The organism is Phytopseudomonas punonensis (assembly GCF_900142655.1).
Taxonomy (GTDB): Bacteria; Pseudomonadota; Gammaproteobacteria; order Pseudomonadales; family Pseudomonadaceae; genus Aquipseudomonas; species Aquipseudomonas punonensis.
The window spans coordinates 171,506-229,176 of record NZ_FRBQ01000001.1; the positions used below are offsets into that span (position 1 = coordinate 171,506).

General features: G+C 61.6%; 49 protein-coding genes (2 of these 49 running past the window's edge). 27 read left to right on the forward strand and 22 right to left on the reverse strand.

Features of this window, described 5'->3' with window-relative positions:
- The 11 genes from lpxD to rpsB form a co-directional block, all read right to left on the reverse strand.
- Positions 1–919: the 5' portion of a UDP-3-O-(3-hydroxymyristoyl)glucosamine N-acyltransferase gene (gene lpxD / locus BUC40_RS00800; RefSeq protein WP_073261662.1), read on the reverse strand. 143 nt of this gene lie to the left of the window's left edge; the window shows 919 of its 1,062 coding nt (coding positions 1–919); it begins with the start codon at positions 917–919; its stop codon lies off the left edge, out of view.
- Positions 919–1,422 carry an OmpH/Skp family outer membrane protein gene (locus tag BUC40_RS00805; RefSeq protein ID WP_070884108.1) on the reverse strand — a complete coding sequence of 168 codons (504 nt, stop codon included), beginning with the start codon at positions 1,420–1,422 and terminating at the stop codon, positions 919–921. The genes lpxD and BUC40_RS00805 overlap by 1 nt, the downstream gene beginning before the upstream one ends.
- 47 nt (positions 1,423–1,469) lie before the next feature.
- A complete protein-coding gene (gene bamA / locus BUC40_RS00810; RefSeq protein WP_073261664.1) occupies positions 1,470–3,830 on the reverse strand; it encodes an outer membrane protein assembly factor BamA in 2,361 nt (786 codons plus the stop codon).
- Positions 3,831–3,903: 73 nt separating this feature from the next.
- Positions 3,904–5,256: a sigma E protease regulator RseP gene (gene rseP / locus BUC40_RS00815; protein ID WP_073261666.1), complete on the reverse strand. Its 1,353-nt coding sequence runs from the start codon at positions 5,254–5,256 to the stop codon at positions 3,904–3,906.
- Positions 5,253–6,446, reverse strand: coding sequence for a 1-deoxy-D-xylulose-5-phosphate reductoisomerase (gene ispC, locus BUC40_RS00820; RefSeq protein WP_073261668.1), 1,194 nt, complete (start codon positions 6,444–6,446; stop codon positions 5,253–5,255). The genes rseP and ispC overlap by 4 nt, the downstream gene beginning before the upstream one ends.
- Positions 6,443–7,258, reverse strand: a complete 816-nt coding sequence (locus BUC40_RS00825) for a phosphatidate cytidylyltransferase (protein WP_073261671.1) — start codon at positions 7,256–7,258, stop codon at positions 6,443–6,445. Before BUC40_RS00825 ends, ispC begins: the two co-directional genes overlap by 4 nt.
- Positions 7,258–8,022: a polyprenyl diphosphate synthase gene (uppS, locus tag BUC40_RS00830; protein WP_073261673.1), complete on the reverse strand. Its 765-nt coding sequence runs from the start codon at positions 8,020–8,022 to the stop codon at positions 7,258–7,260. Before uppS ends, BUC40_RS00825 begins: the two co-directional genes overlap by 1 nt.
- A 16-nt stretch (positions 8,023–8,038) precedes the next feature.
- Positions 8,039–8,596, reverse strand: coding sequence for a ribosome recycling factor (gene frr, locus BUC40_RS00835; protein WP_073261675.1), 558 nt, complete (start codon positions 8,594–8,596; stop codon positions 8,039–8,041).
- Positions 8,593–9,336: a UMP kinase gene (gene pyrH, locus BUC40_RS00840; RefSeq protein WP_042555172.1), complete on the reverse strand. Its 744-nt coding sequence runs from the start codon at positions 9,334–9,336 to the stop codon at positions 8,593–8,595. Before pyrH ends, frr begins: the two co-directional genes overlap by 4 nt.
- Positions 9,337–9,522: 186 nt before the next feature.
- Positions 9,523–10,386: a translation elongation factor Ts gene (gene tsf / locus BUC40_RS00845; RefSeq protein ID WP_073261677.1), complete on the reverse strand. Its 864-nt coding sequence runs from the start codon at positions 10,384–10,386 to the stop codon at positions 9,523–9,525.
- Positions 10,387–10,514: 128 nt separating this feature from the next.
- On the reverse strand, positions 10,515–11,258 hold the full coding sequence (rpsB, locus tag BUC40_RS00850; protein ID WP_073261679.1) for a 30S ribosomal protein S2: 744 nt from the start codon (positions 11,256–11,258) through the stop codon (positions 10,515–10,517).
- A gap of 263 nt (positions 11,259–11,521) precedes the next feature.
- On the opposite strand from rpsB, the gene map reads away from it, so the two are divergent.
- Entirely contained in the window at positions 11,522–12,322 is an 801-nt protein-coding gene (map, locus tag BUC40_RS00855; protein ID WP_073263810.1) for a type I methionyl aminopeptidase, read from the forward strand.
- A 37-nt stretch (positions 12,323–12,359) separates the two neighbouring features.
- Positions 12,360–15,056 (forward strand): [protein-PII] uridylyltransferase, encoded by a 2,697-nt coding sequence (locus BUC40_RS00860; protein ID WP_073261683.1) that lies wholly within the window; start codon positions 12,360–12,362, stop codon positions 15,054–15,056.
- Between the two features lie 36 nt (positions 15,057–15,092).
- Here BUC40_RS00860 and BUC40_RS00865 read toward each other — a convergent pair whose 3' ends face one another.
- A complete protein-coding gene (locus BUC40_RS00865; RefSeq protein WP_073261685.1) occupies positions 15,093–16,985 on the reverse strand; it encodes a methyl-accepting chemotaxis protein in 1,893 nt (630 codons plus the stop codon).
- 325 nt (positions 16,986–17,310) lie between these two features.
- Here BUC40_RS00865 and dapC point away from each other — a divergent pair, with 325 nt between their 5' ends.
- Complete coding sequence (gene dapC / locus BUC40_RS00870; RefSeq protein WP_073261687.1) at positions 17,311–18,507, forward strand: succinyldiaminopimelate transaminase; 1,197 nt, start codon at positions 17,311–17,313, stop codon at positions 18,505–18,507.
- A 44-nt stretch (positions 18,508–18,551) separates the two neighbouring features.
- Here the strand turns inward: dapC and BUC40_RS00875 are convergent, their stop codons facing one another.
- The 3 genes from BUC40_RS00875 to BUC40_RS00885 form a co-directional block, all read right to left on the reverse strand.
- Complete coding sequence (locus BUC40_RS00875; protein ID WP_073261689.1) at positions 18,552–19,505, reverse strand: methyltransferase; 954 nt, start codon at positions 19,503–19,505, stop codon at positions 18,552–18,554.
- A 16-nt stretch (positions 19,506–19,521) separates the two neighbouring features.
- Positions 19,522–20,898: an iron-containing redox enzyme family protein gene (locus tag BUC40_RS00880; RefSeq protein ID WP_073261691.1), complete on the reverse strand. Its 1,377-nt coding sequence runs from the start codon at positions 20,896–20,898 to the stop codon at positions 19,522–19,524.
- 328 nt (positions 20,899–21,226) lie between these two features.
- Positions 21,227–22,108: a manganese catalase family protein gene (locus BUC40_RS00885; protein WP_073261693.1), complete on the reverse strand. Its 882-nt coding sequence runs from the start codon at positions 22,106–22,108 to the stop codon at positions 21,227–21,229.
- 738 nt (positions 22,109–22,846) lie between these two features.
- On the opposite strand from BUC40_RS00885, the gene BUC40_RS00890 reads away from it, so the two are divergent.
- Together BUC40_RS00890 and BUC40_RS00895 are read left to right on the forward strand one after the other, a co-directional pair.
- Positions 22,847–23,356, forward strand: coding sequence for a DUF4142 domain-containing protein (locus BUC40_RS00890; protein ID WP_073261695.1), 510 nt, complete (start codon positions 22,847–22,849; stop codon positions 23,354–23,356).
- 52 nt (positions 23,357–23,408) lie between these two features.
- Positions 23,409–24,170: an OBAP family protein gene (locus BUC40_RS00895; RefSeq protein ID WP_073261697.1), complete on the forward strand. Its 762-nt coding sequence runs from the start codon at positions 23,409–23,411 to the stop codon at positions 24,168–24,170.
- A gap of 53 nt (positions 24,171–24,223) precedes the next feature.
- Here BUC40_RS00895 and BUC40_RS00900 read toward each other — a convergent pair whose 3' ends face one another.
- A complete protein-coding gene (locus BUC40_RS00900; protein WP_073261699.1) occupies positions 24,224–26,632 on the reverse strand; it encodes a hybrid sensor histidine kinase/response regulator in 2,409 nt (802 codons plus the stop codon).
- 147 nt (positions 26,633–26,779) lie between these two features.
- On the reverse strand, positions 26,780–27,640 hold the full coding sequence (locus BUC40_RS00905; RefSeq protein ID WP_073261701.1) for an ABC transporter substrate-binding protein: 861 nt from the start codon (positions 27,638–27,640) through the stop codon (positions 26,780–26,782).
- Between the two features lie 308 nt (positions 27,641–27,948).
- On the opposite strand from BUC40_RS00905, the gene BUC40_RS00910 reads away from it, so the two are divergent.
- From BUC40_RS00910 to BUC40_RS00925, 4 genes are all read left to right on the forward strand, one after another.
- A complete protein-coding gene (locus BUC40_RS00910; RefSeq protein ID WP_073261703.1) occupies positions 27,949–28,782 on the forward strand; it encodes a bifunctional hydroxymethylpyrimidine kinase/phosphomethylpyrimidine kinase in 834 nt (277 codons plus the stop codon).
- Positions 28,782–29,423, forward strand: a complete 642-nt coding sequence (gene thiE / locus BUC40_RS00915) for a thiamine phosphate synthase (RefSeq protein ID WP_073261705.1) — start codon at positions 28,782–28,784, stop codon at positions 29,421–29,423. Before BUC40_RS00910 ends, thiE begins: the two co-directional genes overlap by 1 nt.
- A 21-nt stretch (positions 29,424–29,444) precedes the next feature.
- A complete protein-coding gene (gene hemL / locus BUC40_RS00920; protein WP_073261707.1) occupies positions 29,445–30,734 on the forward strand; it encodes a glutamate-1-semialdehyde 2,1-aminomutase in 1,290 nt (429 codons plus the stop codon).
- Between the two features lie 258 nt (positions 30,735–30,992).
- Positions 30,993–31,541: a tetratricopeptide repeat protein gene (locus tag BUC40_RS00925; protein ID WP_073261709.1), complete on the forward strand. Its 549-nt coding sequence runs from the start codon at positions 30,993–30,995 to the stop codon at positions 31,539–31,541.
- Between the two features lie 47 nt (positions 31,542–31,588).
- On the opposite strand, the gene BUC40_RS00930 is transcribed toward BUC40_RS00925, so the two are convergent.
- Positions 31,589–31,912: a DUF1820 family protein gene (locus BUC40_RS00930; RefSeq protein WP_073261711.1), complete on the reverse strand. Its 324-nt coding sequence runs from the start codon at positions 31,910–31,912 to the stop codon at positions 31,589–31,591.
- A 149-nt stretch (positions 31,913–32,061) separates the two neighbouring features.
- On the opposite strand from BUC40_RS00930, the gene miaB reads away from it, so the two are divergent.
- From miaB to lnt, 5 genes are all read left to right on the forward strand, one after another.
- A complete protein-coding gene (gene miaB / locus BUC40_RS00935) occupies positions 32,062–33,396 on the forward strand; it encodes a tRNA (N6-isopentenyl adenosine(37)-C2)-methylthiotransferase MiaB (protein ID WP_073261713.1) in 1,335 nt (444 codons plus the stop codon).
- A 132-nt stretch (positions 33,397–33,528) separates the two neighbouring features.
- On the forward strand, positions 33,529–34,548 hold the full coding sequence (locus BUC40_RS00940) for a PhoH family protein (RefSeq protein ID WP_073261715.1): 1,020 nt from the start codon (positions 33,529–33,531) through the stop codon (positions 34,546–34,548).
- Positions 34,545–35,003, forward strand: coding sequence for an rRNA maturation RNase YbeY (gene ybeY / locus BUC40_RS00945; RefSeq protein WP_073261717.1), 459 nt, complete (start codon positions 34,545–34,547; stop codon positions 35,001–35,003). The genes BUC40_RS00940 and ybeY overlap by 4 nt, the downstream gene beginning before the upstream one ends.
- A gap of 25 nt (positions 35,004–35,028) precedes the next feature.
- Complete coding sequence (locus BUC40_RS00950) at positions 35,029–35,865, forward strand: HlyC/CorC family transporter (protein ID WP_073261719.1); 837 nt, start codon at positions 35,029–35,031, stop codon at positions 35,863–35,865.
- 57 nt (positions 35,866–35,922) lie between these two features.
- A complete protein-coding gene (gene lnt, locus BUC40_RS00955; RefSeq protein WP_073261721.1) occupies positions 35,923–37,440 on the forward strand; it encodes an apolipoprotein N-acyltransferase in 1,518 nt (505 codons plus the stop codon).
- 234 nt (positions 37,441–37,674) lie between these two features.
- Here lnt and BUC40_RS00960 read toward each other — a convergent pair whose 3' ends face one another.
- Positions 37,675–38,439, reverse strand: coding sequence for a YdcF family protein (locus BUC40_RS00960; RefSeq protein ID WP_073261724.1), 765 nt, complete (start codon positions 38,437–38,439; stop codon positions 37,675–37,677).
- An 80-nt stretch (positions 38,440–38,519) separates the two neighbouring features.
- Positions 38,520–38,846, reverse strand: a complete 327-nt coding sequence (locus BUC40_RS00965) for a hypothetical protein (protein WP_073261726.1) — start codon at positions 38,844–38,846, stop codon at positions 38,520–38,522.
- 178 nt (positions 38,847–39,024) lie between these two features.
- Here BUC40_RS00965 and leuS point away from each other — a divergent pair, with 178 nt between their 5' ends.
- The 6 genes from leuS (at position 39,025) to BUC40_RS00995 (ending at position 46,636) form a co-directional block, all read left to right on the forward strand.
- The gene (gene leuS, locus BUC40_RS00970; protein ID WP_073261728.1) at positions 39,025–41,631 is read left to right on the forward strand and encodes a leucine--tRNA ligase; all 2,607 of its coding nucleotides are present in this window, start codon (positions 39,025–39,027) and stop codon (positions 41,629–41,631) included.
- Positions 41,632–41,728: 97 nt separating this feature from the next.
- A complete protein-coding gene (locus BUC40_RS00975; protein WP_073261730.1) occupies positions 41,729–42,334 on the forward strand; it encodes an LPS-assembly lipoprotein LptE in 606 nt (201 codons plus the stop codon).
- Positions 42,335–42,500: 166 nt separating this feature from the next.
- Positions 42,501–43,535: a DNA polymerase III subunit delta gene (holA, locus tag BUC40_RS00980; RefSeq protein ID WP_073261734.1), complete on the forward strand. Its 1,035-nt coding sequence runs from the start codon at positions 42,501–42,503 to the stop codon at positions 43,533–43,535.
- A gap of 286 nt (positions 43,536–43,821) precedes the next feature.
- The gene (arfA, locus tag BUC40_RS00985) at positions 43,822–43,974 is read left to right on the forward strand and encodes an alternative ribosome rescue factor ArfA (RefSeq protein WP_073261736.1); all 153 of its coding nucleotides are present in this window, start codon (positions 43,822–43,824) and stop codon (positions 43,972–43,974) included.
- A gap of 71 nt (positions 43,975–44,045) precedes the next feature.
- Positions 44,046–45,338, forward strand: a complete 1,293-nt coding sequence (locus tag BUC40_RS00990) for a lytic murein transglycosylase (protein ID WP_073263812.1) — start codon at positions 44,046–44,048, stop codon at positions 45,336–45,338.
- A 146-nt stretch (positions 45,339–45,484) separates the two neighbouring features.
- Entirely contained in the window at positions 45,485–46,636 is a 1,152-nt protein-coding gene (locus tag BUC40_RS00995) for an acyl-CoA dehydrogenase family protein (protein ID WP_073261738.1), read from the forward strand.
- 213 nt (positions 46,637–46,849) lie between these two features.
- Here the strand turns inward: BUC40_RS00995 and BUC40_RS01000 are convergent, their stop codons facing one another.
- Positions 46,850–48,490, reverse strand: coding sequence for a Na+/H+ antiporter (locus tag BUC40_RS01000; protein WP_073261740.1), 1,641 nt, complete (start codon positions 48,488–48,490; stop codon positions 46,850–46,852).
- Positions 48,491–48,657: 167 nt separating this feature from the next.
- Here BUC40_RS01000 and BUC40_RS01005 point away from each other — a divergent pair, with 167 nt between their 5' ends.
- The 4 genes from BUC40_RS01005 (at position 48,658) to BUC40_RS01020 (ending at position 51,775) form a co-directional block, all read left to right on the forward strand.
- Entirely contained in the window at positions 48,658–49,005 is a 348-nt protein-coding gene (locus tag BUC40_RS01005) for an ArsC family reductase (protein WP_073261742.1), read from the forward strand.
- Between the two features lie 37 nt (positions 49,006–49,042).
- Positions 49,043–50,077 (forward strand): 2,3,4,5-tetrahydropyridine-2,6-dicarboxylate N-succinyltransferase, encoded by a 1,035-nt coding sequence (gene dapD, locus BUC40_RS01010; RefSeq protein ID WP_073261744.1) that lies wholly within the window; start codon positions 49,043–49,045, stop codon positions 50,075–50,077.
- A 91-nt stretch (positions 50,078–50,168) separates the two neighbouring features.
- Complete coding sequence (locus BUC40_RS01015) at positions 50,169–51,374, forward strand: aminotransferase class V-fold PLP-dependent enzyme (RefSeq protein ID WP_073261746.1); 1,206 nt, start codon at positions 50,169–50,171, stop codon at positions 51,372–51,374.
- The gene (locus BUC40_RS01020) at positions 51,371–51,775 is read left to right on the forward strand and encodes a SufE family protein (protein WP_073261748.1); all 405 of its coding nucleotides are present in this window, start codon (positions 51,371–51,373) and stop codon (positions 51,773–51,775) included. Before BUC40_RS01015 ends, BUC40_RS01020 begins: the two co-directional genes overlap by 4 nt.
- Positions 51,776–51,913: 138 nt before the next feature.
- On the opposite strand, the gene tcdA is transcribed toward BUC40_RS01020, so the two are convergent.
- Positions 51,914–52,726 (reverse strand): tRNA cyclic N6-threonylcarbamoyladenosine(37) synthase TcdA, encoded by an 813-nt coding sequence (tcdA, locus tag BUC40_RS01025; RefSeq protein ID WP_073261750.1) that lies wholly within the window; start codon positions 52,724–52,726, stop codon positions 51,914–51,916.
- 219 nt (positions 52,727–52,945) lie between these two features.
- Here tcdA and BUC40_RS01030 point away from each other — a divergent pair, with 219 nt between their 5' ends.
- The 3 genes from BUC40_RS01030 to BUC40_RS01040 all read left to right on the forward strand — a co-directional run.
- Positions 52,946–55,555, forward strand: coding sequence for a glycosyltransferase (locus BUC40_RS01030; protein WP_073261752.1), 2,610 nt, complete (start codon positions 52,946–52,948; stop codon positions 55,553–55,555).
- A 183-nt stretch (positions 55,556–55,738) separates the two neighbouring features.
- Positions 55,739–56,881: a succinyl-diaminopimelate desuccinylase gene (dapE, locus tag BUC40_RS01035; RefSeq protein ID WP_073261754.1), complete on the forward strand. Its 1,143-nt coding sequence runs from the start codon at positions 55,739–55,741 to the stop codon at positions 56,879–56,881.
- Positions 56,881–57,671, forward strand: the 5' portion of a protein-coding gene (locus BUC40_RS01040; protein WP_073261756.1) for a putative RNA methyltransferase. The gene runs 19 nt beyond the window's last position; only the first 791 of its 810 coding nucleotides appear in the window; the start codon lies at positions 56,881–56,883; its stop codon lies beyond the right edge, outside the window. Before dapE ends, BUC40_RS01040 begins: the two co-directional genes overlap by 1 nt.

Here is a 57,671-nt window from a genome sequence, read left to right on the forward strand (position 1 = left end):
CCGAGGAGTAAGCACCGGGCTCGGTAATCGAGCGAGTGACCATGGTCATACCGGTCACGAATACGCCATCGCATACGTCGATATGGCCAACCATGCCAACACCGCCGGCGATCATACAGTTCTTGCCGATCGAAGTGCTGCCGGAAATACCGACACAGGCAGCCATCGCCGTGTTGTCACCGACCTGCACGTTGTGCGCGATCATGATCTGGTTATCTAGCTTCACACCATTGCCGATACGCGTATCGGACAGCGCACCGCGATCGAGCGTGGTGTTGGCACCGATCTCAACATCGTCACCAATGCTCACCCCACCGATCTGCGCGATCTTCTGCCAGACGCCCTTCTCATTGGCGAAGCCGAAGCCCTCACCGCCGATCACCGCACCCGACTGGATCACCACACGCTTGCCGATGCGCACATCGTGATACAGCGTGACACGCGGCGCTAACCAGCCGCCCTCACCGATCTCGGAGCGAGCACCGACTACGCAGTGCGCACCCAACGACACTCCAGCGCCGATCTTCGCCCCGCTCTCGATCACCACGAAAGGTCCGATAGCTGCAGTCGCATCTACCTGAGCATCTTCAGCCACTTGCGCGGTGGGGTGAATCCCCGCTGCAGCCTTGGGCTTGCGATCAAACAGATGGGAAAGCGAGGCATAGGCGAGATACGGATTAGCGACGATCAAGGCATTGCCCGTGAAGCCTTCCGCGTCGGCTGCGGTCAGCAATACCGCAGCAGCCTGACAGCTGTTGAGGTGCTTGCGGTACTGGGCGTTGGACAGGAACGTCAGCTGAGACGGGCCGGCATCCTGTAAGGTTGCCAGCCCGTCGATTTTCAGATCAGCCGCGCCACGCAAGGTAGCGCCGAGCTGCTCGGCCAATTGGCCGAGCGTGAATACCGGTGTCGACATCATCAACGCATCTGGTTCATGCGCTCGATGACTTGGCGGGTGATGTCGAACTGAGGTTTGACATCGATTACCGCACCGCGCTCCAGCACCAGGTCGAAGTTGCCATTCTTGATGACTTCTTCAACGGCTTTGTCCAGGTTCGGCTTGAGCTTCTTGAGCATGTCACGGTCAGCAACAGCTTTGGCTTCGTTCAGCTCCTTGGACTGGAACTGGAAGTCACGGGCCTTTTGCTTGAAGTCCAGCTCGAGACGCTCACGCTCAGCGGTCTGCATCTTCTCGCCGTCTTTGACGATGCGATCCTGGATACGTTTGGCGTCGCTTTCCAAGGTTTTCAGCTTGTTCAGTTGCGGACCGAATTTCTTCTCGGCGTCGACAGCGTAACGCTTGGCAGCGTCCGACTCGAGCAGAGCCATCTGATAGTTGAGCACCGCGATCTTCATTTCAGCGAAGGCCGGGGTAGCCAGCAGGGTGACGCTTAACAGAACCAGTTGAGTCAACTTACGCACGGTGCAACTCCTGCAGAAAACTGTCTTGGTGATTCGTGATCAGACGCTTAGAACGTCTGACCGAGGGAGAATTGGAATACCTGGGTGTCGGCATCATCCGGTTTCTTGATCGGCATACCCAGGCTGAAGCTCAGCGGACCGAGCGCAGTGATCCAAGTGACGCCGACACCTACCGAGCTGGCCAGGTTGCCGAAACTGATGTCGCAGCTGTCGCCACGGCGCTTCTGAGCGGAGCTGCAGTCAGTGTCGAAGACGTTACCCACGTCCCAGAACAACGCGGTACGCAGCGAACGCTGGTCTTTTACGAACGGCATCGGGAACAGCAACTCGGCACCACCTTGGATCAGCACGTTACCACCGAACGGCAACGGATCTTGATCGGGATCAGCCAACGTTCCAGGATTGGCACCTGTACTTGGCGTACTACGCGGGCCCAGGCTGCTGTCCTTGAAGCCACGTACAGAGTTGAAGCCACCGGCATAGTAGTTCTCATAGAACGGCAGCTTGCTGGTGGAGCCAAAGGCGCCGCCATAACCCAACTGCGTATGGAAACGCATGGTGTAAGTATCGGTCAGCGGCTTGAATACCTGGGCGCGGTAGTCGAGCTTGTAGAACGACAGGTCGCTACCTGGCACGGTGGTTTCGAACACCAGGCTTTGCGAGTGGCCACGGTTAGCCAGCACACCGCGGTTGAGGGTCGATTCAGACCAACCGGCGGATGCCTTGAGGTTCAGGTACTTCTCGCCTTCCTGACGGGTGAAATCGAAGATCTCGTCGACGGTGTAGCGGCCGGTATTGATCTCATCCTGCTGTACGGTCAGGCCATAGGTCAGACGCGAGGTCTCGCTGATCGGGTAACCGATGTTGACTCCGGCGCCGAGGCTGTCGACCGAGTAGCTCGACACATCGACATCAAGCTTGTCGTAGTCGGTGGTGCGGTAGAAGGCGTTGTAACCCAGACTCACACCATCTTCGGTCCAGTAAGGATCGGTGAAGCTGAAGTTGTAGCGGCTCTGGTATTCGCTGCGGGTCAGGCCGATGCTGACGCGGTTACCGCTACCCAAGAAGTTGTTCTGGGTGATCGAGCCACCAAGGATCAAACCGGCGTTCTGAGCGAAACCAACGCTCGCGGTGATCGAACCAGAAGCCTGCTCTTCGACGCTGTAATTGACGTCGACCTGATCATCGGTGCCTGGCACCTGCGGGGTCTCGACGTTGACTTCCTTGAAGAAGCCCAGACGCTCAAGGCGAGTCTTGGACTGATCGATCAGGTAAGTCGACGCCCAGCCGCCTTCCATCTGGCGCATTTCGCGACGCAGCACTTCGTCTTCGGTTTTGGTATTGCCACGGAAGTTGATGCGGTTGACGTAGGCACGCTTGCCCGGATCGACCACAAAGGTGATCGATACCGAGTTGTCTTCGTTATGCGGCTCGGGTACACCGTTGACGTTGGCGAAGGTGTAACCCTCGTTACCCAGGCGGCGGGTGATCAGCTCGCTGGTAGTGGTCATCACCTTGCGGGAGAACACCTGGCCTTCTTTGACCAGCAGCAGTGCGCGCACTTCTTCTTCCGGCACTTTGAGGTCGCCAGAGAGCTTCACATCGCGAACGGTGAATTTTTCACCCTCTTCGATGTTGACGGTGATATAGACGTGCTTCTTGTCCGGCGTGATGGACACCTGAGTGGAGGTGATGTCCATATTGATGTAGCCGCGATCCAGGTAATAGGAACGCAGACGCTCCAGGTCACCGGACAGTTTTTCGCGGGCGTACTTGTCATCGTTACGGAAGAACGACAGCCAGTTGGTGGTTTTCAGCTCGAACAGATCATTGAGGTCTTCATCGGAGAAAACCTTGTTGCCCACCACGTTGATGTGCTGGATAGCTGCAACGGTGCCCTCATTGATGTTGATCTTCAGCGCAACACGGTTGCGCGGCTGAGGAATGACCTCAGCCTCGATCTCGGCCGAATAACGGCCCTGAGCCACGTACTGACGCTGCAGCTCGTTACGCACACCCTCAAGGGTGGCGCGCTGGAAGATCTCGCCTTCATCGAGGCCAGACTGTTTCAGGCCCTTCATCAGATCGTCGGTGCTGATGGCCTTGTTACCTTCGATTTCGATGCTGGAAATCGATGGGCGCTCGACAACGGTGATAACCAGCACATTACCGTCGCGGCCGAGCTGGATGTCCTGAAAGAAACCGGTTTTGAACAGTTCGCGAGTCGCTTCGGTCAGTGTGCGGTCGTCGGCAGACTCGCCCACGTTCAGGGGCAGCGCGCCAAACAGGCTACCCGCAGAAACACGCTGCAGGCCGTTAACGCGGATATCGGAGATGGTGAAGGACTCGGCGTGAACTTCGGCGATCATCAATGCGGCAAGAACCGCAGGTAGCAGCAGACGTTTCATGAAGTCCTTTCTTATTCCAACTAACGATAAGAAATCAGTCGTCTGTGACGACAGATATATAATTCAGCTGAGCTCACAGGCGACCAAGGTCGTTGACCAGAGCCAGCAGCATCACCCCGATCACCAGGCTGATACCAATCTGCATCCCCCAACCCTGCACCCGTTCGGAGAGCGGGCGGCCTCGTACCCACTCGACCAGATAATAAAGCAGATGTCCGCCATCCAGAACCGGGATGGGCAGCAAATTGAGAACGCCCAGGCTGATGCTCAGGTAGGCGAGGAAATTCAAAAAGTCCCCAAGGCCTGACTCGGCCGAAGCGCCCGCCACTTTAGCAATGGTTATCGGCCCGCTCAAGTTTTTTACCGAGAGCTCGCCGAAGAGCATTTTCTTCAGTGAATCGAGGGTCAGAACGCTCATCGTCCAGGTGCGAGCGCCCGCCTCGCTTATTGCCTGCAGCGGACCGTAGCTGACTTCACGCATCATCTTCGCTGGCCACTGAGCCGGCGCAACGCCGGCGCCAAGGTACCCGGTGGCCGCCTCAACCTCGCCCTTGGACGCCAGGGTAACCGGGATATCGATGCGCTGACCGTTACGTTCAACGGCAATGCTGACTGTTTTACCTGGCAGCCCGCGCACACGGTCGACAAGATCCTGCCAGTCGGTCAGCGGTTGCTCATCGAGCGCCAGCAGACGATCGCCGACCTGCATGCCAGCGCCCTGCGCAGGTCCCTCTGGATCGAACTCGGCCAGCACTGGCTCAAGACTCGGGCGCCACGGGCGAAGCCCCAGCGATGCAATCGGATCAGGCTCGTTGGCGCCACGCAGCCAATCGTTCAGTTCGACCCGATGTAGGGTATCGGTGCCGCCCTCGACGGGTCGCGTGGTAATCAGCAACTCGCCGCTTTCACCGAGGCGACGCACCAACTGCAGATTTACCGCAGACCAGCCGCTCGTAGCCTTGCCGTTAACTGCAACGATTTCCTCGCCAACCTGCAACCCGGCGGTCTGCGCCAGGCTTCCCGCCTCGATCGCACCGATAACCGGACGTACCTGCTGACTGCCAAGCATGGCCACCAGCCAGAAAAACACCAGCGCCAGTGCGAAGTTCGCAACCGGGCCTGCGGCGACGATGGCGAAGCGCTGCTTGACGGTCTTGCGATTGAAGGATTGCTCGGCCAGCTCGGCCGGCACATCACCCTCACGCTCATCGAGCATCTTCACGTAACCGCCGAGCGGGATCGCGGCGATCACGAACTCGGTGCCTTGGCGGTCATGCCAGCGCACTAGCGGCGTACCGAAACCTACGGAAAAGCGCAGCACCTTGACGCCACAGCGACGGGCGACCCAGAAATGCCCGTACTCGTGAAAGGTCACCAGAACGCCAAGCGCGATCAGGGTGCCGACGATCATATACAGCGCGCTCATGCTACCTCCCCGCGATTCAACCACTGCCCTGCCAGCTCCCGCGCTCGGCGGTCCGCCTCGAGCACAGCATTGAGGCAATCCACTGCGACGACTGGCTCGGCCTCGAGAACGCCGCCAATGATACGCGCGATATCGGTAAAGCGAATCCGCCGCTCGAGAAACGCAGCCACGGCTACCTCGTTGGCGGCGTTGAGCATCGCCGGCGCACTGCCACCGGCCTCTGCAGCGTCACGGGCCAGGCGCAGGCAGGGAAAACGAATGTCATCAGGCGCCTGGAAATCCAGGCGAGCCACGGCAAGCAGATCCAGCGGCGCGACGCCCGAATCGATACGTTGCGGCCAGGCCAACGCATGGGCGATGGGCGTGCGCATATCAGGGTTGCCCAACTGGGCGAGAACCGAGCCATCTACATAGTCGACGAGCGAATGGATGACGCTTTGCGGGTGAATGAGCACCTCGACCTGCTCGGGCCGGGCATCGAACAACCAGCAGGCCTCGATCAGTTCGAGGCCTTTGTTCATCATGCTTGCCGAATCGACGGAAATCTTGCGCCCCATCGACCAGTTAGGATGGGCGCACGCCTGCTCGGGAGTTACCGCATGCAACGTATCGGGCGAAGCCTCACGAAACGGCCCGCCGGACGCAGTCAGCAGAATGCGCCGCACACCTACCGGCTGCAGGCCGCGCGCGTAATCGTGCGGCAGGCACTGGAAGATCGCATTGTGCTCGCTGTCGATGGGCAGCAGCACGGCACCACTCTCGCGCACAGCACGCATGAACAGCGCGCCGGACATCACCAGCGCTTCCTTGTTGGCCAGCAATACCTTCTTGCCCGCCTCGACCGCAGCAAGCGTCGGCTTGAGCCCGGCAGCGCCGACAATGGCCGCCATGACGGCATCCACCTCGGCATGCGCGGAAACCTCGCACAGCCCAGCCTCGCCAAATAGCACGCGAGTATCGAGCCCAGCCTGCTGCAAGCGCGCCTGCAGGTCGCTGGCAGCCTTTGCATCAGCAACCACGGCAAAGCGCGGACGATGGCTGACGCACAGCGTTTCCAGCTCTGCCACGCGAGAGAAGGCAGTCAAGGCGAAAGCGCGATAGCGCGAAGGATGACGCGCGATGACATCAAGGGTACTCAGGCCAATCGACCCCGTGGCGCCCAATACGGTGATCTGCTGCACCTGACTCACAATACGCCCCAGCCAGCGAGCCACAGCAACGTAGCGAATACCGGCACCGCCGCCGTCAGGCTATCGATGCGGTCAAGCACGCCACCGTGACCAGGCAACAGGTTGCTGCTGTCCTTGATGCCCGATTGGCGCTTGAACATGCTCTCGGTCAGGTCACCGACCACCGAGATCAGCACAACCAGGGCGGCAGCTGGCAGTGCCAGCAGGAACTGAGAGAAAGACCAATCGCGGAAGAAACCAACAACCACAGTAAGCAGCAGGCTAAGCAGCAGGCCGCCAACCAGCCCTTCCCAGCTCTTGCCAGGACTGACCTGCGGGGCCAGCTTGCGCTTGCCGAAACGCTTGCCGGAGAAATAGGCGCCGATATCGGCCACCCAGACCAGCGCCATCACTGCCAGGATCAGCCAGTTAGCGAGCTGCCATTGCTTGATCACCACCAGCCCTTGCCAGGCAGGCAACAAAATCAGCAAGCCAATCAGCAGGCGTCCGGGCAGACCGCCCCAGTAGCGGCTGCTCTCCGGATAATTGAGTACCAGAAAAGTTGCGAACACCCACCACAGCACGCCGATTGCCAGCAGCCATGGCGCCAGCGCAGGCGCGCTGTAGACCAGATAAATCAGCAGCGCTACCAGTGCCGCATAGGCAACGCGCAGCAGCTGACCATGGAAACCGGCCAAGCGCGCCCACTCCCAGGCTCCAAGCACGACCACTACGGCGATAAATAGCGCGAACGCGCCACCTTCGAGCAAGAAGAATCCTGCCAAAGCGATCGGCAGCAGGATCAGCGCCGTAATGATTCGTTGCTTGAGCATCAGGCGCGGGCCTCGGCTTCGACTTGTTCACTGGTTTTGCCAAAACGTCGCTGACGCTTGGCAAAATCCGCCAGCGCCGCGCGCATGGCGTCGTGCTTGAAGTCCGGCCACAGCAGGTCGGAAAAATACAACTCACTGTAGGCCATTTGCCAAAGCAGAAAATTGCTGACGCGATGCTCGCCACCCGTGCGAATGCACAAATCAGGCAGCGGCAGATCACCAGTCACCAGGCAGCCCTGCAGCAACCGCGGCGTAATGTCCTCGGGCTGCAAATGCCCGCCCTGCACTTCACGCGCCAGACGCTGTGCGGCCTGGGCAATATCCCACTGACCACCGTAGTTCGCGGCGATCTGCAGAATGAAACGCTTCTCGCCAGACGCACCAGCGGTAGCCGCTTCAGCTTCGCGCATGGCGGCTTGCAGCTCAGGGTGAAACCGCGAACGGTCACCAATGATACGCAGGCTGATGGCATTCTCGTCGAGCTTGCGGGCTTCGCGGCGCAGGGCGCTGAGAAACAGCTCCATCAGCGCGCCGACTTCGTCTGCCGGGCGTTGCCAGTTTTCACTGGAGAAAGCGAACAGGGTCAGCACTTCAACGCCCGAATCGGCGCACACTTCGATAACCGCGCGCACCGCATCGACACCGGCCTTGTGACCAGCGACGCCGGGCAGCAAACGTTTGCGCGCCCAGCGATTATTACCATCCATAATGATCGCCACATGCCGTGGAACGGCCATCACGGCACCGACTTTGGAATTGTCCATGGCGACTTCCTGGCCGTCAGACGGCCATCAGGTCCGCTTCTTTCTGCTTCACGGCAACTTCGATTTCGGCCACGAACTTGTCGGTCAGCTTCTGCACATCATCAGCGGCACGACGTTCTTCGTCTTCGCTGATTTCCTTTTCCTTCACCAGATCCTTGAGCTGGCTCATCGCGTCGCGGCGAATGTTGCGCACCGCTACACGAGCATCTTCGGCAGCGTCACGGGCCTGCTTGGTGAAGCCCTTACGGGTTTCTTCGGTGAGTGCCGGCATGGAGATCAGCAGTAGCTCGCCCAGGTTGGTCGGGTTGAAGCCCAGACCGGAGCTCTGGATCGCTTTGTCCACAGCCGCCAGCATGTTGCGCTCGAAGGCCACGACCTGCAGGGTGCGCGAATCCTTGACGGTTACGCTGGCAACCTGGTTCAACGGGGTATCAGCGCCGTAATAAGGCACCATCACGCCACCCAGGATGCTCGGATGAGCCTGTCCGGTGCGGATGCGGCTGAATGCGTGGGCCAGCGATTCCAGGCTCTTCTGCATGCGCGTCTGAGCGTCTTTCTTGATTTCGTTGATCATTCTTTACTTTCCTCGACCAAAGTACCTTCGGCGCCACCCACCACGACATTGAGCAGAGCACCCGGCTTGTTCATATTGAATACACGCAGCGGCATATTATGGTCGCGGCACAGACAGATGGCCGTCAGATCCATTACGCCCAATTTGCGATCCAGCACCTCGTCATAGGTGAGGCGATCGAATTTTTCTGCATGCGGATCCTTGAATGGGTCGGCAGTGTACACACCATCCACCTTGGTTGCCTTCAACACCACATCGGCATCGATCTCGATACCGCGCAAGCAGGCGGCCGAGTCGGTGGTGAAGAACGGATTACCAGTGCCAGCGGCGAAAATCACCACCTCACCGGTTTTCAGGTGGCGCATGGCCTTGCGGCGATCGTAATGATCGGTAACGCCGACCATGGAAATGGCCGACATGACCAATGCGGGGATGTTCGAGCGCTCCAGGGCGTCGCGCATGGCCAGGGCGTTCATCACCGTGGCCAGCATGCCCATGTGGTCGCCAGTGACCCGATCCATGCCGGCTGCGCTGAGCGCCGCACCACGGAACAGGTTACCGCCACCGATCACCACACCGACCTGCACGCCGATGCCGACCAGTTGACCAACTTCCAGGGCCATGCGATCGAGCACCTTGGGATCGATGCCGAAATCTTCGGAGCCCATCAGGGCCTCGCCGCTGAGTTTGAGCAGAATGCGCTTGTAACGCGGTTGACGACCACTCACCTGCTGAGCCATTACCATTCTCTCCTGCGGCGTAAGAAAAACCTGCGAGCCGAGTGACTCGCCATATCGAGCGCTTCGACAGCGCTCACGACCGTGAGTGCCACCGGCACCCACCATCGCTTCGAAAAAAATCCCCTTTGAAAAAGAGGCCGCGCGCGTGAGCGGGCAGCCTCTTCTGGGGCACTGGCTAAGCAGCTATCACTGCTTGCTGGCAGCAACCTGAGCAGCAACTTCGGCGGCGAAGTCGTTCTCGGCCTTCTCGATACCCTCGCCCACTTCGTAGCGAACGAAGGAAACGATTTCAGCACCGGCTTTCTTGACCAGGTCACCGACCTTGACTTCCGGATCCATGATGAAGGCTTGCTCAACCAGACTGGCTTCAGCCAGGAACTTGTTGATACGACCTTTGATCATGTTCTCGACGATGTTTTCCGGCTTGCCAGCGATCTTGTCGGCGTTGAGTTGCAGGAAGATTTCTTTTTCCTTGGCAACCAACTCCTCGGAGACCTGATCAGGCGAAACAACGGCCGGGTTGGAGGCAGCAACGTGCATGGCAACGTGCTTGGCCAGCTCGTCGTTACCGCCTTTGAGAACAACCAGAACGCCGATGCGGTGGCCGTGCAGGTAAGCACCAACGGTGTCACCGGAAACAGCGGTCAGGCGACGAATATTGACGTTCTCGCCACACTTGGCAACCAGCGCTTCACGAGCGGATTCGCGCGAAGCGATCAGCGGAGCGACGTCGGTCAGGTTCTGAGTGAAAGCTTCATCCAGGCTATCTTTTACGAAGCCTTTGAAGTCGTCCTGCAGAGCCAGGAAGTCAGTCTGCGAGTTGACTTCGATGATCACACCACGGCCACCTTCGACGCGAGCGGCGATAGCGCCCTCAGCGGCGATGTTGCCGGCTTTCTTGGCGGCCTTGATGGCGCCCGAAGCACGCATGTCATCAATGGCTTTCTCGATGTCGCCACCGGCGGCAACCAGGGCCTTCTTGCATTCCATCATGCCTTGGCCGGTACGCTCGCGCAGTTCCTTGACCAGTGCTGCAGTAATCTCTGCCATTTTGAAAATCCTCTTTGTAGGTCTTCAACCATCACCCGCAATACGGATGATCAAATCTGTGAGTGGCAAAAAGGGGGCCTAGCCCCCTTTTTGCGCAGCGCATAACACTAAATGCTCTGCGTTACCGCTTAGCCTTCGGCAGCTTCAGCAGCCGGGGCTTCTTCGACGAACTGCTCGGTAGCGCCGCCAGCGTTGCTGCGACCACGGACAACGGCGTCAGCCATTGCGCCCATGTACAGTTGGATGGCGCGAATGGCGTCATCGTTGCCTGGGATGATGTAGTCAACGCCTTCTGGACTGCTGTTGGTATCGACAACGCCGATTACCGGAATGCCCAGCTTGTTGGCTTCGGTGATCGCGATGCGCTCGTGATCAACGTCGATGACGAACAGTGCGTCCGGCAGGCCGCCCATGTCCTTGATACCACCCAGGCTGCGGTCCAGTTTTTCCAGATCGCGCGAACGCATCAGGGCTTCTTTCTTGGTCAGCTTGGCGAAGGTGCCGTCCTGGGACTGCACTTCCAGATCACGCAGACGCTTGATCGAGGCACGGATGGTTTTGTAGTTGGTGAGCATGCCGCCCAACCAGCGGTGATCGACGAACGGCGAGCCGCAACGAGCAGCTTCTTCGCGAACGATCTTGCCAGCGGAACGCTTGGTGCCGACGAACAGGATCTTGTTCTTGCCAGCAGCCAGCTTTTCAACGAACGACAGCGCGTCGTTGAACATCGGCAGGGTCTTTTCAAGGTTGATGATGTGAATCTTGTTACGCGCGCCGAAAATGTACTTGCCCATTTTCGGGTTCCAGTAACGGGTCTGGTGGCCGAAGTGCACACCGGCCTTCAGCATATCGCGCATATTGACTTGGGACATGATAGTTCCTTGATAAGTCGGGTTAGGCCTCCACGCATCCCAATTTCCAACCCTTGCGGGCACCCAGGAAACCGTGTCGATACGTGTGTGGGGTTAAGCTTTCGGGGTCTACCCCGTAAAGCGGCGCGTTTTATACCACACAAACCAACCTTAGGCTATATGCCGACATACTCTTGATCACCAGCCCCGCTGCGCGCCAGCGCTTCAAGGTTGCCGGCGCAAACTGTTACCATGCCGCTCTTTACAGAACTACCGAGATCACCATGACCGTCACCCTGAAGACGCCCGACGAAATCGAGAAAATGCGCATCGCCGGTCGCCTGGCCGCCGACGTACTGGAGATGATCGCCGAGCACGTCAAACCTGGCGTTACCACGGACGAGCTCAACACCATCTGCCACAACTATATCGTCGACGTGCAGAAGGCCATCCCGGCGCCGCTCAACTACGGCGCAGCGCCAGGCCGTCCAGGCTTTCCGAAATCCATCTGCACCTCGCTCAACCACGTGGTGTGCCACGGCATCCCCAACGACAAGCCGCTCAAAGAAGGTGATGTGATGAACATCGACATCACCGTGATCAAGGACGGCTACTTTGGCGACACCAGCCGCATGTTCCATGTCGGCAAGGTGCCGGAGTGGGCCGAACGTCTGTCGCGTGTCACCCAGGAATGCCTCTACAAGGGCATCGAAGTGGTTCGCCCGGGGGCGCGCCTTGGCGACATCGGCGAAGTGATCCAGAAGCATGCCGAGAAAAACGGCTTCTCGGTGGTTCGCGAGTTCTGCGGCCACGGTATCGGCTCGGTGTTCCATGAAGACCCGCAGGTGCTGCACTACGGTCGCGCCGGCACCGGCATGGAGCTCAAGGAGGGCATGACCTTCACCATCGAGCCGATGATCAACCAGGGCCGCCCGGAAACCCGCGTGCTCGGTGATGGCTGGACCGCGATCACCAAGGATCGCAAGCTGTCCGCCCAGTGGGAGCACACCTTGCTGGTCACCGCCGACGGCTACGAGATCTTTACCTTGCGCAGCGACGACACCATCGCCCGCACCTCAGCCTGATACGAGCATCACTCTATAGATGAAGGAAGGCCGCCGCATGTCGCTGCTAGACGCCGAGTTGTTTGATCGCGGCCAGTTCCAGGCGGAACTGGCACTCAAGTCCAGCCCCATCGGCGCCTTCAAGAAAGCCATCCGCCGTGCCCACGAGGTGCTCGATGCACGCTTTCGCGAGAACCGCGACGTGCGCCGCCTGGTCGAGGACCGGGCGCGCTTCACCGACCAGATCCTGCTCGAAGCCTGGAAGCGCTTCAGCTGGAGCAGCGAGGCGGAAATCGCCCTGCTGGCGGTCGGCGGTTACGGCCGCGGTGAGCTGCATCCCTATTCGGATATCGACCTGCTGATTTTGCTCGGCAGCGATGATCAGGAAATCTTCCGCGAGTCGATCGAAGGCTTTCTCACCCTGCTCTGGGACATCGGTCTCGAAGTCGGCCAGAGCGTGCGCTCGGTGGCCGAATGCGGCGAAGAGGCACACGCCGACCTGACCGTCATCACCAACCTGATGGAAAGCCGTACCATCGCTGGCCCCGAGCACCTGCGCGAACGCATGCAGGAGGTGACCGCCAGCGCCCACATGTGGCCGAGCAAGGCGTTCTACCTGGCCAAGCGCGACGAGCAGAGGGCCCGCCACGCCAAGTACAACGACACCGAGTACAACCTGGAGCCCAACGTCAAAGGTTCACCCGGCGGCCTACGTGATATCCAGACCATCCTGTGGGTGGCGCGCCGGCATTTCGGCACCTTGAACCTGCACGCGATGGTCGGCCAGGGCTTCTTGCTGGAAAGCGAATACGCCCTGCTCGCCTCGTCCCAGGAATTTCTCTGGAAGGTGCGCTACGCCCTGCACATGCTCGCCGGGCGCGCCGAAGACCGCCTGCTGTTCGATCATCAGAGCAAGGTTGCCGAGCTGTTGGGCTACAACGAAGGCGATACCAAGCACACCATTGAGCGCTTCATGCAGAAGTACTATCGCGTGGTGATGGCCATCGCCGAGCTGAGCGACCTGATCAACCAGCACTTCGAGGAAGAGATTCTGCGCACCGGCGACAGCAGCCCGGCGAAGCCGCTGAACAGCCGCTTCCAGGTGCGCGACGGCTACATCGAAGTCACTCACGCGAACGTCTTCAAGCGCACGCCGTTCGCCATCATCGAAATCTTCGTGCTGATGGCTCAGCACCCGGAACTCAGCGGCGTATGTGCCGACACCATTCGCCTGCTGCGTGACCATCGCTACCTGATCGATGACGAATTTCGCCGCGATATCCGCAATACCAGCCTGTTCATCGAGCTGTTCAAGTGCGAGCAAGGCATCCACCGCAACCTGCGGCGCATGAACCGCTACGGCATTCTCGGCCGTTACCTGCCGGAGTTCGGCCATATCGTCGGGCAGATGCAGCACGACCTGTTCCACATCTACACGGTCGACGCCCACACGCTCAACCTGATCAAGCACCTGCGCAAGTTCAAGTGGCCGGAGCTGGCGGAGAAATTCCCGCTGGCAAGCAAGCTTATCGATGAGCTGCCCAAGCCCGAACTGATCTACCTCGCCGGCCTTTACCACGACATCGGCAAAGGTCGTGGCGGCGACCATTCGGAGATCGGCGCACTGGATGCCGAAGCCTTCGGCAATCGCCACCACCTGCCCGCCTGGGACACCGGCCTGATCGTCTGGCTGGTGCAAAACCACCTGGTGATGTCGACCACCGCACAGCGCAAGGATCTCTCCGACCCGCAGGTGATCAACGACTTCGCGGCCTTCGTCGGCGACCAGACGCACCTGGATTACCTGTACGTGCTCACCGTGGCCGATATCAACGCCACCAACCCGACACTGTGGAACTCCTGGCGCGCCAGCCTGATGCGCCAGCTCTACACCGAAACCAAGCGGGCGCTGCAACGCGGCCTTGAAAACCCAGTGGAGCGCGAGGAGCAGATTCGCCTGACCCAGAGCGCCGCCCTCGACACCCTGGTGCGAGGGGGCACGGATCCTGATGATGTTGAGCAGCTATGGTCGCAACTGGGCGATGACTACTTCCTGCGCCACACGGCCAATGACGTAGCCTGGCATACCGATGCGATTCTTCAGCACCCGAGCGACGCCGGCCCACTGGTATTGATGAAGGAAACCACGCAGCGCGAGTTCGAAGGCGGCACGCAGATCTTCATCTACGCGCCGGATCAGCATGATTTCTTCGCAGTGACAGTAGCGGCGATGGCGCAGTTGAACCTGAACATTCACGACGCGCGGATTCTTACCTCGACCAGCCAGTTCACCCTCGACACCTATATCGTGCTGGAAGCCGAAGGCGGCTCGATTGGCGACAACCCGCAGCGCATCAAGCAGATCCGCCAAAGCCTGATCGATACGCTGATGCACCCGGATGAGTACCCCAACATCATCCAGCGTCGCGTGCCGCGCCAGCTCAAGCACTTCGCTTTCGCTCCCCAGGTGACCATCCACAACGATGCCCAGCGGCCGGTCACCGTGGTCGAGCTGACCGCCCCGGATCGCCCGGGCCTGCTGGCCAAGGTCGGGCGCATCTTCCTGGATTTCGACCTGTCCGTGCAGAACGCCAAGATCGCCACCCTGGGCGAGCGCGTAGAAGACGTGTTCTTCGTCACCGACGCCAACAACCAGCCGCTGTCCGACCCCGAGCTGTGCGCCCGCCTGCAGCAGACCATCATTACCAAGCTCTCGGCGAGCAGCAGCCCGAGCCCGCAGCAGATCAGCATCTAAATGCAGCGCGGCCCCCTAAAGGCCCGCGCTGTCGTTTCAGATCCGGAAGCTGTCGACCAGCTGTTTGAGCCGCCCGACCTGCTGATCCAGCTCGGTACAGGCGCTGAGGCTGGCCTGCAGGTTGCGCACGCCATCCTGGTTCAGCGTGTTGATCTCGGTGATGTCCATGTTCAGGCTTTCGATCACCGAGGTCTGCTCCTCGGTTGCGGTGGCCACGGACTGGTTCATGCCGTCGATTTCACCGATGCGGCGGGTCACGCCACGCAGGTTCTCGCCGGCCTGCCCGCCGATACGCACGCTGTCGTCACTGAAGCGGCGGCTTTCGCTCATGGTCGCCACAGCGTCACGCGCACCGGTCTGCAGTTGCTCGATCATCTGCTGGATTTCCTGCGCGGAGCTTTGAGTGCGCTGGGCCAGGTTACGCACCTCATCGGCAACTACCGCGAAACCACGCCCTGCTTCACCGGCACGCGCAGCCTCAATGGCGGCGTTGAGCGCCAGCAGGTTGGTCTGCTCGGAGATGCCCTTGATGACGTCGAGGATCTGGCCGATGTCGTTGCTCTTCTCGCTCAGCAGTTCGATGTGATTGCCCGAAGCCTGGATTTTCTCTGACAGGTCGCCCATCGAGCCCAGGGTGCGCTCTACCATGCCCTGGCCTTCTTCGGCATCACGGCGTGCTTCGCTGGCCTGCACGGAAGCATCGGCAGCGTTGCGGGCAATTTCCTGGGCAGCCGCACCAAGCTCGTTGATCGCAGCCGCAACGCTATCGGTACGCGCCGCCTGCTCGCTGGAGTTGCCCATGGAAGCGTTGGACGCCTGCACCACGGTACTCACGCGCGAATGCACTTCACGGGTGGCCGAAGCCACTTCGCGGATCGACTCGTGAATACGCTCAACGAAACGGTTGAAGGCACCGGCCAGCTGGCCGAATTCGTCGCCGGAGTCGATTTTCAGACGCTGGGTCAGGTCACCCTCACCCTCGGCGATACCGCCCATGGCGTGGCTCATCACATGCAGCGGACGCAGCAGGATGCGGATCAGCGCACCAAGCAACAGCAGAATGGCGATGACGCCGATCACTGTCGACATCAGCGCCGAAACCCGGAACTCACGCAGTGCCGCGAAGGCCTTGCCTTCATCGACCGACAAGCCGACATACCAACGCACGCCAGCCAGGCCTTGTACCGGCAGGAAAGAAACAATGCGCGCACTGCCGTCAGCTGCAGAGACGTTCTGCAGACCCGCTTCCAGGCGCGGCGCGGCGCCGGGGAACAGATCGGTCAGCTTCTTCAGCACCAGGCTCTTGTCCGGATGCACGAATACCGTGCCCTTGTCGTCGACCAGGAACGCGTAACCCATGCCGCCCAGATCGAAGGAGTTGAGGATGTCGTCGATGGTCTGCAGCTTGAGATCGCCGCCCACTACGCCTTGCAGGGTGCCGCCAACGCTGACCGGACGAGTGATGGTGATCAGCAGGCCATCGCGCGGGTCGGCTGCCAGATAAGGCTCGGTCAGGCCCGGGCCGCTGGCACCAACAGCGCTCTTGTACCAAGGGCGCTGACGCGGATCGTAGCCAGCCGGCAGTTCGCTGGGCGGAAACTGTGTGTAGGTGCCGTCGTTCTGGCCGTAGTAGGCATACAGGAAAGCAGACGCCACGCTGCGGTGTTGCAGGTTTTTCGCCAGTGGTGCTGGCGAGCTGTCGTCCTGAACCGACTCGGCCAAGTTATCCAGCAGCTGCATCCGCCCGGAGAGCCAATGCTGGATGTTACCAGTCGACACCTGACCAACATCGTGCAGATAGTTATTCAGATTGTCGCGAATCGCCGTGCGCTGCAGATAATCGTTGTACAGCGCAAAGGATGCGAAGGCCGCAATAACCACCAGGGAAGCAGCCAGCATGATCTTGTGGCTGAACTTGAGGGTGCGCATGAGAGAACTCTCGCTAGAAAAATGCAGGGGACGGTTTACGGTCAGCTTATCGGCCTAAAGCGGCGCATCTTTAGCGACATACCAACAAAGTTGACCAAATGGACAGACTCATGCGGTACAGATAGCGCGGGGTCTAGAGCCGCATTGCACAGCTTTCTTCGCGGTGCATTGATGATCACGCAATCATTTTCCCGAGGAATCGTTCTCGATGCTTGAGCGACACGCGCCAAAGGTTATCCGCGTCGATAAGCAATTTTCCTGACGGCGCCCACGTGCTAGTGTCCACGGCTTTGTCGCCGCCTTACAAAGGACCCGTCGGATCGCCATGAACCACGCCCTCGCCCAGCTGCAGCCCTACCCCTTCGAGAAACTGCGCGCCCTGCTCGCCGGTGTTACGCCTGCCGCGGATCGTTCGCCCATCGCGCTGTCCATTGGCGAGCCCAAGCACCGCTCGCCGGCTTTTGTTGCAAAGGCCCTGACCGACAATCTCGACCAATTGGCGGTCTACCCGACCACCCTGGGTGTTCCGGCGCTGCGCGAGGCCATCGCACAGTGGTGCGAGCGCCGCTTCAAGGTGCCGGCCGGCTGGCTGGACGCTGCCCGCCATGTGCTACCGGTCAACGGTACGCGTGAGGCGCTGTTCGCCTTTACCCAGACTGTCGCCCAGCGCGATGTCAACGGGCTGGTGGTCAGCCCCAACCCGTTCTATCAGATCTATGAGGGCGCAGCCCTGCTGGCCGGCACCCAGCCGCATTACCTGCCATGCCTGGCCGAACACGGCTTCAATCCGGACTTCGATGCCGTAGCAGCCGAGGTGTGGCAGCGCTGCCAGATTCTGTTCCTTTGCTCGCCGGGCAATCCGACCGGCGCGCTGATTCCCGTCGACACACTGAAGAAGCTGATCGCCCTGGCTGATCGGTATGACTTCGTGATTGCCGCGGACGAGTGCTACAGCGAGCTGTACTTCGACGAAGAAAACCCGCCAGCCGGCCTGTTGACCGCGTGCGCCGAGCTTGGCCGTAGCGATTTCAAGCGCTGCGTGGTGTTCCACAGCCTGTCCAAGCGCTCTAACCTGCCGGGCCTGCGTTCGGGCTTCGTTGCGGGCGATGCCGAGATTCTCAAGGCCTTCCTGTTGTACCGCACCTATCACGGCTGCGCCATGCCAGTGCAAACCCAGCTGGCCAGTATCGCTGCGTGGCAGGACGAAGACCACGTGCGTGCCAACCGCGACCTGTACCGCGAGAAATTCGACGCTGTGCTGGAGATTCTCGGTGACGTGCTCGACGTGCAGCGCCCGGACGGTGGCTTCTACCTGTGGGCCAAGACGCCAGGCGATGATGCCGAATTCACTCGTGGGCTGTTCGCGCAAGAGCACGTCACCGTGGTGCCGGGCTCGTACCTGTCCCGCGAAGTGGCTGGTTTCAACCCGGGCGCCGGCCGAGTACGTATGGCGTTGGTGGCACCGCTAGCCGAATGTGTGGAAGCTGCAAAACGTATTCGTCGTTTTATCGAAAGCGCTTAAAACCCTGTTGCTGAGGGCAAGCAACTGCCCTCAGCGCCATAGCGTTAACCTGCCAGTCGGGTAACGGTCAGCACCACCGCTGCGATGCGTTCGACCTTCTCATACCCCGGCTTCAGCAGCTCCTCACCGAATACGTCCGGGTCCACTTCCTCGTAGCGCCAGGCCAATGCCCGGTCACCAAGGCTACGCTTGACGTAAGCCAGAAACGGATCACCTGCCGCCGTCATCGCCACGCCGGTATATAGCAGCAGGCTGCCACCGGGCGCCAAGCGGTTGATGGACGCTTCCACGATCGCTTCAGACAACCCTGCACCCAGCTCACCACCACCATCGCGATAGGCACGGGCCTCGGCGTCGAGCATATAAGGCGGGTTGGCGACGATCAGGTCGAAGTCGCCCTCGACGTTTTTCAGCAGGTCGCTGTGCACGGCTTCGACGTTATCTACTTTGGCAAGCGCGGCATTGACACGCGTGAACTCCAGCGCCCGTGGGTTGATATCCACTGCCAGCACCTCGGCAGCCGGGCGCGCCAACGCAATGCTCACCGCTCCCGGGCCAGCGCCGCAGCAGATATCCACAGCGCGAGAAATCGTCACAGCGGACGGCGTATTGAGAAACGCATCGATGGCCCGCACGAAACGGTAGGTATCAGGCCCGAAGAATACGGCGTCGGTTTGCTGCGTCGGGTAACGCGAGTGCACGAACAGATTGCCGTCCAGATTCGCCCAGCGCACGGCGCTGAATAGCTTCTCGCCATCGTGTTGAAGTATCTCGGCGGCTTGCATCAGCTCGAACAACTCGCCGCCCACTAAAGCTGGCGTGAACGGGCGGCTCCAACCAAATACACCACGCAGGTCATGAGCCTCGGCATTCTCGCCTCGCGCGTTGACGCGCTCGTGAGTCAGCGGCGTACCGGTGATAAATCGATAGCCTTGTTTATTCAGCGCTTGGCCGAGGCTCAGGAGTGACTGTTGTGCGCTGTTTTGCTCGCTATGCATCGTTGCCCCGCTGAGGTTATTGGAGATAAGCGTTGAACAGGCGCGTTGCCAAAAGCCCGGCTGGCGTGAAATGGCTTGCCGGCGACATCAGCTCGATCAGTTTGCTGGCCTGCTGCTGCACCGGCATCTCCCGCAACGTGGCATGCAGCGCCTGGGCTTCATCGTCCAAACCTGCAGCCTGCTCGGCGCCGGCAGGCGCTGGGCGGCGACGGTTGCGACCACGGGTGCGCGGAGGCGCCCAGCTGCCAGCGATCCAGTCGTGCAATAGCTGTTGTTCATAGCTGCTGAACACCCCGAACATGGCCGCTCGCTCGCCCTGCACCAGTTGCCAGAAGCGGCTGCTCTGCGGGTCTTCGTTACGGCGAATCCAGCCGCGTTTCTCCAGGGCCTCGAGGAAGGCGCGCACCTGACCCGGCTGGCTGAGCCATTCATTCACGGTGCGCCCTTCGATGCGGCAGTAGTCCGAGTGCACTTGGGTGGCGACTTCGCGCTTGCGCTCGAGCATCGCGCAAACCTCATCTTCGAGATCGAAGGCGGCGATCACTGCGGTAGAACCCACGCCCAGGTCGTTGAGCTGATAGCCGCGAATCACTCGGCGATAGAACTCGTCCCGATCACCGACCACCGGAAGATTCTCCAACACCGCCTGCACGGCTTTCTGCGCATGACCGGTACTGGCGTTGTCGATGGTCACGTGCAACTGAAAGTAGTACGGGTCGACATCCAGCTCGGTCAGCTCGTAGCTGGTAATCAGCAAGTGCAATGGCAATTGCTCATAACCGAGGTTATAGCCGATCACTTCCGGCAAATATTCGTCAGCCAAGTGGCCCAGCGCGAGTTGCTGAGCGCCTTGAAGAAAGTGGCCATCCTCGAGCTCGGCCAACTCATCACAACCATTCTGTGAGAGCAGCTGCTTGTAGAGCACCACGTGGTTCATGGCTGGAACGCCGTCACCTAGCTCTTCAAGATAGGTACGCAGCAACGGCCGCAGGCGCAGCTCCTGCCAATGCGCCAGTAGGCCATACAGCCAAGCGCCGTCGACCAACTTGGTAGGCGCCACGTGACGCAGAAAGTACAAGGCGTGCGCACGATTGGCGAAGTAACGTCTCGGGACGCCTTGGCGCCGCTCCTGCAGATACTTCCCGTACGCCTCGGTGGTGCGCTGCGCGCCATCACGCATCCAATCCAGCAATGCCTCGGGCCGCAGCGGCACGTCGCAGGGCAGCTCTTGTGCTTGTTGCAACTGCGCGTCGAGAAAGTTGCACGCCTCGTCCAGAGCGCCCTCGCTCAGCTGTGGCTGAAGCAGGCGCTCGTAGAGATCACGGGCCGGGCCGCGTTGAAGCAGGCTGCAGCTATGGCGGGGCGTGGTGAAGATCGGCGTCAGAGTCGTCATGGTCAAAGCCTTGCGTGGGCAGTTCAGGAGCGCCTGCGAAAGGATCAACTCGCAGCACGCTCAGGCATTTTTTAGGGTGGCCCTTGTCGCGATAACCCAGCTCGCCAGGTCTCGGCACATCGTGGCCTTATGGAATAGGGAGAAGGCTGCGGGAAAAAAGATTCAACCTTGGGGATCAGCGGTAACGCTTGCCGAGCCGGCACAGGTAACAGATGTGACAGCAAGCGCAGTACACCGCCGTTCAGACATAAAAAAGCCAGGCTGGGCATTGCCCACCTGGCTGCTCGATTACCTTGCCCCACTGCATGCCTGCAGCGGAGCAGGACCCTCACTCGGGCTTGCGTGCAGCTCCCGAGCCGATATCTGCACCGGTAATCGAATCCAGCGCGGGATCCGACGCGGTGCGCTGCGCCATTTGCAGCAGCGTTTCCGCCTGCTTGGCGGGCAGCATCACCTGCGCAGTGCCGTCACCGCCGTCGACCGCCGGCTGCGGGTTGTCGACGAACTCCCACTGGTCGCCCTCGTTCCACGGCCCCCGGCGATCTTCTTCACCCTGGGACAGGTTGAAGTACACGCCCGTGAATTCAGGCATACCCGGCAGCTTGCCTTGCGGGAAGTTGGGTTGGATGGCATGCAGCGCCTTCTCGAACGATTTCTGGTGCGCCAGTTCGCGGGTCATCAGAAACGTCAGGGCATCCTTGATACCGGGATCGTCGGTCACGTTGATAAGCCGCTCATAGACGATCTTGGCGCGTGCTTCTGCCGCGATGTTCGAGCGGAAATCCGCGGTCGGCTCACCGATGGTGTCGATATACGCCGCCGTCCAGGGCACGCCTGCTGAGTTGGTCAGCGCCGGGCCCCCACCGTAAAGCAGCGAGGTGATGTGCGAGTCGTTGCCGCCCTCGGTCAATGAGCGGTACAGCGCGGCTTCTTCCTCCACCGCCTCGGCCAAATCGCCTTTGGCCCCCTTGTTGAGCATGCCGACTATGGAACCGATGATCTCCAGATGGCTGAGTTCTTCGGTGGCGATGTCCAGCAGCAGATCTTTGCGGCCTGCGTCGTCTTCAGCCAAACCCTGAGTGAAATAGCGCATGGCTGCCGCCAACTCGCCCTGCGGCCCGCCGAATTGTTCGAGCAGCAGATTCGCCAAGCCTGGATTAGGCCCGGCGACTCTCACCGTATATTGCAGTCGCTTGTTATGTACGAACATGAAGTGCTCTCCTCACCGGTAATAGTTCCCTTCCCGTATCGCTCCCTGCCCTTGAGGGCTTGTATTAACCGAATACGAAAGCACGACGCTAGTTCAAGAAAAAAACCAACTTTCAAACAACCGAAACGGCAAACTTCCAGCTCAACTCATAGTTAGCCGTTTCGCTTACAGGCCACTGGCGAAATGTAATGAACCTACTGGCAAACCAACTTCACGCAAGGCTTGGCGACCGATAACATTTTGAATATCGATCATAGCCACGGAAAATAAAAACCTGCCAAGCTGGCTGTGCGAATATGCATAGGCCGTACAAAGGCGCCGGCCACACAGGAATAGCGGCTACACAGCTATCCAGACTGGAAGCGAACAACGACAGTAAGCGAAGCGATTAGGTGGCCAAGAGACAATTTCTTATTCTCATACAACTCTTATACAAACCACTATCACAACACCATCACTTTATACCGCTTATCGCGACCTTATCTTTTAGTTCGAACATTTCCCCGCAAAGCCTTCTCGAACTTTCACCTGTCAAGCAAGGCGGGCTTTACCGAAGAAGAATTGGCAAAACAAACCCAGACAAAGGGCAGACCCTGTATTCCTCGGTAATTAACGAAGCGCTTTAACAAACGCAGCGTCATTAACCTTTCCAACTACGACAGCTGCTAATGGCCAGACCAGTACGCAATTTTGCGAATGGTTCTATCCCCAGCAGACTTGTCTTAACAAGGAGTCATCATGAAACGCACAGGTGTATTGATCAGCGCAACCGTCGCCCTGCTACTCGGCCTTACTGGTCTCGCCCACGCCGCAGACAAGGTCAGCGCCAACGACTTTGCCGAGGAGGCTTCGGCCAAAGGGATCGCGGAAATCGAAACAAGCAAGCTGGCGCTCGAAAAAGGCAGCCACGCCGAGGTGAAGAAATTCGCGCAGACCATGATCGACGACCATACCCGCGCCAATGATGAGCTCAAGGCCCTCGCCAAGAAGAACAACCTCGAACTTTCCGATGGCGCCGACCTGATGAACAAGGCCAAAGCCATGATCCTGCAGGTACGCGATGGCGAAAACTTCGACAAGGCTTACGCCAACAACCAGGTCGTCGCCCATGAGCAGGCCATCGAGCTGTATCAGAAAGCCGCAGCCTCCGATGACGCCGAGGTGAGTGCCTGGGCGAAGAAGACCCTGCCGAAGCTGGAACATCACCTGGAAATGGCCAAAGAACTGCAAAACCAAACTCGCCAGTAATCAAATTGCTGGGCTCGGCACCCGTAGAGCCCAGCCATGACGGGGGATCATCATGCTTACGCGAATCGGCCTGATACTCCTGCCTATGCTGGCGACTCTGCCGTTGAGCGGCTGCATTGGCACCGAGAGCCACTCCAATGTCGGCATTGAAGGTGCGCCCACCAAAGCCGATACACGTCTGCTGGAAGCCGGGGCTGCCACCTTGCAATCGCAGCCGCCGGTCGCGGCCCTGAACGCCTACCTCGACGGCTTCCACTTCTATAACGGCAGGCCCGAGGCGCAAATGGAAGCGCATCACTATTGCTCGATTCTCAGTGAAGAGCTGATTCAGTGCGTGATCTACGACGGCAACGTCAAGGAAGCGAAGCTGATGGGCGTCGAGTACATCATCAGCGAGCAGCTGTTCAACACACTGCCCGAGGACGAAAAGGCGCTGTGGCACAGCCACGTGCATGAAGTGAAATCCGGCCAGTTGATCGCCCCGGGGATTCCCGAGGCGGCCGAGCATGCGCTGATGCGCAAGTTGGTACGCACCTACGGCAAGACCTGGCACACCTGGCACACCTGGCATACCGATCAGAAGAACAGCCTGCCGCTTGGGGTGCCGCAGCTGATGATGGGGTTCACCGCCGACGGCCAGCTGGATCCTCGCATGGTCGATGAGCGCGACCAGCGCTTTGGTATCGACAGCATGAAGAAACGCCAGAATCGCGCCGACATCGAGCCGCCACAGGTCGCGCCTGACGCCGATGCGTGGCAGAAAGGCAAGGTGTTCCAGATCGAGGACCCAACAGGGGCGCACGTGCATCATTGATGCCTGCTCTGCTCTCCCCTGCAGAGACGGAGGGCAGCTCAGCCAGGCTCCCCTCAGGCTATTCGGCACAGCACCCAGTCGTGCAGCATTACCCGCAGCTCATCGAACTTCACCGGTTTGGCCAGGTAATCGCTCATTCCGGCGGCCAGGCAGCGCTCGCGGTCGCCCGACTGACTGTGGGCGGTGATCGCCAACACCGGCAACTCGGCGCAGGCAGGCAGCTGGCGCAGCGCACGGCAGGTGGCGAAGCCATCCATCACCGGCATCTGACAGTCGAGCAACACCGCGTCGATGGCTTCGCGCTGCAGGCATTCCAGCGCATCGTTGCCGTTATCCGCGGTGCGTACCCGGTAGCCGAGCTTGAGCAGCATGCCGCGGATCACCAGCTGATTGATGGCGTTGTCCTCGACCACCAGCACCGTGCACTGCTCGGGCGGGCGCACCGCCGCGCCGCTACTGCGACGAACCACCGGCTGCGCATCGAGCTTTTGCGTGGGCAGGCTCAGCACCAGGTTCAGACGGAAAACACTGCCACCGGAGCCGGCGCGATTGGGCTCGTAAGCCAGGCTGCCACCGAGCAAATCGACCAACTGCCGGCAAATGCTCAAACCGATACCCAGCCCGCCATACTCGCGGGTCATCGAGGTATCGAGCTGATGAAAGCGCCGGTACAGATCGGTTTCCCGCACGTTTTCCAGGCCGATACCGGCATCAATCACCTCGATACTCAGCGGCAGGCTATCCGGGGAAACCTGACCATTGCCGCGCACACGCAGGCAGACATTGCCCACGCTGGTGAACTTGATGGCGTTATCGAGCAGATAGCCCAAAGCCTGCGCCAGTTTCTGCCCATCGCCTTCGACGGTGTCTGGCAGGCGCTCGTCGAGGTCCAGCACGAAGGCTAATCCCTTGTCGCGCGCACGGTTTTCGAAGTTGGCGCACAAACCGTCGAGCAAACCACGCAGGCTGAAGGTCTCGCGCCGCGGATAAAGCCTGCCTGCCTGCAGCTCGGTGAGGGCAAGGATGTCGTTGACCATCTGCATCATGTCCCGTGCCGAGCGCGTAGCGGTCTTCTGGTACTGCTCCACCTCGGGGTCCAGACGCAGGGTCTGCATCAGCTCAAGAGAGCCGATCACCCCGTTCATCGGAGTGCGCAGTTCGTGGGTGACCGTGGCCAGGAAGTCATCCTTAAGACGGTTGCTGTCAGCCAGCTCATGGTTGAGCACTTCCAGCTTGGCGCTGGCGTTTTGCAGAATCCGCGCCCGCTCTTCTTTCATGGCGTTGATGCGGTCGGCCAGTGCCAGCGAGAGCAACGCCACCTCGATCGCGCTGCCGATCTGGCTGGCATACATGGTCAGGAACACGTTGGGCAGGTGACCAAGCACCATCAGGGTGTTGACCAGCCCGCCAATCAGGAACGCCGCCCAAGCGATCAGGAAGTAGCGTGCCACCCGCATGCCGCGCCACCAGGCCAGTGCGCCGGCGATTGGCACCACGACGGTGAATACCAACGCCAATACGGTGGCCAGGCGCAGCGACAGCGCATAACTGGCGCACAGCGCCAAGCCCATCACGGCGGCGCCCCATAGCATCAGCGCCAGCAGGGAGCGATCCACCCAGGGGCTGTGCTCGCGGGTGTGCAGAAAGCTGCGGGCGAACTGGCACCCGAACAGCGCCGTCGCCCCTATCATGAACGGCGTGGCGGCGTTGGCCCACCACGGATTATTGGGCCAGAAGAACTCGATGCCCGCTCCATTGACCGACACCTGATAGAGAGCGAACGAGGCGATGTAGAAGATGTAATACAGGTAACTGGTGTCACGTACGCTGATAAAGATGAACAGGTTGTAGATCGCCATCACCAGCAGCACGCCGTAGATGATGCCCAGCACGTAGATGCGCGCGGGCTGCTCCTCCAGGTATGCCGCCGGCGACCACAGGCTCAGCGGCGCCTGAATCGAGCCCTCGCTTTCCAGGCGCAGGTAAACACGGCGTACCTGCTCTGGCTGGAAGTCGAGAGTGAACAGGTAGTTGTTCTGGCGAATTTCCCGACTGGAGAACGGCAGCGCGTCTCCGGTGCGATGGCTCAGGTGAAAGCGGCCATCGGCGCCCTCTTCGTATAGCTCTAGATGATCGAGCGGCGGATAGGCCAGCTCTAGCAGCCAGCTCTGCGGGGAGACGCTGCCTTTCGCCGTACGGGGCTGATACTGCAGATCAATGCGCAACCAGAATGCCGAACGCGAATAACCGGCGTTCAATACCGCCTTTTCGTGCTGGCGAAAGCTGCCCTGCAGTGCGCTGGAGGTAACATCATCGATGGTTTTGTCGCCACGCACGTCTTCGAACACCGCCATGTGTTCGCCCAGCGACAGTGAGCGGCTGTACTCATCGAACACCACAGGGCCGGCGGCATGGGCCAGCAATGGACACAGCGCCAGGAAAAGGATCAGGAAAAAACGCATGCAGCCCCGCAGATGGCCATGTTGCGCGATACCGGAAGGCCCCACGCCCTCATGTTGATACCGCCGTGCACGGCTCGACATATGAATGCTGGCAACTCTATGGAGGGTGACCTCTCACCGCAAGCGCAATGACGACCGAATGTCAGCTCAGGGCGCTGGCAGCGTCAGCAGCGCGGCGGTGATGGCTTCGGCCAGATACTGAATGGAAAACACTCCACCGTGGGTCCAGATGGCGGGCATACCCGCCAAACGATCGGCGCGCGCAAATGGCATGGCCCGCCACTCGCGCGTAGCGAATAGCTGCGTTTGCCCGGGAAAGGGCTCGACATACAGCACCACGCCCTCTTCGATGCCTGCCAGCGCCTTCACCGGTAGCGGCTCTTTAGCCCCATCGTGCTGTGGCGTGTAGGCGTTTTGCAGATGCAGCAGTTGCAGGGCGTGGTCGACCATAGAGCCGGCACCTTCGATATGCACGGCGGAGGGTGAAGAGAAGCGGATCACCGCGACCTTCGGCAGCCTTCCGCGAAAGTGCTCGACCAGCTGCTGCTGCAGCTCATCGACCTGCACCTGCATCGCGGCCAACTCGCGTAGCGCCTGATCTTCCCGACCGAAACGCTGAGCAAGCGCCAGGTAGTCATCGCGGGCAACCAAGTAGCTGTCATGCTCCTGAGAAAGGCTGCCATAGGTCGTTACTGGCGCAATGCGTGAAAGCTTCTCGCGCTGGCCTTCGAGCGGCTCGCCGATAACGATCAAGTCCGGCTTGAGCGCAGCGAGTCTTTCCAGATTCGGCTTCTTGCGCGACCCGGCACTCGGCACCTGCGCCGGCAATGGCGGGCGTCCCACCCTGGTGCGATATTGGTCCGCATCGGCCACGGCGATGGGGATGATGTCGAGCTTCAGCAGGTGCTCGGTGGCCTCCCAGCTGAGCGCCACCACTCGAGGCTCGGCGTGGGCCAAACCAGCAAAGAGGCACAGCAACAGCGAGACACCACGCAACAGATTTTTCATGCCAGGCGCCTTCTGCCCCATCAACCAAGGAAATACCTGTATAGCCAAAAGCACCAGACAGGTGCACAGGCTATGACTACTGCCAGACGCCCGGCGTAGCGGCCATCGTACAAACCCGAACTACTAGGCTCAAGCGCATTAGCGCGGATCATCAGCCTGCCAGAGCTTATCCAGCCCGGCCTCATTACCGCACATAAAATGTTAAGCTCGCGCCCCATCCAAATGCTGCCTGCCATGTGCGGGTGCGAGCCCGACCAACTCGGTACTGCGGCAGTCGCCGTACCCGTAAACCGGAACCCGCGACACAGATGATCGACTTCGGCCTCCCAGATTACGAACGCAGCACCGCCCGCCTCGCCCCTTCGCGTCCGGTGGTGTTGTGCCTGTCCGGCCACGACCCGAGCGGTGGCGCCGGCTTGCAAGCCGATATCGAGGCACTGCTTGCTCAGGGCTGCCATGCAGCTCCGGCTGTCACTGCGCTGACCGTACAGGACACCGTCGACGTCATGGACTTTCGAGTGCTCGACCGTGACTGGGTACTGGCTCAAGCCCATGCGGTGATTGCCGATATGCCGGTAGCCGCGGTCAAGCTAGGCATGCTTGGCTCGGTGGAGATGGTCGATACCGTTTTGATGATCATGGACAAACTGCCCGGTATTGCGCTGGTCTGCGACCCGGTGCTGCGTGCCGGCGGCGGCGGTGCTCTGGGCAAGGAAGATGTTGGCTTCGCCATGCGTGAGCGGCTGTTCCAGGCCTCCACCATCGCCACGCCAAATCTACCGGAGGCACGCATTCTTGCCGAACTGCCGGACGGCAGCGCTGACCAGTGCGCTGAAAAACTGCTGCCATATATCGAGCACCTGCTTATCACTGGCGGCCATGGCGACGAAAGTGAAGTCCACAACCGCCTTTACCTGCGTGATGGCAGCCGCCACGACTTCACCTGCGCGCGCCTGCCCGGCAGCTACCACGGCTCCGGCTGCACTTTGGCTAGCACCCTGGCGGGCCGACTTGCCCTTGGTCAGGATCTGATCGGCGCGGTAAAAACCGCCCTAGATTACACTTGGCGCACCCTGCGCGATGCCGAGCAACCGGGCCGCGGTCAATACGTACCGCGCCGCCTGCCGCTGGACTTCAGCTGATGGCAGCGCCCGGTAAACTGCGCGGCCTCTATGCCATCACCGACAGCGCGCTGCTCGCCGACGGCAAGTTGCTGCCCTACGTGGAAGCCGCTCTGGCCGGTGGCGCACGCCTGCTGCAGTACCGCGACAAATCTAGCGACGACGCCCGCCGCCTGCGCGAAGCAGAGGCGCTGCGCACGCTGTGCGAGAACTACGACGCCACGCTGATCATCAATGACGACGCCGAGCTGGCCGCGCGCCTCGGCGTTGGTCTGCACCTCGGTCAGGAAGACGGCTCGCTGGCTGCTGCCCGCGCCCTGCTTGGCCGGCAGGCGATCATCGGCGGCACCTGCCATGCCCAGCTCGCACTGGCCGAGCTGGCCGCCAGCGAAGGCGCCAGCTACGCGGCCTTTGGCCGCTTTTTCAACTCAATGACCAAACCTGGCGCGCCAGCTGCCACGCTCGATCTGCTCAGCGCGGCCAAAGCCCGCGTGCAGTTGCCAATCGTCGCCATTGGCGGCATCGACCTGCACAACGCAGCGCCGCTGATCGAGCACGGCGCCAGCATGATCGCCGTGATCCACGCCCTATTCGCTGCCGATTCCCCCGCGGAGGTCGAGCAACGCGCTCGAGCCTTCAGCGCGCTGTTCGAATCGAACTGACTTACTTTCAGGAGAACCCGCATGTCCCGCTCCGAAACGCTGTTCGCCAACGCCCAGAAACACATCCCCGGCGGCGTCAACTCGCCGGTCCGCGCGTTCAAGAGCGTGGGCGGCACGCCGCTGTTCTTCAAGCACGCCGAAGGCGCTTACGTCACCGATGAAGACGACAAGCGCTATGTCGATTACGTCGGCTCCTGGGGCCCGATGATTCTCGGCCACAGCCACCCGGATGTGCTGGACGCGGTGCGCAAGCAACTCGAGCATGGTCTCTCCTACGGCGCTCCAACCGCCATGGAAACCGAGATGGCCGATCTGGTCTGCAGCATCGTGCCGTCGATGGAGATGGTGCGCATGGTCAGCTCCGGTACCGAAGCGACCATGAGCGCCATCCGCCTGGCCCGTGGCTACACCGGCCGCGACGCGATCATCAAGTTCGAAGGCTGCTACCACGGCCACTCCGACAGCCTGCTGGTCAAGGCCGGCTCCGGCCTGCTGACTCAGGGCGTGCCGAGCTCCGCGGGCGTGCCGGCGGACTTCGCCAAACACACCCTGACGCTGCCGTTCAACGATATCGAAGCGGTCAAGGCCATGCTCGCCGAAGCCGGGCAGACCGTCGCCTGCATCATCGTCGAGCCGGTTGCCGGCAACATGAACTGCGTACCGCCGGCACCTGGCTTCCTCGAAGGCCTTCGCGAGCAGTGCGACAAGCACGGCGTAGTACTGATCTTCGATGAAGTGATGACCGGTTTCCGCGTCGCCCTTGGCGGCGCCCAGGCCCATTACGGCGTGACGCCGGATCTGTCGACCTTTGGCAAGATCGTCGGTGGCGGCATGCCGGTCGGCTGCTTTGGCGGCAAGCGCGCCATCATGGAGCGTATCGCCCCGCTCGGCCCGGTTTACCAGGCCGGTACGCTCTCGGGTAACCCGCTGGCCATGGCCGCCGGCCTGACCACCCTGAAGCTGATCAGCCGCCCAGGCTTCCACGCCGAACTGACCGACTACACCAGCAAGCTGCTGCAAGGCCTGCAAGAGCGCGCCGATGCCGCTGGTATCCCGTTCGTCACCACCCAGGCGGGCGGCATGTTCGGCCTGTATTTCAGCGGTGCCGACGACATCGTCACTTTCGATGACGTGATGGCCAGCGATGCCGAACGCTTCAAACGCTTCTTCCATCTGATGCTGGAAGGCGGTGTGTACCTGGCGCCAAGTGCGTTCGAAGCCGGCTTCACCTCCATCGCCCATGGCGAGACAGAGCTGAAACTGACCCTCGATGCCGCCGAACGCGCGTTCGCGGTACTGGCCGGACAATAATCATCACCGGCGCCGTCTGGCGCCTGGCATGAACATAGCGGTGACATATGCGATCACGTATATAGGGCACCGCAACAGGCTCAAAACGACTTTTTGTGGTGCAAACGACCTTCAAAGCATGCCCTTGCGCCAGCTTGGGGCAGAAAAGCCGGTAAACACTTTGTAAGAACGGTGCTGCTTATTTCATAATGTGATGGTGAGCCCATCTGGGACCGCCAGCCACCCCACCCGTCAGCCTGTCGAGGTATCTGGATCTTCATGAAGCGCGCCGGCCGCACCCTGTCTCTGGGCTGCCTGTTGCTCCTGCTGCCAACGCTTGCCTTGGCGGACGGCAACTCATTGCTGATCCCGGCAACCGGGAGCTGCTCGCTGAACGTCGCCGCCGAAGATCTGCCCGCTGCGCTGGACTCCTGCCAGAAGAGCGCCGAGGGCGGCGATGCCCAGGCCCAATACGAACTCGGTGAGTTCTATTACGAAGGCCAATCTGGCGAGCGCGACCTGCCTCAGGCATTGAGTTGGTTCGAACACGCCTCTCTGCAAGGCCACGCGCAGGCACAGTCGCGGCTGGGCATGATGTTCTTCAGGGGTGAAGGCGTCGCGGCCAACAACGTGCAGGCTTACATCTTGCTGAAGATGGCCGCGGTCAACGGCTCGGACGAGGCAATGGACAGCGCCGACGAAGTGGCCATGCAAATGCCCAGAGCCGAACAGGAAGTCGCCACCCAGGTGCTGGGGCAGATTTTCCGCAACTACCTACAGGAACTGCAGGCCGCCGACAGCCTGTCGCCCTTCGCACCGCTCAAATAACAATCTGCAACGTCTACGCGCTCCACGACAGGAGCGCTTCCACGTTTTTACTTCTCAGGCATAGGCATCGGGAACGGCATGACATTGCCGCCGCCCTTGGCTTCGCTGATCTTCGGTGTACCCAGTCGCTCGACTTCATCGATCCGCACGATCGAGTGCATCGGCACGAAACTGCGCACCACACCGTCGAACTGCGCCTTGAGCTTTTCTTCGCTGGGGTCGACCACCAGCTGCGAGCGCTCACCGAACACGAATTCCTCGATTTCCAGAAAGCCCCACAGATCGCTCTGAAAGATCTGCTTGGCATACATCTCGTATACCTGGCCCTGATTGAGAAAAATCACTTTGTAGATGGGTTCGCGCTTGGTCATGGATAGCAGATGGCTGGCTGTGCAATAAAAGGGCGCGAATCTTAGCATGTCGCTTCGCCACGGCGAGCCCCTCCCGTCCATAGCCTGTGGCCTCCCAGGAACAACACCCCTATAATCCGCGGTCATTTTTTCACCACCGACGAACCGCCATGACCAAGAAGCTCTATATCGAAACCCACGGTTGCCAGATGAACGAGTACGACAGCTCGCGCATGGTCGACCTGCTGGGCGAGCATCAGGCCCTGGAAGTGACTGATCGTCCGGAAGACGCCGACGTCATTCTGCTCAACACCTGCTCAATCCGCGAAAAAGCCCAGGACAAGGTGTTCTCCCAGCTCGGTCGCTGGCGTGAGCTGAAACTGGAGAACCCGGATCTGGTGATTGGCATCGGCGGTTGCGTGGCCAGCCAGGAAGGCGCGGCGATCCGCGACCGCGCGCCCTACGTCGATGTAGTGTTCGGCCCGCAGACCCTGCACCGCCTACCGGAAATGATTGATGCCGCGCGTACTACCAAGACGGCTCAGGTGGACATTTCCTTCCCCGAGATCGAGAAATTCGACCGTCTGCCCGAGCCACGGGTCGACGGCCCCAGCGCTATGGTTTCGGTCATGGAAGGCTGCAGCAAGTACTGCACCTTCTGCGTAGTGCCCTACACCCGCGGCGAGGAAGTCAGCCGGCCGCTGGACGACGTGCTTGGCGAAATCATTCACTTGGCCGAAAACGGCGTGCGTGAACTCACTCTGCTAGGTCAGAACGTCAACGGCTACCGCGGTGAAACGCGCGACGGCGGCATCGCCGACTTCGCCGAGCTGCTGTACCTGGTGGCCGCCGTCGATGGCATCGACCGTATTCGCTACATCACCAGCCACCCGCTGGAATTTTCCGACGCCCTGATCAAAGCCCACGCCGAAATTCCAGAGCTGGTGAAGTTCCTCCACCTGCCGGTGCAGTCCGGCTCCGACCGTATTCTTGCCGCCATGAAACGCAACCATACGGCGCTGGAGTACAAGTCGCGCATCCGCAAGCTGCGCGCGGCAGTGCCGGATATCGTGATCAGTTCGGACTTCATCGTCGGCTTCCCTGGCGAGACCGAAAAAGACTTTGAGCAGACCATGAAACTGGTTGAAGACGTCGGTTTCGACTTCTCCTATTCCTTTATGTACAGCTCGCGCCCCGGCACGCCGGCCGCCGACCTTCATGACGAAACCCCGGAAGAGGTGAAGAAGGAGCGCCTGCAGCGTCTGCAGCATCGCCTCAATCAGCAGGGCTTCGAAAACAGCCGGCGCATGGTCGGTACCGTGCAGCGCATTCTGGTCAGTGACTTCTCGAAGAAGGATCCGGGCAAGCTGCAGGGCAAGACCGAGAACAACCGTTTCGTGAACTTCCAGTGCGACAATCCGCGCCTGATCGGCCAGTTCGTCGACGTGCATATCGACGAGGCGATGCCGCATTCCCTGCGCGGCACCCTGATCGAACGCCATTGAAGAAATAGCCGACACCCCGCATATGAGTGATAACGCGCCGGGCGCAGCGCGGCTATCGGCCGTGCTTTCACTCGTCCGTCGCTAGCGCTATTCTCTCCCTTCCATTCAGCCGACGGCGGCCACAAAACGACCTTGAATATCACCTCGACACCTCATCGCTTCACCCTCGAACCCTTCGAAGCCAAGCGCTTCGCCAACCTTAGCGGGCAATTCGACGAGCATCTGCGCCTGATCGAATCGCGTCTGGGCATCGAGATCCGCAACCGCGGCAACCAGTTCGAATTGCTGGGCGAGCCCGGCCAGACGGTTTCCGGGGAAAACCTGCTGCGGCGCCTGTACCGTGAAACCGACGCCACCGAGCTGTCACCGGACATGGTGCATCTGTTCCTGCAGGAATCCGGTATCGAGGAGCTGAACAACCCCAGCGCCAACCTCAACATTGCCCTGCGCACCCGCAAAGGCATGATCCGTCCGCGCGGCGCCAACCAGCAGTTGTACGTGAAGGCGATCCTCGACCACGACATCAACTTCGGCATCGGCCCGGCCGGTACCGGCAAGACCTACCTGGCCGTGGCTGCCGCCGTGGATGCACTGGAGCGCGAGCAGATCCGCCGCATACTGCTGGTACGCCCGGCGGTCGAGGCTGGCGAGAAACTCGGCTTTCTGCCCGGTGACCTGTCGCAGAAGATCGACCCGTATCTGCGCCCGCTGTACGACGCGCTGTACGAGATGCTCGGTTTCGAGCAGGTAGCCAAGCTGATCGAGAAGCAGGTGATCGAAGTCGCGCCGCTGGCCTACATGCGCGGTCGCACGCTGAACAACAGCTTCATCATTCTCGATGAAAGCCAGAACACCACCATGGAACAGATGAAGATGTTCCTGACCCGTATCGGCTTCGGCTCCACGGCGGTGATCACCGGCGACATCACCCAGGTCGACCTGCCGCGCGGCACCAAGAGCGGCCTGACCCACGTGATCGACGTGCTCAAGGGCGTGCCGGGCATCAGCTTCACCCACTTCAAACCCAAGGACGTGGTGCGTCACCCGTTGGTGCAGCGCATCGTCGAGGCGTACGAACGCTTCGATGCCGAGCGCCAGCCGTTCGATCGCCGCCCGGCGGATAACGATCCGGGAGCACGCTCCGAGCCATGATCGAACTGGATCTGCAGGTCGCCAGCAACGCTGGCCACCTGCCTACCGAGAGCGATTTTCAGGCGTGGTGCGCCATTGCACTGCGCCAGCGTAGCGCCGACTCGGAACTGACCATCCGTCTGGTGGACGAAGAGGAAGGCCGCGAGCTCAATCGCACCTGGCGCGGCAAGGATTACGCCACCAACGTATTGTCCTTTCCAGCCGATGTACCTGATGAATTGTTGGATATCCCGCTGCTTGGTGACCTGGTGATCTGCGTACCAGTGGTCGAGCGCGAGGCTGTCGAACAAGGCAAGGCACTGGACGCGCATTGGGCGCATCTGGTGATTCACGGCTGCTTGCATCTGCTGGGCTACGACCACATCGACGATGAGGAAGCCGAGGAAATGGAAGCGCTGGAACGATTACTGCTCGCCGAGCTGGGTCATCCCGACCCGTATGCCGGCGACGAATGACTATAGGGATCCCGAGTAAAACGCCATGAGCGAAGACCGATCGAGCAACGAGCAAAAGTCCTGGTTGAACAAACTGACCCAGGCTTTTGCTCATGAGCCGAAAAACCGCCAGGAACTACTGGAAGTCCTGCGCGATGCGCACCAGAACAAACTGCTCGACAGCGAGGCCCTGGCCATCGTCGAAGGCGCCATCCAAGTCGCCGACCTGCAGGTTCGCGACATCATGGTGCCGCGCTCCCAGGTGGTGACCATCAAGGCCAGCCAGTCCCCCAAGGAGTTCCTGCCAGTGATCATCGAAGCGGCGCACTCGCGCTACCCGGTGATCGGCGAGACCCTCGACGACGTACTCGGCATTCTGCTCGCCAAGGATCTGCTGCCCTTGTTGCTGGCCGATCAGCCCGACTTCAACATTCGCGACATGCTGCGCCCGGCCACCTTCGTGCCCGAGTCCAAGCGTCTCAACGTGCTGCTGCGCGAGTTTCGCGCCAACCACAACCATATGGCGGTGGTGATCGACGAGTACGGCGGCGTGGCCGGCCTGGTAACCATCGAAGACGTGCTCGAGCAGATCGTCGGTGATATCGAGGACGAGCACGACGTCGAGGAAGACAGCTACGTCAAACCGCTGCCCAGCGGCGACTTCCTGGTCAAGGCGCTGACGCCCATCGATCACTTCAACGAAACCTTCACCACCGATTTCTCCGACGACGAGTTCGACACCGTCGGCGGCCTGGTGATGAGCGCCTTCGGCCACCTGCCCAAGCGCAACGAAGTGACGGTGATCGGCGAGTTCCGCTTTCGCGTACTCAACGCAGACAGCCGCCGCGTGCACTTGCTGCGCCTGACACCGCTGGCCCGGTGAACTGAACACCCCGCCCGCTGGCGGGGTGTTTGCTTTCCTCCCTTGATGAGCATCCCGATGAACCGACTGTTCCGACCCGGCTGGCCCGGCAACCTGATCGCCCTGCTGGCGGGCGCGCTGACCACCCTGGCGCTGGCGCCCTACGGCATCTGGCCACTGGCGCTGCTGTCGATCGCCCTGCTCTACCGTGGCCTGCGCGGGTTGACGCCGCGCCAGGCCTCCTGGCGCGGCTGGTGGTATGGCTTCGGCCTGTTCGCTTCGGGTACCAGCTGGGTGTATGTGAGCATTCACGACTACGGCGCCGCATCGCCACCCCTCGCGACATTCCTGACCCTGGGCTTCGTCGCCGGCCTTGGCCTGCTCTTCGCACTCGCCGCCTGGCTGTGGGCCCTATGCCTGCGCCGCGACAGCGCGCCACTGGGTGATGCCCTGGCGTTCGCCGCCCTGTGGGTGGCACAGGAGGCGTTTCGCGGCTGGTTCCTTACCGGTTTCCCGTGGCTGTATGTCGGCTACAGCCAGCTCGATGGCCCCATGGCCGGCCTGGCACCGGTCGGCGGCGTGTGGCTGCTGTCGTTTGCCCTGGCGCTGAGCGCGGCGCTGCTGGTCAACCTGCCGCGCCTCTACCGCAACAAGCCGCAACTGGCCGAAGCCCTGGTGCTGCTGATCGCCCCCTGGCTGCTCGGCGCGGCCTTCAAGGATCACGCCTGGACCGCCCCGGCCGGCGAGCCGCTGAGCGTGGCGGCAATCCAGGGCAACGTGGAGCAGAACCTCAAGTGGGACCCGGCCCAGCTCAATGCCCAGCTGGCGCTGTACCGCGACATGAGTTTCGCCAGCAAGCCGGTGGACATTCTGGTCTGGCCAGAGACCGCGGTGCCGGTGCTCAAGGAGCAGGCCATCGGCTACCTGAGCATGATGGATCGCTTTGCCAGCGACCGAAAAAGCGCGCTGATCACCGGCGTGCCGATCCGCCAGCCCAACGAGCGCGGCGAGCAGCGTTATTACAACGCCGTGAGTGTGGTCGGCCAGGGCAGTGGCGACTACCTCAAGCAACGCCTGGTGCCGTTCGGCGAGTACGTGCCGCTGCAAGAAATGCTGCGTGGACTGATCGCCTTTTTCGACCTGCCGATGTCCGACTTCGCCCGTGGTGAACACGGCCAGCCGCTGCTGGAAGCCAAAGGCCATCGCATCGCGACCTTCATCTGCTACGAGGTGGTCTATCCCGAGTTCGCCGCTGAAATGGCTGCGCAGAGCGACCTGCTGCTGACGGTCAGCAACGACACCTGGTTCGGCAAGTCGATCGGCCCACTGCAGCACCTGCAGATGGCGCAGATGCGCGCCCTGGAAGCCGGTCGCTGGATGATCCGCGCCACCAACAACGGCGTGACCGTGCTGATCGACCCGTTCGGGCGCATTACCGAACGCCTGCCGCAATTCGAACAGGCCACGCTGTACGGCGAGGTGCAGCCGATGCAGCACCTGACGCCCTATCTGCAGTGGCGCTCCTGGCCGCTGATCATCCTTTGCAGCCTGCTGGCTGGCTGGGCGCTGGTGCGGCGGCGTCGGGATGCCAAGTAACTCACTTGAGCCGGCTGTGGGCTAAAGCCCACCCTATGCAACGGATTGCGAGTCAACTTGTTAGCGAAAGGCCAAGCGGGGCTTGAATGTGCTCACCTCATGTGGGAACGGGCCATGCCCGTGATTCGTGCGCATGTATCACGCCGATCTAGCGGCAGTTAAATCATGGAATGAGTGCCAGCTTTAGTTACTGCAGTCGAAATACCGGCGCAGGCTTTAGCCCACCAGTTAACGCTAACGCCCGTACGCCAACGGATAAGCCAGCGCGCCGATCACTTCATTGAGCAGCAAGGTGCTCTGCCAGAATGCCTTGCCTTCCGGCAACCAGCCGCCCATTGGCCGGCCGTTGGGCACACCGAGAAATCCTACTGGCGCGGTCACCACCTCGAAGCCAGCCTGCTCGAAGCACCAGCGAGAGCGCGGCATATGCCAGGCTTGGGTAACCAGCAAAACTCGGCGAATACCTTCAGGCTTTAGCAGCGCGGCGGTCTCTGTCGCGTTCTCCCAGGTAGTGCGGCTGCGCTCTTCCCTCCAGCGCACCTCGACGCCAAGATCCTCGCGCATTACATCGGCCATCATCGCCGCTTCGCTCGGCGGTCGACCGAAATGCAGTCCGCCGGTGGTCAGCACCGGCAGGCTGGACGCTTTGGCGAGCCGCGCCGCATAGCGAGTTCGCTCCAGCGCCATGGCGCTGGGCTGCTCGCCGCCCCAGGCGGGGTCGTCCGAATCACGCCCACCGCCAAGCACAACGATGACATCCGCCTGCTGGGCCAGCGTGCTCCACTGCTGATGAGCGATGGCCGGCTCGCGCTCTATCGCTTTGGCCATCCACTCCACGGTCACCGGCAGGCTCATCAGCCACAGTCCGCCGAGGCCAAGCGTGAAGCAGCACAGCGCAAGCCGCGGAAAACGCCGGCGCAGAAACCAACCAAGGGCAATGAGCAGCAGCAGAATGCCGGGCGGCATGAAGAACTGCTTGAGCAGATAACGCAGCGGCATCGAGCACCTCCGAAAAGGGTCGAAGCCTAGGGTCTGTTGAGGCTACAACGCAAGCTGGCGCCGATAGCGCCGGGCAACACTCAGAACTTGCGACGTTCGCCAGTGAGCAGGTGATGGTGACCACTCCCTGCAATGGCCGGATGACGCTCGAATGGCGGTGGCAGAACTACACGTTGCTGGTGGCGCGCCGCTGTGGCGTACCAGCCGTTGAGTGAAGCGCGGTCATCAGCCAGGTAGGCAGTGATCAGCGCCAGCTCGTCACTCGACAGACCGCGCACTTCCATATCCGGGGATGGTTCGCTGGACAACTGCGCCAGTGTGTCGGCTTCCCCCAAGGCCACCGTCAGGCGCTCCAGCAACCGCCCGTAGGGGTCACTTTGCTTATGGGCTTCGATAGGGACTTGCATTACACACCTCCAGGCCGGGTGCCTTTGACTGAGCTTAGTCGCCGCCTCGCGACAGGCCTGCCCTGACGACAAATGGCGCTGCCATCGGCAGGCCGCGCAATCAGCGTTTCCCTCTGCCGAGGGGGGTCATGTATGCTACGACGTTTCCCGAAAGCCCCTTTCCCTAGCGCAAGTAGCCATGCACGAACAGTATCAGCCACGCGAAATCGAAGCCGCCGCGCAATCCCACTGGGACGCGCAGAATTCCTTTGTCGTCAGCGAACAGCCTGGCAAAGACACCTTCTACTGCCTGTCGATGTTCCCCTACCCTAGCGGCAAGCTACACATGGGGCACGTGCGCAACTACACCATCGGTGATGTGATCGCCCGTTACCAGCGCATGCTCGGCAAGAACGTGCTGCAGCCCATGGGTTGGGATGCTTTCGGCATGCCGGCGGAAAACGCCGCGATGAAGAACAACGTCGCACCGGCCAAGTGGACCTACGAAAACATCGCCTACATGAAGAGCCAGCTGAAAAGCCTGGGCCTGGCGGTGGACTGGACGCGCGAAGTCACTACCTGCAAGCCGGATTACTACCGCTGGGAACAATGGCTGTTCACTCGCCTGTTCGAAAAAGGCGTGATCTACCGCAAGAACGGCACCGTCAACTGGGACCCGGTCGACCAGACCGTGCTGGCCAACGAGCAGGTCATCGACGGCCGCGGCTGGCGTTCCGGCGCGGTGATCGAGAAGCGCGAAATCCCCATGTACTACTTCAAGATCACCGCTTATGCGGATGAGCTGCTGAGTAGCCTGGACGAACTCGATGGCTGGCCGGAACAGGTCAAGACCATGCAGCGCAACTGGATTGGCAAATCCCGCGGCATGGAAGTGCAGTTCCCCTACAACGTCGATTCCATCGGCGAAGCCGGCGCGCTGAAGGTGTTCACCACCCGCCCGGACACGCTGATGGGCGCGACCTACGTGGCCGTCGCCGCCGAGCACCCGCTGGCGGCCCTGGCCGCACAGAACGATGCCGAGCTGCAGGCGTTCATCGCCGAATGCAAGGCCGGTAGCGTCGCCGAAGCCGACGTGGCCACCCAGGAAAAGAAAGGCCTGCCGACTTCGCTGTTCGTCGAGCACCCGCTGACCGGCGAGAAGCTGCCGGTGTGGGTCGCCAACTACGTGCTGATGCACTACGGCGACGGCGCAGTGATGGCGGTCCCCGCCCACGACGAGCGCGACTTCGCCTTTGCCCGCAAGTACCACCTGCCGATCAAGGCCGTGGTGCGTACCAGCGCTGGCGATGAAGTGGGCAGCGAGTGGCAGGACGCCTACGGCGAACACGGCCAACTGATCAATTCCGGCGAATTCGACGGCCTGGATTTTGAAGGCGCGTTCGACGCTATCGAAGCAGCGCTGATTCGCAAGAACCTCGGCAAGTCGCGCACCCAGTTCCGTCTGCGCGACTGGGGCATCAGCCGCCAGCGCTACTGGGGCTGCCCGATCCCGATCATCCACTGCGACAGCTGTGGCGACGTACCGGTGCCGGAAGACCAACTGCCGGTCGTCCTGCCCGAAGACGTGGTACCGGACGGCGCCGGCTCGCCGCTGGCGCGCATGCCCGAATTCTACGAATGCAGCTGCCCGAAATGCGGCGCACCGGCCAAGCGCGAAACCGACACCATGGATACCTTCGTGGAATCGTCCTGGTATTTCGCCCGCTACGCCTCGCCGCACTATACCGGCGGCATGGTCGACCCGGCCGCAGCCAACCATTGGCTGCCGGTGGATCAGTACATCGGCGGTATCGAGCACGCGATTCTGCACCTGCTGTATGCGCGCTTCTTCCACAAGCTGATGCGTGACGAAGGCCTGGTCACCTCGAACGAGCCGTTCAAGAACCTGCTGACCCAGGGCATGGTCGTTGCTGAAACCTACTACCGCACCCTCGATAACGGCGGCAAGGACTGGTTCAACCCGGCCGATGTCACCGTCGAGCGTGACGCCAAGGGCAAGGTGATCGCCGCCACGCTGAACAGCGATGGCCTGCCGGTGGAAATCGGCGGCACCGAGAAGATGGCCAAGTCGAAGAACAACGGCGTCGACCCGCAAGCGATGATCGATGCCTACGGCGCCGATACCTGCCGCCTGTTCATGATGTTCGCCTCGCCGCCTGACATGAGCTGCGAATGGTCGGACGCTGGCGTCGAAGGCGCCAACCGCTTCCTGCGCCGCGTCTGGCGTCTCGCTCAGGGCCATGTCAGCCAGGGCCTGCCGGGCGTGCTGGATATCGCCAAGCTGGACGACGCCGGCAAGGAAGTACGCCGCGCCATCCACCTGGCGATCAAGCAGGCCTCCCAGGACGTCGGCCAGCACCACAAATTCAACACCGCCATCGCCCAGGTGATGACGCTGATGAACGTGTTGGAAAAGGCACCTCAGCAAGACGACCAACAGCGCGCCCTGCTTCAGGAAGGCCTGGAAACCGTCGCCCTGCTGCTTGCCCCGATCACTCCGCACATCAGCCATGAGCTGTGGCAGGAGCTGGGTCACGAAGAAGCGATCATCGATGCCAGCTGGCCGACCGTCGACGAAGCGGCCCTGGTGCAGGACAGCCTGCAGTTGGTGATTCAGGTCAACGGCAAGCTGCGCGGACAGATCGACGTGCCGGCCGATGCCAGCCGCGAGGCCGTGGAAGCAGCAGCGCGCAGCAACGAAAACGTACAACGCTTCACCGAAGGGCTGACGATCCGCAAGGTCATCGTGGTGCCTGGCAAGCTGGTCAATATCGTCGCCAGTTGAGGCGACAGGGAACGGCTGGCCGCCTATCGCGGCCAGCATCCGATCTAGAGTTTCGGCCATGCCGGCCAGCGGAGCCGGCAGGACAAGGGGATACGAGATGATCAAGCGCAATCTGTTGGTAATCGGCCTGGCAGGCCTGCTCGGTGCATGCGGCTTCCAGCTGCGTGGTACCGGTGATGTGCAGTTCGCTCTCAAGGAACTTGAAGTCAGCGCGCGCGATTCGTATGGCGAAACCGTACGTGATGTCAAAGAAGTGCTGGAGAACAACGGCGTACGGGTGTTCCAGGGCGCAGCCTACAAGCTGTACCTGACCCGCGAGCAGGAAAACCAGCGTTCGGCCAGCTACACCAGCTCGGCGCGTGCCGTCGAATACGAGCGCACCATGACCCTCGACTACGAGATTCGCGGCGCCAAGAACCTGCTACTGATGAGCAACAAGCTCGAAGTGCAGAGCTATTACGTGCAGGACTCCAACAACCTGATCGGTAACGACCAGGAAGCTGCTCGACTGCGCACCGAAATGCGCCGCGACCTGGTTCAGCAACTGGCCCAGCGCCTGCAGCAGATCACCCCGTCGCAACTCGACGAGCTACAGCAGACCGCCGAAGCCAAAGCCAAGGCGGAAGCCGATGCGCTGGAAGCGGCACGTCAGCGCGAAGCGGCGCAGCCGCAGCAGTCGCCCATCGAACTGCCGGTCCAGTAAGGTTTGCAGGCTAACTGTGGGAGCGGGCCATGCCCGAGAATTCGCGCGCATGGCGCGCTCCCACAATGGAACGCCAAACGCTGGCTATTGCCTCACCGCCCCCTGATCACCAATCAGGCGCCAAGCTGACAGAACCTTTTGCTCAGTCCATCGGGTTTAGGTATTCATGAAACTCGCTCCCGCCCAACTCGGCAAACACCTTCAAGGCACTCTGGCCCCCGTCTACGTGGTCTGCGGCGATGAAGCGCTGCTGTGCCAGGAAGCCACCGACGCCATCCGCAGCGCCAGCCGCGCGCAAGGTTTTACCGAGCGCGAAGTGTTTCACGCCGAAGCCAACTTCGACTGGGGCATGCTTTACGAAGCCGGCGCCAGCATGTCGCTGTTCGCCGAAAAACGCGTTATCGAACTGCGTATTCCCAACGGCAAACCCGGGGACAAAGGCGCAGCCGCGATTCTCGAATACCTCAGCCGCCCGCCGGAAGACACTCTGCTACTGGTCAGCCTGCCAAAGCTCGACGGCAGCGCACAGAAAACCAAGTGGGCCAAGGCGCTTATCGATGGCCCGCATTGCCAGTTCGTGCAGATCTGGCCGGTGGATGCCAACGCACTACCGCAGTGGATCCGCCAGCGCTTGGCGCAGGCCGGCATGAACGCCAGCGCCGAGGCCATCGACCTCATCGCCGCGCGCGTGGAAGGCAACCTGCTGGCCGCCGCCCAGGAAATCGAGAAGCTCAAGCTACTCGCCGACGGCCAGCAGATCGATGCAGGCACCGTCCAGGCGGCCGTTGCCGATAGCGCCCGCTATGACGTGTTCGGCCTGATCGACGCGATTCTCAACGGCGAAGCAGCCCACGCCCTGCGCATGCTCGACGGGCTGCGCGGCGAGGGGCAGGAATCGCTGTTCATCGTGGTGATGCTGGCCCGCGAATTGCGCCAGCTAGCCAACATTTCCTATCAGTACAGCCAGGGCGTACCACTCGATAAAGCCTTCGCCTCGGCCCGCCCGCCGGTGTGGGACAAGCGTCGTCCACTGGTCAGCAAGGCCCTGCAGCGCCATACCCCAGCGCGCTGGAATACCTTGCTGATGGATGCCCAGCAGATCGACGCACAAGTCAAAGGCCAGGCGGCCGGCGATCCCTGGGCCAGCCTGTCGCGCCTGGTTCTGATGATGGCCGGGCAACGCCTGAAGCTTGGCGCTTAACAGCCCGTTGAAAAACGTAGGCGAGGCAGGCAGCGCAATACCGATGGCGACCCCGCAAAAACGGGCGAACGCAGTGAGTCAAAGCGGAGTGTACGAGTAGTACATGAGCATTTTGATGGGGCGCCTAGCCTGTGCTCGCACGTGAGTCTGTTTTTAACGCTGCGATGGCAACGTAGCTAGTTTTTTAACAGCCTGTTAACGCCTACTGCGAATATGGACATTGCTCTTTGAGCGGCGCATGATCAGCGCCGCTCGCATTAGAACGAGCAGTGACCGAGGATCTGCCATGAGCAAGAAACAACGCCCGAACAAGGCGAAATCCATCATCGCCCAGCCACTGTTCCGCTCACGCCAGGAACGCCCCGGCAAAGGAAAAGGCAGCTATAACCGCCAAGCCTCCCAGCAAAACTGGGAGGCTTGTTCATTTAAGGCGGCTTGAAAACCTCTCTCAGCCCGCATTTCTGCTCATCCGTGCTAAGGTGGTCGCCTGCAAAACGTGTTGAGATGACCATGCCCAACCTGTTCATTCGCGGCCTGCCTGCTACCGCTGCGGCCAGCTTTCTGCTTTTGCTCACGGCTTGCGCCGATGCTCCTGCCCAGCCTCTGGCGTCCACCACGATGCTGCCAGGCACCAACTCCGTCAACGCCTCCGCCAGTCAGCCGGTCGAAGAGCAACTGACCTTCGAACAGTGGCGTGATCTGCTGCGCAGTGACGCGATTGCCGCCGGTATCAGCCCGACCTTGTTCGACCGTGCCTTCGCTGGCGTGGTACCCAACCCCGATGTGGTCAAGGCGGACAGCAGCCAACCCGAGTTCAGCCGCCCGGTGTGGGAATACCTCAAGGGCGCAGTGTCGCCGAGCCGGGTCGCCCGTGGCCGCATTTTGCTGGCGCAGAACCGCCAGTTACTTAACCAAATTGAGCAGCGCTACGGCGTCGACGCCGAAACCCTGGTTGCCATCTGGGGCATGGAGAGCAACTTCGGCAGCAACATCGGCAGCCACAACGTGGTGCGCTCCCTCGCCACCCTCGCCTATGAAGGCCGTCGCCAGGCATTCTGGCGCAGCCAGCTGCTGGCCGTGCTGCAGATTCTCCAGCATGGCGATATCGCACCCGAAAGCCTGGTTGGCTCCTGGGCCGGCGCCATGGGCCAGACCCAGTTCATGCCCACCACTTACAACGAACATGCCGTGGATTTCGACGGTGACGGCAAGCGTGATGTGTGGACCTCCACCGCCGACGCCCTGGCGTCCGCAGCGCACTACCTGCAAAGCGGCAACTGGCAACTGCGCCAGCCCTGGGGCTTTGAGGTGCAGTTGCCGAAAGGTTTCGACTACGCCCTGGCTGACCCAGAAGTGCGCCGCAGCCTGACGCAGTGGCGAGCACTGGGCATCCACCCGGTGGGGCAACCGCTGAGCGAGCCGCGTGACGACGCTACCGCAACCCTGCTGCTGCCAGCCGGCCACCGTGGTCCAGCGTTCCTGCTGTTCAGCAACTTCCGCAGCATCCTGCGTTACAACAACTCGACCTCCTATGCACTGGCCATCGGCCTGTTGTCTGACGCCCTGCGCGGCGGCAACGGTGTGCAAGGCAGCTGGCCGGAAGGTGATCGCCAGCTGGGCCGCAGCGAACGCGTCGAAATACAGGAGCGCCTCAACGCCCGCGGCTTCGATTCCGGGCATGCCGACGGCATCATTGGCGCTAATACCCGCAAGGCGATTCGTGCCTTCCAACTGCAGCTGGGCTGGCCCGCCGACGGCTACCCGGATGCCAACCTGCTCGAGAAGCTGCGTCAGCCTGACTGACCGAACGTCCGTCACCACGCGTTTCTGCATTTGCGATTAGCCTACTCCTGGGCGACTCTGTAGCAGGCATTTCTTGTGATCCAGGGAATGCCTGACTGCCCGCATGCCGTGATCCGGCGCGGGTCACTGACAACAGAGAGGTCGCTATGCACGACATCGAACTGAACGAAGAACAACGCATGATCCGCGACTGCACCCGACAGTTCGCCAGGCGCGCCCTTGCGCCGCACGCCCAGGATTGGGAAAAGGCCGGCTGGATAGATGACGCGGCGGTCGCCCAGATGGGCGAAATGGGCCTCTTGGGCATGATCGTGCCAGACACCTGGGGCGGCAGCTATCTCGACTACGTGGCCTATGCCCTGGCCGTGGAAGAAGTCTCCGCCGCTGATGCCGCCACCGGCACCTTGATGAGCGTGCATAACTCGGTGGGCTGCGGCCCGCTGCTCAAGTACGGCAGCGACGCGCAGAAGAACGAATGGCTGCCACGCCTGGCCAGTGGTGAAGTGATCGGTTGCTTTTGCCTGACCGAACCCCAGGCAGGTTCTGAAGCCCACAACCTGCGCACCCGCGCTGAACTGCGCGACGGCCGCTGGGTGCTCAATGGCGCCAAGCAATTCGTCAGCAATGGTCGCCGCGCCGGACTGGCCATCGTCTTCGCGGTAACCGACGCCACGCTTGGCAAACAAGGCATTTCGGCGTTCTTGGTGCCCACCAACACACCTGGTTTTCGCATCGAACGCAGTGAGCACAAGATGGGCATCCGCGCGTCAGACACCTGCGCCATCACCCTGGACGACTGCAGTATTCCCGCTGCCAACCTGCTTGGCGAACGCGGCAAGGGCCTGAGCATCGCCCTGTCGAATCTCGAAGGTGGACGCATCGGTATCGCTGCCCAGGCGGTCGGCATCGCGCGGGCGGCTTTCGAAGCGGCCCTGCTCTACTCCCGTGAACGGGTGCAGTTCGACAAGCCGATTGGCGAACACCAGAGCATTGCCAACCTGCTCGCCGACATGCACACCCAGATCAACGCCGCACGCCTGCTGACCCTGCACGCCGCGCGCCTGCGCAGTGCTGGCGAGCCATGCCTGTCAGAGGCTTCACAAGCCAAGCTGTTCGCTTCGGAAATGGCCGAGCGCGTGTGTTCCAAAGCGCTGCAGATCCACGGCGGTTACGGCTACCTGGAAGATTTCCCGGTACAGCGCTATTACCGCGACGCGCGCATCACCCAGATCTACGAAGGCGCCAGCGAAATCCAGCGCCTGCTGATCGCACGTGAACTCAAACACTACGCGCTGTAAGAGCCAGTTCACGATCGTTATGTGCATGAAGCGGCAGCTACAAGGCAGAAGCAGTCGTAGGGTGGATGACGCTCTTTTCATCCACCATTGCGATCGCAGAGCGGTGGACGGGTGAAGCGTCGTCCACCCTACTAAAGGCCGCTTGCGCCACTTGGTTGCCGAAATCGACGAACCTGGGCTGAAAAACCATGCTCAGCCTCTAAAGCACTTTCACTAGCCCTTGAGCAACCGCGCCTCCGCGTTATCCAGATCGCGGAGGATTTCGGCCAGCATGTCATCGTCCAGCTGGTTGTCCTTGCGCATCCGATACAGCTCCAGGCGCTGCGTTCGCAGTGCCTGGAGGCGCATGCGGTACTCCATCTGGTCTGCCTGGCGCTGATATTCACGGGACTCCTCGGCGCGGCGCGTACGGGTACGCTCAAGCAAGTCGCGGTATTCGCTCATCAGCTTGGCGCGAATCTCGGCAGTGGCAATCGCGCTATCGGTATCGGTGGCCTTTTCCTCATCGTTCTCGAGGCAGCGGATCGCAGCTTCCAGAACCTGGGCACGATGGCGATTGAGCTCCGCCTCCTGGCGTGCCACGTTGTCTTGCGGCAGCAAGGGCAACAACCTCGGCAACAGCACGCTGGCGACCAGCAGCGACACCAGAATCACCCCGGCGGCGATCAGGATCAGCAGATCCCGTTCGGGAAACGCCTGGCCGTTATTGAGCAGCAGCGGCAGCGACATCACGCCGGCCAAGGTCACCGCGCCGCGCACGCCCCCGACCGTCAGCACAGCTGTCAGCGCCAGCCGCGATTGCCCGGCAAAGCGCGTCGACTTGCCGCGCCAACGGCGCACCATCCCCGAGGTACGCCAATAGCAGTACACCCACACGAAGCGCAGCAGCATCAGCACCGCGTAGACAGCCAGCACGTAGCCCAGCGCCGGCAGCAGTACATGCCAGCTATCGGCGCTCTCACCCATCACCGCCTTGATGATGTCCGGCAGCTGCAGGCCCAGCAGCAGAAAGATCAACCCGTTGAAGGTGAATTCGAGCATCGCCCACACGCCGCGATTGAGCAGCCGTGTGGTGGTCTGTCGCGGCAGCAGGTCCAGGCGACTCTGCATCATGCCGGCGGCCACCGCGGAGAGGATGCCGGACAAGCCCAGGTGCTCGGCAGCTACATAGGCGGCGAATGGCAGCAACAACATCAGCAGGACATGGGGCGCCGGCTCCTCCCAGCCACGGGCGATCATCCAGGCGCGCAGACGCCCCAACAGGTAACTCAGCGCCATGCCGATCAACAGCCCACCGGCGGCCACCAGCACGAACTGCAGACTGGCATCGGCAAACGAAAACACCCCGGTCAGCGTTGCCGCCACGGCGAACTTGAAGGCTACCAGACCCGAGGCATCGTTCATCAACGCTTCGCCCTGCAACAGGTTGTTCAAGGTATTGGGCAGGCGGCCGTGGGTGATGGCCGATACCGCCACCGCATCGGTCGGCGACAACACTGCTGCCAATGCAAAGCAGGCGGCCAGCGGAACCTGCGGCAACAACCAGTGAATGAAATATCCGGCGCCCAGAATGGTGACGAACACCAGGGCGAACGCCAGAAACAGGATCGGCGTACGCAGCTTGCGGAATTGCCCCTTGGGCATGCGCCAACCATCGACGAACAGCAGCGGCGGGATGAACAGCAGCAGGAACAGTTCAGGGTCGAGCCGTACATGCAGGCCCAACACCGGAATCGCCAACAGCGCGCCGATCAGTATCTGCAAGATGGGCAGTGGTAACGGGATGAACTGGGCGCTGATGCGCGTGCCACTGACCACCAGCAACATGATCAAGATGGTGTAGAGAAGCTGCATGGGGGGAAAAGTCCTTTGCGATGACGGCCCGAAGGCGCAGCCATTCTAACGCGAGGTGCGTGCAGGCTGACCCACCCTAAGACCAATCGACGTGGCATAATCGCAGGCTTCGGCATTCACAAGCATGCAGGAAGATTCGACGAGTGGAATCTTCCAGAGGTAGACCCATGAGTTACGTGCTTTATGGCATCAAGTCCTGCGACACCATGAAGAAGGCCCGTACCTGGCTCGACGAGCACGGTATCGCGTACCAGTTTCACGACTACAAGACCGCCGGCATCGACCGCGGCAACCTGCAGAAATGGTGTGACGAGCACGGCTGGGAAACCATCCTCAATCGCGCCGGCACCACCTTCCGCAAGCTCGAGGACGCCCAGAAAAGCGATCTCGACCAAGCCAAAGCCATCGAACTGATGCTGGCCCAGCCGTCGATGATCAAGCGTCCGGTGCTGGATCTCGGCAGCCGCACACTGGTTGGCTTCAAACCCGAGCGTTACGCCACCGAAGTGGCCTGATATCGCCCTCAATCGAATTCGCTGCAAGGAAAAGCTCATGTCCAACACGCTGTTCAGCCTGGCCTTCGGGGTCGGCACCCAAAACCGTCAAAGCACCTGGCTAGAAGTGTTCTACGCACAGCCGCTGCTCAACCCAAGCGCCGAACTGGTTGCCAAAGTCACCGAGAAGCTCGGCTACAGCGGCGGCAACCAGGCCATCGCCATCACCAATCAGCAAGCCGGTGAACTGGCCAGCGCCCTGAAGCACGTCGACTCGGTACAAGCCGCCCTGCTCACTCGCCTGGCAGAAAGCGCCAAGCCGCTGGTCGCTACACTGCTGGCCGAAGACGCCGCGCTGACCAGCACGCCCGAGGCTTACCTCAAGCTGCACCTGTTGTCTCACCGCCTGGTCAAGCCCCACGGCCTGAACCTGACCGGCATCTTCCCGCTGCTGCCCAACGTCGCGTGGACCAGCCAGGGGGCGGTCGACCTGGCCGAGCTGCCTGAGCGTCAGTTGGAAGCGCGCCTGAAAGGTGATCTGCTGGAAGTGTTCTCGGTAGACAAGTTCCCGAAAATGACCGACTACGTGGTGCCGACCGGCGTGCGTATCGCTGACAGTGCGCGGGTGCGCCTGGGCGCCTACATCGGCGAGGGCACCACCGTGATGCACGAAGGTTTCGTCAACTTCAACGCCGGTACCGCCGGCCCGGGCATGATCGAAGGCCGCGTTTCCGCTGGCGTATTCGTCGGCAAGGGTTCGGACCTGGGCGGCGGCTGCTCGACCATGGGCACCCTGTCCGGTGGCGGCAACATCGTCATCTCCGTGGGCGAAGGCTGCCTGATCGGTGCCAACGCCGGTATCGGCATTCCGCTGGGCGATCGCAACATCGTCGAAGCCGGTCTGTACGTCACCGCCGGCACCAAGATCGCCCTGCTCGACGACCAGAACAACCTGGTCAAGGTGGTCAAGGGTCGCGACCTGGCTGGTCAGGCGGATCTGCTTTTCCGTCGTAACTCGCAGAGCGGCGCGGTCGAGTGCAAGACCAACAAGTCGGCTATTGAGCTGAACGAAGCCCTGCACGCTCACAACTGAGCCCTGGCTTCGCCCGAACGGGCTGTGCGCGCGATAGACTAGCGTCTTCGTGGGCACAGCCCGTTTTCACATTCTGCGTGACGAGATCCGGATGACCCTGACTTCCCCCTGGCGCGCCGACTTCCCCGGCATGCGGGCCCTGGACGCCGAAGGCCAGACCTACCTCGACAGCGCCGCCACGGCGCAAAAACCACAAGCGGTGCTCGATGCCCTGCTGGCCTACTACGCTGGCGGCGCCGCCAATGTGCACCGTGCTCAGCACTTGCCAGGCGAGCGTGCCACCCGCGCCTTCGAAGACACTCGCCATAAAGCCGCCCACTGGCTGAGCGCTGCCAGCAGTGAAGAAATCGTTTTCACCCGCGGCGCCACCGAATCGCTCAACCTGCTCGCCTACGGCCTGGAACACCTGCTCGAGACCGGTGACGAAATCGTTATCAGCGCTGCCGAGCACCATGCCAACCTGCTGCCCTGGCAACAGCTGGCCGCCCGCAGGTCCCTGAAGCTGGTTGTACTGCCGATGACCCCGCTGGGTGATATCGACCTGCAGCAGGCGGCCGAGCTGATCGGCCCGCGCACTCGCTTGCTCGCCCTCAGCCAGTTGTCCAACGTGCTGGGGCGCTGGCAGGATTTGCCGCCGCTGATCCACCAGGCGAGAGAGCACGGTGCGTTGACGGTAGTGGATGGCGCCCAGGCCGTGGTGCATGGCCGCCAGGATATGCAGGCACTGGGCTGCGACTTCTACGTTTGCTCCAGCCACAAGCTGTATGGGCCGGATGGCGTTGGCCTGCTCTACGGCCGCCGCGACGCGCTGCAGCGCCTGCGCCACTGGCAGTTCGGCGGTGAGATGGTGCAACAAGCGGACTATCACACCTCCACCTTTCGCACTGCACCACTGGGCCTGGAGGCCGGCACGCCGGCGATATCTGGCGTCATCGCATTCGGCGCTGCGCTGGACTACCTCGCAGGCCTCGACAGCAAAGCCATCGGCGACCATGAAGCGGCGCTGCACCACGCGCTGCTGAGCGGCCTGCAAAATTACGAAGGCCTGCGCCTTCTCGGCGAGCCGCAAACCGCACTGGCCAGCTTTACCGTAGACGGCGTGCACAGCGGCGACCTAGCCCACCTGCTTACCGAACAGGGCATTGCCGTGCGCGCCGGCCATCACTGCGCCATGCCGCTGCTGCAACGCCTTGGCGTGGACGGCGCGATCCGCGTGTCGCTTGGCCTCTACAACGATGAGAGCGACCTGCAGCGTTTCTTCACGGCGCTGGACAAAGCCCTGGAGCTGCTGCGATGAGCCTGCCGGACAACGCCCTCGAAGCACGCGAGGCATTCAACGCCTGCGCAGGCTGGGAACAGCGCGCACGCCTGTTGATGCAGTGGGGCGAACGCCTGGAGCCGCTACCTGAGCGTCATGAAGCGGATCGTGTACACGGCTGCGAGAGCCAGGTATGGCTGAACGGTGAACAACGCGACGGGCACTGGCACTTTCGCGCCAGCAGCGATGCACGGCTGATTCGCGGCCTGCTGGCCGTGCTGCTGGCGCGGGTCAATGGTTTGAATGCTGCCGAGCTGGCGAGCCTGGATATCAGCGACTGGTTCACCCAGCTCGGCCTGTCGCGGCAACTGTCGCCGTCACGCGCCAGCGGCATGAACGCTGTTGTGCAGCAGATGCGCCGGCTGATCGAAGCGGATTAAGCCGTAGGGTCTGTACGAAAAGTTTCCGAGCGAAGGTCAGGCAAGGCAAAAATCGGTGAGGACGCGGAGTTTACGAGTAGTAAATGAGCAGTCCGAACCGATTTTTAACGAAGCATCACCGAGCGCAGGTACTTTTCGTCAGAGCCTCGGCGCAGCCCGCTCGCTTGGGCGTCGCGCGCCGGCCACGATCTTGTCGACGATCCGCGCCGCGGCGACCATGCCGAAGGTCGCCGTGACCATCATCACCGCACCAAAGCCGCCAGCACAGTCGAGCTTCACGCCCTCGCCTACGAATGCCTTGCTTTGGCAAACACCGCCATCCTCCCCCGGATAACGCAGCTGCTCGGTGGAAAACACGCAGGGCACGCTGTAGGTACGCCCCGGCGTGCGGGAAAAGCCGTAATCGCGGCGCAGGGTGGAACGCACCTTGGCAGCCAGGGGATCGTTGAAGGTCTTGTTGAGGTCGGCCACCTGCACCTGGGTCGGGTCAATCTGCCCGCCAGCGCCGCCGGTGGTTACCAGGGCGATCTTGCGGCGCTTGCACCAGGCGATCAGCGCGGCCTTGGCGGCTACGCTGTCGATGCAGTCGAGCAGCCCATCGAGCTCGACGGTGATGTACTGGGCCATGGTTTCGCGGGTCACGAAATCGGCCACTTCGTGCACCACGCACGCCGGGTTGATCGCCCGCAGCCGCTCACCCATCACCTCGACCTTGGCGCGCCCCACCTGCCCCTGCAAGGCATGGGCCTGGCGATTGGTATTGCTGACGCAGACGTCGTCCAGGTCGAACAGGGAAATCTCGCCGACGCCGGAACGCACCAGCGCCTCGGCCGCCCAGGAGCCGACGCCACCAATGCCGACCACAGCCACGTGGGCGGCAGCCAGCCGCTCGGCGCCTTCACGGCCATACAACCGGGCAATTCCGGCGAAACGCTGCTCATCGAACGACATGGTGGCTCCTCTCTCAGGGCGCGCATTATAGAAAGCCCGGCAGCGCATCCCAAGCACCATCGGGCCGGCGCCTGCCGCAAGACGATGCGCGTGGCCTCAACAACCCTCGGGCAGCTTGCCGGAGCTGTGCTATACAGTCATTCATCGACGGAGTAGCATGCGCGCCAGCCGGCGTTCGCCGGTCTTCTCCCCGTTCCACCCTTCGGAACCTTACACAGCATGCTTTCGCGCAAGTTTGGCCTCAATCTAGTTGTTTTCCTGGCTATTGCCGCCCTTTTCACCGGTATTTGGGCGCTCTACAACCGTCCGATCACGGCCCCGAACTGGCCGGAGCAGATATCCGGCTATTCGTTCTCGCCGTTCCGGCAGGGCGAGAGCCCGCAAACCGGTGTGTATCCCAGTGATGAAGAGATGCGTGAGGATCTCGAGTTGCTGTCCAAGCAAACCGACAGCATCCGTACCTATTCGGTGGACGGCGACCTCGACAAGATCCCTGCGCTGGCCGAAGAGTTCGGCCTGCGCGTGACCCTGGGCGTATGGATCAGCCCCGACGAGGAGCGCAACGAGCGCGAAATCACCAAAGCCATCGAAATCGCCAACAACTCACGCAGCGTTGTGCGTGTGGTGGTCGGTAACGAGGCGCTGTTTCGCCGCGAAGTCACCGTCAAGCAGCTGACCGCTTACATGGATCGCGTGCGTTCGGCGGTCAAAGTGCCGGTCACCACGTCCGAGCAGTGGCACATCTGGGAGGAATACCCGGAGCTGGCTGACCACGCCGACCTGATCGCTGCGCACGTGTTGCCTTACTGGGAATTCATTCCCATGAAGGACTCCACCCAGTTCACCCTGGACCGCGCCCGCGATCTGAAAAAACTGTTCCCGAAAAAGCCGCTGCTGCTTTCCGAAGTCGGCTGGCCGAGCAACGGCCGCGTGCGCGGTGGCGCCGAAGCGACCCAGGCGGATCAGGCAATCTACCTGCGCACGCTGGTTACCACGCTCAACGCCCAGGGCTACAACTACTTCGTCATCGAAGCCTTCGACCAACCCTGGAAAGCCGGCGACGAAGGCTCGGTGGGCGCTTACTGGGGTGTTTACAACCTAGACCGCCAACCGAAATTCAACTTCGAGGGCCCGGTAGTCGCCATTCCGAAATGGCGCATGCTGGCAGTCGCCTCGGTGGTCATGGCGCTGCTGTCGCTGGCTCTGATGCTGATCGACGGCAGCGCCCTGCGCCAACGCGGCCGTACCTTCCTGACCTTCGTGGCGTTCGCCGGCGGCTCGGCTCTGGTGTGGATCGGCTACGACTACAGCCAGCAGTACAGCACCTGGTTCAGCACCCTCGTTGGTGTGCTGCTCGGCATCGGCGCCATCGGCGTGTTCATCGTCTTGCTGACCGAGGCCCACGAGCTCGCCGAAACGGTATGGACGCAGCGCCGCCGGCCCTTCACGCCAGTGGTCGGCGATAGCCATTACCGGCCCAAGGTGTCGATCCACGTGCCGTGCTACAACGAGCCGCCGGAGATGGTTAAACAGACCCTCGACGCCCTGGCCAACCTCGACTATCCGGACTTTGAAGTCCTGATCATCGACAACAACACCAAGGACCCTGCGGTGTGGGAGCCGGTACGCGACTACTGCGAACAGCTCGGCCCGCGTTTCCGCTTCTTCCACGTTGCGCCGCTGCATGGCTTCAAGGGTGGCGCGCTGAACTACATCCTGCCGCACACCGCACCGGACGTTGAAGTGGTGGCGGTGATCGACTCCGACTACTGCGTCGATCGCAACTGGCTCAAGTACATGGTGCCGCACTTCGCCGACCCGTCGATTGCCGTGGTGCAGTCGCCGCAGGACTACCGTGACGGCGAAGAAAGCACCTTCAAGAAACTCTGCTACGCCGAATACAAGGGCTTCTTCCACATCGGCATGGTGACCCGCAACGACCGTAACGCGATCATCCAGCACGGCACCATGACGATGATTCGCCGTACCGTGATGGACGAGCTGAAGTGGGCCGACTGGACCATCTGCGAAGACGCCGAGCTTGGCCTGCGCGTGTTCAAGGCCGGCTACTCAGCCGCCTATGCCCACGACAGCTTCGGCAAGGGGCTGATGCCGGACACCTTCATCGACTTCAAGAAGCAGCGCTTCCGTTGGGCCTATGGCGCCATTCAGATCATGAAGGGCCACGCACGCAGCCTGTTCAGCGGTAAGGACAGCCAGCTCAAGCGCGGCCAGCGTTATCACTTCATCGCGGGCTGGCTGCCGTGGGTTGCTGATGGCCTGAACATCTTCTTCACTGCCGGCGCCCTGCTGTGGTCGGCGGCGATGATCATCGTGCCGCAACGAGTCGACCCACCGCTGCTGATCTTCGCAATTCCGCCCCTAGCGCTGTTCCTATTCAAGGTCGGCAAGATCATCTTCCTCTATCGTCGGGCGATGGGCGTCAACCTGAAGGATGCCTTCTGCGCCGCGGTGGCCGGGCTGGCGCTGTCGCACACCATCGCCAAAGCGGTGCTGTACGGGATGTTCACCAAGTCGATCCCGTTCTTCCGCACGCCGAAGATGCGCTCCAGCCATGGCCTGATGGTGGCCCTGGCCGAAGCGCGCGAAGAAGTGTTCATCATGCTGCTGCTGTGGGGCGCCGCTCTGGGCATCGCCATCGTGCAGGGCCTGCCCAGCTACGACGTGAAGTTCTGGGTGGTCATGCTGCTGGTACAGTCGCTGCCATACCTCGCCGCGCTGATCATGGCACTGCTGTCTTCGCAGCCTAAACCGCTGGAAATCCCGGTGGTGCAGAGTGATGCTCCGGACGAGCCAGAAAACGCCTGAGCTATCTGCAAAGCAGCACTAAAACGGCGGCCAATTGGCCGCCGTTTTCATTTGTAGTGCCCGCGCGGCAGACAGCGCCAGGGCACTCTATCCGCCGCCAATGGGCCGCACGCCTACGAGAGCCAGGCGTTTTGCTTTAAGCTATGCGCCCTTCCCGCCCTGCACTGCTTTACCGGAGTTTCCATGACGGCCCTGTCCCCTACCCTCGAGCTCGCCTGCGACCTGATCCGCCGGCCTTCCGTCACGCCACTGGACGAAGGCTGCCAGGAACTGATGATGCGCCGCCTCGCGGCTCTGGGTTTCGCCATCGAGCCAATGCGCATCGAGGACGTGGATAACTTCTGGGCCAGCCACGGTAACCAGGACGGCCCAGTATTATGCTTTGCCGGGCACACCGACGTGGTGCCAACCGGCCCGGTGCAGGCCTGGCAGCACGGCCCGTTCGAGGCGCTGATCGACGAGCAGGGCATGCTCTGTGGCCGCGGCGCTGCCGACATGAAAGGCAGCCTGGCGTCGATGATCATCGCCGTAGAGCGCTTCGTGGCCGAATACCCGAACCACAAGGGCCGTATCACCTTTCTGATTACTAGTGACGAGGAAGGCCCGGCCCACCATGGCACCAAGGCCGTGGTCGAGCGCCTGGCTGCGCGCAACGAGCGCCTGGACTGGTGCATCGTCGGTGAGCCATCGAGCACCACCCTGGTTGGCGACGTGGTTAAGAACGGCCGCCGCGGTTCGCTCGGCGCGACCCTCACCGTGCGCGGTATCCAGGGCCACGTGGCCTATCCGCATCTGGCCAAGAACCCGATTCATCTGGCAGCGCCAGCGCTAGCCGAACTGGCTGCCGAGCACTGGGACGATGGTAACGCGTTCTTTCCGCCGACCAGCTTCCAGATATCCAACCTGAACTCGGGCACCGGCGCTACCAACGTAATCCCCGGCGAGCTGAAGGCAGTGTTCAACTTCCGTTTCTCCACCGAATCGACCGTGGAGGGCCTGCAGCAGCGGGTCAACGCGATCTTCGACAAGCACGGCCTGGACTACCACATCGACTGGGCGCTGTCGGGCCTGCCATTTCTCACCGAGCCAGGCGCGCTGCTCGATGCGGTCAGCGCCAGCATCCGCACGGTGACCGGTCGCGAAACCACGCCAAGCACCAGCGGTGGCACCTCGGACGGGCGTTTTATCGCCACTCTCGGCACTCAGGTAGTCGAGCTCGGCCCGGTCAACGCGACCATCCACCAGGTCAATGAGCGCGTGCTGGCCAGCGATCTCGATGTACTCACCGAGATCTACTACCAGACCCTGGTCAAGCTGCTCGCCTGATGCTCAGTTGCCCGATCTGCCAGGCACCGCTGACCGCCGTCGACAATGGCGTGGCCTGCCCGGCCAACCACCGTTTCGACCGCGCCCGCCAGGGCTATCTGAACCTGTTGCCGGTGCAGCACAAGAACAGCCGCGATCCCGGCGACAATGCCGCGATGGTCGAAGCTCGCCGACGCTTTCTCGATGGCGGCCACTACGCGCCGCTGGCCGCTCGACTGGCTGAACTGGCGGCAGGCTATAAACCACAGCACTGGCTGGATATCGGTTGCGGCGAGGGCTACTACACCGCGCAGATCGCCGAAGCCCTGCCGGATGCCGACGGCTATGCGCTGGATATTTCCCGCGAGGCGGTCAAGCGTGCCTGCAAGCGCGCCCCGCATTTGAACTGGTTGATCGCCAGCATGGCCCGCGTGCCCTTGGCCGATGCCAGCTGCGGGCTGTTGGCCAGCGTGTTCAGCCCGCTGGACTGGCAGGAAGCCAAGCGCCTGCTCGCGCCCGGCGGCGGCCTGCTACGCATGGGGCCGACCCGCGACCACTTGATGGAGCTGCGCCAGAAACTGTACGACGAAGTGCGCGACTACGACGATCAGAAACACCTAGAACTGATCCCCGCAGGCATGCACCTGGCGCACAGTGAAACCCTGAGTTTCCCGCTGCTGCTCGACACCCCAGAAGCGCGCGCCGATCTGCTGGCGATGACGCCCCACGGCTGGCGCGCCAGCGCCGAACGCCGTGCGGCCGTCATTGCCGAAAGCTTCGAAGTAACCGTCGCTATCCGCTACGATTGGAT

Excerpts from the sequence above, each read along its gene's own strand:
- ybeY (WP_073261717.1), top strand. The coding sequence starts at position 34,545 with ATGATCGAACTGGATCTGCAGGTCGCCAGCAACGCTGGCCACCTGCCT.
- rseP (WP_073261666.1), bottom strand. The coding sequence starts at position 5,256 with ATGAGCGCGCTGTATATGATCGTCGGCACCCTGATCGCGCTTGGCGTT.
- BUC40_RS00950 (WP_073261719.1), top strand. The coding sequence starts at position 35,029 with ATGAGCGAAGACCGATCGAGCAACGAGCAAAAGTCCTGGTTGAACAAA.
- rpsB (WP_073261679.1), bottom strand. The coding sequence starts at position 11,258 with ATGTCCCAAGTCAATATGCGCGATATGCTGAAGGCCGGTGTGCACTTC.
- BUC40_RS00930 (WP_073261711.1), bottom strand. The coding sequence starts at position 31,912 with ATGACCAAGCGCGAACCCATCTACAAAGTGATTTTTCTCAATCAGGGC.
- dapE (WP_073261754.1), top strand. The coding sequence starts at position 55,739 with ATGACGGCCCTGTCCCCTACCCTCGAGCTCGCCTGCGACCTGATCCGC.
- BUC40_RS00890 (WP_073261695.1), top strand. The coding sequence starts at position 22,847 with ATGAAACGCACAGGTGTATTGATCAGCGCAACCGTCGCCCTGCTACTC.
- dapD (WP_073261744.1), top strand. The coding sequence starts at position 49,043 with ATGTCCAACACGCTGTTCAGCCTGGCCTTCGGGGTCGGCACCCAAAAC.
- BUC40_RS00925 (WP_073261709.1), top strand. The coding sequence starts at position 30,993 with ATGAAGCGCGCCGGCCGCACCCTGTCTCTGGGCTGCCTGTTGCTCCTG.
- thiE (WP_073261705.1), top strand. The coding sequence starts at position 28,782 with ATGGCAGCGCCCGGTAAACTGCGCGGCCTCTATGCCATCACCGACAGC.
- BUC40_RS00905 (WP_073261701.1), bottom strand. The coding sequence starts at position 27,640 with ATGAAAAATCTGTTGCGTGGTGTCTCGCTGTTGCTGTGCCTCTTTGCT.
- frr (WP_073261675.1), bottom strand. The coding sequence starts at position 8,596 with ATGATCAACGAAATCAAGAAAGACGCTCAGACGCGCATGCAGAAGAGC.
- BUC40_RS00900 (WP_073261699.1), bottom strand. The coding sequence starts at position 26,632 with ATGCGTTTTTTCCTGATCCTTTTCCTGGCGCTGTGTCCATTGCTGGCC.
- BUC40_RS01005 (WP_073261742.1), top strand. The coding sequence starts at position 48,658 with ATGAGTTACGTGCTTTATGGCATCAAGTCCTGCGACACCATGAAGAAG.
- leuS (WP_073261728.1), top strand. The coding sequence starts at position 39,025 with ATGCACGAACAGTATCAGCCACGCGAAATCGAAGCCGCCGCGCAATCC.
- BUC40_RS00895 (WP_073261697.1), top strand. The coding sequence starts at position 23,409 with ATGCTTACGCGAATCGGCCTGATACTCCTGCCTATGCTGGCGACTCTG.
- BUC40_RS00990 (WP_073263812.1), top strand. The coding sequence starts at position 44,046 with ATGCCCAACCTGTTCATTCGCGGCCTGCCTGCTACCGCTGCGGCCAGC.
- map (WP_073263810.1), top strand. The coding sequence starts at position 11,522 with ATGACCGTCACCCTGAAGACGCCCGACGAAATCGAGAAAATGCGCATC.
- BUC40_RS00910 (WP_073261703.1), top strand. The coding sequence starts at position 27,949 with ATGATCGACTTCGGCCTCCCAGATTACGAACGCAGCACCGCCCGCCTC.
- BUC40_RS01030 (WP_073261752.1), top strand. The coding sequence starts at position 52,946 with ATGCTTTCGCGCAAGTTTGGCCTCAATCTAGTTGTTTTCCTGGCTATT.
- BUC40_RS00880 (WP_073261691.1), bottom strand. The coding sequence starts at position 20,898 with ATGACGACTCTGACGCCGATCTTCACCACGCCCCGCCATAGCTGCAGC.
- hemL (WP_073261707.1), top strand. The coding sequence starts at position 29,445 with ATGTCCCGCTCCGAAACGCTGTTCGCCAACGCCCAGAAACACATCCCC.
- BUC40_RS00825 (WP_073261671.1), bottom strand. The coding sequence starts at position 7,258 with ATGCTCAAGCAACGAATCATTACGGCGCTGATCCTGCTGCCGATCGCT.
- uppS (WP_073261673.1), bottom strand. The coding sequence starts at position 8,022 with ATGGACAATTCCAAAGTCGGTGCCGTGATGGCCGTTCCACGGCATGTG.
- holA (WP_073261734.1), top strand. The coding sequence starts at position 42,501 with ATGAAACTCGCTCCCGCCCAACTCGGCAAACACCTTCAAGGCACTCTG.
- BUC40_RS01000 (WP_073261740.1), bottom strand. The coding sequence starts at position 48,490 with ATGCAGCTTCTCTACACCATCTTGATCATGTTGCTGGTGGTCAGTGGC.
- BUC40_RS00885 (WP_073261693.1), bottom strand. The coding sequence starts at position 22,108 with ATGTTCGTACATAACAAGCGACTGCAATATACGGTGAGAGTCGCCGGG.
- miaB (WP_073261713.1), top strand. The coding sequence starts at position 32,062 with ATGACCAAGAAGCTCTATATCGAAACCCACGGTTGCCAGATGAACGAG.
- BUC40_RS00865 (WP_073261685.1), bottom strand. The coding sequence starts at position 16,985 with ATGCGCACCCTCAAGTTCAGCCACAAGATCATGCTGGCTGCTTCCCTG.
- tsf (WP_073261677.1), bottom strand. The coding sequence starts at position 10,386 with ATGGCAGAGATTACTGCAGCACTGGTCAAGGAACTGCGCGAGCGTACC.
- pyrH (WP_042555172.1), bottom strand. The coding sequence starts at position 9,336 with ATGGCTCAGCAGGTGAGTGGTCGTCAACCGCGTTACAAGCGCATTCTG.
- arfA (WP_073261736.1), top strand. The coding sequence starts at position 43,822 with ATGAGCAAGAAACAACGCCCGAACAAGGCGAAATCCATCATCGCCCAG.
- BUC40_RS00860 (WP_073261683.1), top strand. The coding sequence starts at position 12,360 with ATGTCGCTGCTAGACGCCGAGTTGTTTGATCGCGGCCAGTTCCAGGCG.
- BUC40_RS00975 (WP_073261730.1), top strand. The coding sequence starts at position 41,729 with ATGATCAAGCGCAATCTGTTGGTAATCGGCCTGGCAGGCCTGCTCGGT.
- BUC40_RS00965 (WP_073261726.1), bottom strand. The coding sequence starts at position 38,846 with ATGCAAGTCCCTATCGAAGCCCATAAGCAAAGTGACCCCTACGGGCGG.
- BUC40_RS01015 (WP_073261746.1), top strand. The coding sequence starts at position 50,169 with ATGACCCTGACTTCCCCCTGGCGCGCCGACTTCCCCGGCATGCGGGCC.
- BUC40_RS01020 (WP_073261748.1), top strand. The coding sequence starts at position 51,371 with ATGAGCCTGCCGGACAACGCCCTCGAAGCACGCGAGGCATTCAACGCC.
- bamA (WP_073261664.1), bottom strand. The coding sequence starts at position 3,830 with ATGAAACGTCTGCTGCTACCTGCGGTTCTTGCCGCATTGATGATCGCC.
- BUC40_RS00960 (WP_073261724.1), bottom strand. The coding sequence starts at position 38,439 with ATGCCGCTGCGTTATCTGCTCAAGCAGTTCTTCATGCCGCCCGGCATT.
- lnt (WP_073261721.1), top strand. The coding sequence starts at position 35,923 with ATGAACCGACTGTTCCGACCCGGCTGGCCCGGCAACCTGATCGCCCTG.
- tcdA (WP_073261750.1), bottom strand. The coding sequence starts at position 52,726 with ATGTCGTTCGATGAGCAGCGTTTCGCCGGAATTGCCCGGTTGTATGGC.
- dapC (WP_073261687.1), top strand. The coding sequence starts at position 17,311 with ATGAACCACGCCCTCGCCCAGCTGCAGCCCTACCCCTTCGAGAAACTG.
- BUC40_RS00995 (WP_073261738.1), top strand. The coding sequence starts at position 45,485 with ATGCACGACATCGAACTGAACGAAGAACAACGCATGATCCGCGACTGC.
- BUC40_RS00875 (WP_073261689.1), bottom strand. The coding sequence starts at position 19,505 with ATGCATAGCGAGCAAAACAGCGCACAACAGTCACTCCTGAGCCTCGGC.